The following is a 55,908-nucleotide window of genomic DNA, read 5'->3' as shown; positions in this document are numbered from 1 at the left end:
TGGTCGCCGAGGACCCCACCATGCGTCTGGAGCAGAACCAGAACACCCACCAGGTCGTCCTGTGGTGCCTGGGCGAGGCCCACGCGGACGTCGCCCTGGAGCGCCTGCGCAGCCGCTACGGCGTCCAGGTCGACGTCGTGCCGCACAAGGTCTCCCTACGGGAGACGTTCGCGGACAGGTCCGCCGGACGCGGCCGCCATGTGAAGCAGTCCGGCGGGCACGGCCAGTACGCGATCTGCGAGATCGAGGTCGAACCGCTGCCGAACGGCTCCGGCATCGAGTTCGTGGACAAGGTCGTCGGCGGGGCCGTACCGCGGCAGTTCATCCCGTCCGTCGAGAAGGGCGTCCGCGCCCAGGCCGCCAAGGGCGTGGCCGCGGGCTATCCGCTCATCGACGTACGGATCACGCTGCTCGACGGCAAGGCGCACTCGGTGGACTCCTCCGACGCCGCGTTCCAGACGGCGGGTGCGCTCGCCCTGCGCGAGGCGGCCGCCGACGCCAGGATCCATCTCCTGGAGCCGGTGGCCGAGGTGACGGTCCTGGTCGGCGACGAATACGTGGGCGCCGTGATGAGCGACCTGTCGGGGCGGCGCGGCCGGGTCGTCGGCACCGAGCAGGCGGGCGGCGGGCGGACCCTCGTACGGGCCGAGGTCCCGGAGATCGAGATCGGGCGGTACGCCGTCGATCTGCGTTCCCTCTCGCACGGGACCGCGCGCTTCAACCGCAGGTACGCGCGGCACGAGCCGATGCCGTCTCAGGTCGCCGAAAGGATTCGTGAACAGGCCAAGGACGCTTGACGGTTGAGCGTCTCGTGCATCGGCGGGCGGCTTCGGCCGTCCGCCGACGAATGTCGGTCGCGGCCGATACTCTGAGAACCTGATCAAGACGATGACCTGATCAACAGGTGTGCGGGGCAGGCAAGTCGGGAAAAGCCGCAGGAGCGGGCAGCGGCGATGGGGGCGGAAGTGGCATTCGACGGTTTCGATTTCACTCCCGGGGCGCAGGTGCCGCTCTCGGGCTCCGCGGGGCAGACGGCGGCGACCTTCGCGCTGGCCTCGGCGGCGTACCGGGACAACGAGGTCAAGGAAATCCTCAAGGCCGACAACGAGTGGCACAAGTCCACCGTCAAGGACGGAAGGATCAAGCTGTTCTCGCCGAACCTGGGCGAAGCCTTCTCGCGGGCCGTGGTGGACCGCATGCTGGGCACCGGCCGCAAGCCGCTCATCCAGTCCTTCGGCACCGACCCGCAGGTCATCGTGGAGCACTGCCTGGCCGCGAACCGCATCCGCCGGGAGCGCGACAACTGGCTGTCGGCCGTGATGGTGCTGTGCGGGCTTCTCTTCCTGCCCGGGCTGCTCGTCTGGCTGCTGGTCTTCCAGATCCGCACGCAGATCGCCAAGCGTGAGGACAAGCGGGCCTCCGCCCTCGCGACGGCGCTCCTCGTCGCCGTCGGCGCCGTCGCCGTGATCTTCCTCATCCGTACGCCGCTCACGGGTTTCTGGGCCTGGTACGCCCGGGCGGCCATCGTGCTGCCGGTCGTCGGATGGCTCTGGGCCAAGCAGATCTGCGAGCGCACGGCCAAGGACCTGCGCGAGCGCTGGGGCAGTCTGCTGTCCGGCGGCGGGATCGGCGCCAAGATCCCCGAGGCCGTGCCCGGGAGCCCCGGTGAGACCGCCGCCGAGCGGCTGCGGCAGGCGCTCGCCCGGCTCACCGCCGAGCAGCAGTCCAACTCCGTCTTCTACGCCGGGCCCAAGGGGATACTCGGCATGGGGACGCGCTGGGGTAGCTGGCAGCTCGCCGAGGACCTGGTGCCTCGTGAGGCGGACAAGGAGATCCATCCCTTCCGCAGTTGGGACGTCATACGGTCCGTCCACGACCAGCTGCGGATGCTGGAGCGGGGGCCGCTCAACACCGGGGGGTTCCCGGCCCCTTCGATCAAGCACTGGATCGTCACGCCGATCGGGGAGAACGCGAAGGCCGTGTCCCGGCCGGGCGGTACGGATGTCGATGCGTACACGATCAAGACGCATGCCATACAGGACATCTGCAACAAGCAGCAGTTCGGCAGCGGGGACCGGCACTACCTCGGGGTCCAATGGACGCTCTGGGACGGCCAGTTGATCATCACCATGCTGATCACCGTCACCGTGCTGCACGAGACGCTGCGCATCGAGGTCACCGGGCATGCGCTGGGGCCGGTGAACTCGCTCTTCACGACGAAGCCGGAGGCTCCGACGAAGGAGGTCGCCAAGGCGGTCAAGTTCTGGGAGACCCGGAAGGTGACTCTGCCGCTGGTGACGACGGACGAGGTCGTGCGGCTGGCTGTGCGGGCTCCGTTCACCTGGTATCCGCCGCTGCTGAACTGGCTGGGCGGGACGGTGACGCTTCCCGAGCCCTTCGGGCTGCGGCACGCCTGGGCCGATCAGCCGTGGCGGCATCGGTTCATGGCCGATGACGCGCTGCGGGCGGCTGCGCCTGTGTTGCGGGTGGTGCACTCCGCGGCGATCAGGGTGCTGGAGGAGAACGGGGTCGATACCGAGAAGTTCGGCAATCGGTCGGCGTTTCTCAGTACTGCGGTGCAGGATCCTATGCCTCGGAAGGCGGACGTCTACGACGCGTAGCGCCTCGCCGGCGGGGCGGGGGGTTCGCTTTCCGCCGGATGGAGGTCGGGGCCGTGCCGTGCCGGTACATCCGCCCGTCGCCGGTGGATCAGACGTTGGCTTGTGGGGAGACGTTTCCAGATCCGGGCGTAAGCGACGGGCATGTGATGTACCGGCACGGCACGGCTTCCGTGGTCTGGCGACTGCGGGTGGGTGGGGGCGTGCGCCCTCCATACCCCCGGCCGGCGGAGTCCTTCGGTCCGTCCGGCGAAGGTGGTCTTTCAGCCCGTCCGGCGTTTGAGGACGAGGCCGTTCAGGCCGAAGCGGGGGGCTGGGGGCGGCAGCCCCCAGGGACGATGGGGGTCCCCCCGCTCTGGGGGTACCTCCCAGGCCCTTAAGGCACTGGGGGAGAAGCCGAGAGTGGGGGAGGGTAGGGGCGGAGGGGGCGAAAAACATCCCGCGGCGGCAGATGATGGACCGGCACGGCCCCCGTGCGGCGCGGGCGGCTGTCAGGGCGTGGGCCAGGCCTCTGACAGCATTTTGCGGGTGTCTGCCAGGAGCTGGGGCAGGACCTTGGTGTGGCCCACCACCGGCATGAAGTTCGTGTCGCCGCCCCAGCGGGGCACGATGTGCTGGTGGAGGTGGGCGGCGATCCCGGCGCCCGCGACCGTGCCCTGGTTCATGCCGATGTTGAAACCGTGTGCGCCTGAGGCGGTGCGCAGCGCGGTCATGGCCTGCTTGGTCAGCTCGCCGAGTTCGGCGGTCTCCGGATCTGTCAGGTCGGTGTAGTCGGCGACGTGGCGGTAGGGCACGACCATGAGGTGGCCGCCGTTGTACGGGTAGAGGTTCAGCACGGCGTACACCTGCTCGCCGCGCTTCACGATCAGCCCGTCCTCGTCGGACTTGGCCGGAATCGAGCAGAAGGGGCAGCCGTCATCGGCTCCCGGGCCGGTGGGCTTGTTCTCGCCCTGGATGTAGGCCATCCGGTGGGGCGTCCACAGGCGCTGGAACGCGTCCTGCGTTCCCACTCCGATCTGCTGCTCCGGCTCACTCGTCATGTTGTGCAGCATATGGCTTCGCCCGTTCGCGGCGTGTCGGCGGGTACCGGACGGATCGGCCCGCGGTCAAGCTGACGTGATGGACGACGACAGCCCTCAGGGCCGCTGGGAGCGGCGCACCCAGGCATCGCTCGCGCTCGGCTCGGTGCTGTTCCTCGCCGCGTACGCCGTCCTTGTGCTCGCGCACGGTCTGCCCTCGGTCTGGCGGGACGGCTGCGTCGCGGTGATGCTGGCCGCCTGGGGCATGTTCGCCGTCGACTACGGAGTGCGGTGGCGGCTGAGTGGGGAGGGGTTCCGGTTCGTCCGGGGTCACTGGCTTGACACGGTGGTGCTCGCTCTGCCGCTGTTGCGGCCCCTGCGTGTCGTGAAGCTCTACGAGGCCGTGCTGAGGCGGCATGGGGGGCCTCGGCTCGCGCTGTATGCGCGCGTGATCGTCTACGCCGGGCTGTCGGTGCTCCTGCTCGGTTTCGCGGGCGCCCTTGCCATTTACCAGCTGGAACACGCGGCGCCGGGGGCGACGATCCGCACGTTCGGGGACTCGGTCTGGTGGACGTGCTCGACGCTCGCGACCGTGGGGTACGGGGATGTGACCCCGGTGACGTTCTGGGGGCGCACGATCGCGGTGGGGCTGATGGGGTGCGGTCTGGCGCTGCTGGGTGCGGTGACGGGGTCGTTCTCGTCGTGGCTGCTTCAGGTGCTCGCGCGGGAGGGTGACGAAAGGCCCCCGGGGAGCTGAGCTTCCCGGGGGCCTTCGACGGAGATCAGACCTGTGCGCGTTCCTCGACGATCTGCGCGATCTTGGCGATCGCCTCGTCGACCGGGATGCCGTTCTCCTGCGAGCCGTCGCGGTAGCGGAAGGAGACGGCGCCGGCCGTCATGTCCTCGTCGCCCGCGATGACCATGAAGGGCACCTTCTGCTTCTGCGCGTTGCGGATCTTCTTCTGCATGCGGTCCGAGGAGGAGTCCACCTCGACGCGCAGGCCCCTCTTCTTGGCCGCGGCCGCGAACTTCTGCAGGTACTCGACGTGCGCGTCGCCGATCGGGATGCCGATCGCCTGGACGGGCGCGAGCCACGCCGGGAACGCGCCCGCGTAGTGCTCCAGGAGCACCGCGAAGAAGCGCTCGATCGAGCCGAAGAGCGCGCGGTGGATCATGACCGGACGCTGCTTGGAGCCGTCGGGGCCCGTGTACTCCAGGTCGAAACGCTCCGGCAGGTTGAAGTCGAGCTGCACGGTCGACATCTGCCAGGTCCGGCCGATCGCGTCCTTGGCCTGGACGGAGATCTTCGGGCCGTAGAAGGCGGCGCCGCCCGGGTCCGGGACGAGCGGGAGGCCCTGCTTCTCGGCGACCTGGCGGAGGGTCTCGGTCGCCTCCTCCCAGGCCTCCTCGGCGCCGACGAACTTCTCCGGGTCCTTGGTGGAGAGCTCCAGGTAGAAGTCGGTGAGGCCGTAGTCACGCAGCAGGTTCAGGACGAAGGTGAGCGTCTTGTCGAGCTCCTCGGCCATCTGCTCGCGCGTGCAGTAGATGTGCGCGTCGTCCTGGGTGAAGCCACGGGCACGGGTCAGGCCGTGCACGACGCCCGACTTCTCGTACCGGTACACCGTCCCGAACTCGAAGAAGCGCAGCGGCAGTTCACGGTACGAGCGGCCGCGCGCGTCGAAGATCAGGTTGTGCATCGGGCAGTTCATGGGCTTGAGGTAGTAGTCCACGCCCTCGTCGAGCTGCATGGGCGGGTACATGCCGTCGGCGTACCAGTCCAGGTGGCCCGAGGTCTCGAAGAGCTTCCCCTTGGTGGCGTGCGGGGTGTAGACGAACTCGTAGCCCTCCTCCTCGTGGCGGCGCCGCGAGTAGTCCTCCATCACGCGGCGGACGATGCCGCCCTTGGGGTGGAAGACGGCCAGGCCGGAGCCGATCTGGTCGGGGATGGAGAACAGGTCCAGCTCGTTGCCCAGCTTGCGGTGGTCGCGCTTCTCGGCCTCGGCCAGGAAGTCGAGGTGCGCCTTCAGCTCCTCCTTGGACGGCCAGGCGGTGCCGTAGATGCGCTGGAGCATGGGGTTCTTCTCGCTGCCGCGCCAGTAGGCGGCCGCGTTGCGCATCAGCTTGAACGCCGGGATGTTCCGGGTGGTGGGCAGGTGAGGGCCTCGGCAGAGGTCCTTCCAGCACAGGTCGCCGGTCTTGGCGTCGAGGTTGTCGTAGATCGTCAGCTCGCCCGCGCCGACCTCGACGTCCGCGCCGTCGTCCGAGGAGGCCGAGCCCTTGAGGCCGATCAGCTCCAGCTTGTACGGCTCGTCCGCGAGCTCCTCGCGGGCGGCCTCGTCGGTGACCACGCGGCGCGAGAAGCGCTGGCCGCGCTTCTGGATCTCCTGCATCTTCTTCTCGATGGCCTTGAGATCCTCGGGCGTGAACGGCTTCTCGACATCGAAGTCGTAGTAGAAGCCGTCCTTGACGGGCGGGCCGATGCCCAGCTTGGCCTCGGGGAACAGCTCCTGCACGGCCTGGGCCATGACGTGCGCGGTGGAGTGGCGCAGGATGCCCAGACCGTCCTCGGAGGAGATCTCGACGCCCTCGACGGTCTCGCCGTCCTTGACCTCGTACGCGAGGTCCTTCAGCTCGCCGCCCACGCGGGCCGCGACGATGGTGCGCTCACCGGCGAAGAGGTCGGCGGCCGTAGTGCCCGTCGTCACCGCGCGCTCTTCCCGCTCGGAATCGCGTTGGATGATCACACGGACGTCTGACACCGGACTCTCCTGACTGAAGGGGGCGCCCACCACATACGGGATGGCATGGCAATGCCCTGAATCCTACCGAGCCCGGGGCGCCCTTCGCGAAACGGTTAACCGTTGCACCACCTCATTTCCCGCTGCACGCCTCCTCTGCACCACCTCATTTCCCGCTGCACGCCTCCTCTGCACCACCTCATTTCCCGCTGCACGCCACCTCTGCACCCCATCAGTCCCCGCTGCACGCCACCTCTGCACCACCTCAGTCCCCGCTGCACGCCTCCTCTGCACCACCTCATTTCCCGCTGCACGCCACCTCTGCACCCCATCAGTCCCCGCTGCACGCCTCCTCGAAGAAGTCCAGGTTCTCCTGGAGCGACTTCATCAGCCGGTCCCGCTCGGCCTCGTCCACCTGCACGGGTACGACCCCGGAGGCGTCCGTGAGCCTGCGGAAGCCGCCGCGGCTCTCCAGGCGCCCGTGCACCCGCACCGGCAGCCCGACCAGGTGGGCATGCCCCGCTATCCGGTAAGCCTCCTCGTCCAGTGTCATGCGGACGTGCGGGATCTCGGCGCCGGCGATGACCCGCAGCCGTACCGTGCCCGCGCCGCGTGGCCCCGACCTGCGCATCCGCACCACCGCACCCGTGATGCGCACCGGCACGGACGGTTCCTCGCGCAGATAGCGGGCTCCGGCCTCGCGCAGCACGGGCAGGTCGCCGGGGGAGAACTCCACGGGCTCGGCCGGTGCGGCACACCCCTCGGGGACCCCCTCCGAGGGCGCCCACTCGACGGCGATCCGGGCGCCCTCGGTGCCGCGGACCAGGGCTACCAGCGCTTCCAGGAGCTCACGGCTGACGCCCGCCTCGACGGCCGCGTCGAAGGCGTCCATACCACCGGTGGCCCGCTGGTAGTCGATGGCCTCGCGGGCGGCGTACAGCGCCTCGTGCAGTCGTATCGCGAGCGGCCGCCCGGTGGAGACGGGCAGGAAGGCGGTGAGCCGGCGTCCGCCGGGTTCGGCGCCGACCAGGACGTTGTCCAGGGACGCCGCGGCGGACCTGCGGTGGCGGGCGCCGTAATAGCCCGCACGCGCGCGCGTGGCCAGTGCGCCCGCGAGGAGCGTCTGGCGGGCGGCGGCGCGCAGCTGTTCCTCGACCGTCCAGGGGGCGGCGCCCACCGGGCCGGCCGGGACCTCCCTCAACCAGCGGATCTCGTCGCTGGGCACGGCGAGCGCGACCAGCACGTCGCGCGCGGACGGTGACCCGCTACGGGAGAGCGCGACCAGGGCCTCGCCGAGGAGGTCGTCGCTGTCGGGAAAGGCCCGGCTTTCCGGCACCAGCAGGCTGGTACCGCCGCCACCGGGCCCCGGTGGGGTCCATCGGCCGTACCGTCCCACGGCCCCGCCGCGCCGCTGCCAGCCGTGCCGGTGCAGCAGGGCGCTGAGCACGGCGGGGTCGACCTGGCCGGGCTCCGGAGGCTGTGTCCACAAGGCGTCGACGGGATGCGGCCTGACCGGTCGCAGGGCTTCGTCGATCGGGCGGTGGGTCATGGTCTGCCTCCCGTCCCGACCCGCGTCATGATCTCGCAGAGTGCCCGGTCGTCGAAGATCCGGGCGGTCGGTATGCGAACGGTGGTCCTGCGCCGGCCGGTGATGGCGTGTCCGGCGAGGTTGGTCCAGTAGCAGCAGTGCCGCAGGTCGAGGCGGTCGTGGCTGGCGCGCAGCCAGTCGTCCTGGGACCTGGGCACGAGCATCACGACCAGGATCTTGTGCACCGAGACCGGGGTGCGGGCGAGCTTCGCCAGGTGCTCGTTGTCGAGCGTGAAGGAGAAGGCGGGCCCCAGACGGCGGGGCGGGACCGCAGGCCCCTCGGTTGAGGGCGGTGGTGGGAGACGGGCGGGCGGGTTCGGCGGGATCTGGTACGTGCACTTGAGCTGCACCTTGATGGTGACTTCGTCGTCGACCGTGTGCCCGGGGGCGCTGTGGCTGACGTGCCAGTCGATGCCGTTGTCCGGAAAGGGCTGGGACAGCGAGCAGCCCGCGGCCGCCGCGACGGCGTGCAGATAGCCCACCTGCAACGTCTCCATGCAGGCGGTGGTGGCGAGCGTGCCGCGATGGGGTGCCGTCCGCTGGGGCAGCAGCCCGCCCCGTTCGGGCTGCGCGAGTGCCATGAGTCCAACAGCCTTCCAAGCTTGGTGAATCCCCGTGACGGGCCGCTGAACTGCAAAGACCCGTACCTCTGTTGTCTCCTCGCGGCGTATGGCGCAAACAGCCCGGGTATCACCAAACGGGCAGAAGACGGTACGTCAGCTGCCGTGGGTGAACGAGGAGTTGTGTACGTATGACGTGCTGGTACGAAGGCCCCTTGGCCGCGTTCGACACGGAGACCACGGGCGTGGATGTCGAGACCGACCGGATCGTGTCGGCCGCCGTCGTCGTCCAGGACGCCCCGGGTTCCCGTCCGCGGGTGACCCGATGGCTGGTGAACCCGGGAGTGCCGGTGCCCGAGGGGGCGACGGCGGTGCACGGGCTCACGGAGGAGCATCTGCAGCGCAACGGCCGCTGGCCGTCGCCGGTGATGGAGGAGATAGCCCGAGAGCTGGGCGAACAGGCCGCGGCGGGCCGCCCGCTCGTGGTGATGAACGCACCCTTCGATCTGACGCTTCTGGACCGGGAGTTGCGCAGGCACCGCGCTTCGTCCCTCGGCCACTGGTTCGAGTCGACTCCGCTGCTCGTGCTCGATCCACGCGTCCTCGACAAGCATCTGGACCGCTATCGCAAGGGCCGCCGCACCCTCACCGACCTGTGCGCGCACTACGGCGTGGTCCTCGACGGCGCGCACGACGCGGGGGCCGACGCACTGGCCGCGATGGAGGTCGTCCGCGCGGTGGGGCGCCGTTTCGCGGCCCGCCTGGAGCGGCTGTCACCGGCCGAGCTGCACACGCTGCAGGCGGTGTGGCATGCGGCGCAGGCGCGCGGACTGCAAGCGTGGTTCGCGCGCAGCGGCTCGGAGGAGGCGGTGGATCCGGCGTGGCCGCTGCGTCCGGGCCTGTCGGCGGCAGCCGCCTAGGAACGCCCGGGGACGGCCTGGGAACGGCCTGGGAACGGCGCGGGAACACAGAAAAACCGGTCCGTCTGTGACGGACCGGCCTTCTCCGGGTGGGCGATACTGGGTTCGAACCAGTGACCTCTTCGGTGTGAACGAAGCGCTCTCCCACTGAGCTAATCGCCCGGGAACGCACTGAACCATACAGGTCCCGGCGGGTGTGGTTCAAACCGCTTCGAGGTAGGCCGCCAGTCCGCGCTGTCCCGCGCGCATCATCAGGGCGTGGTTGGCGCGGAAGACGGGCCGTCCCGGGACCGCGAGCCGCCGCAGCAGCGGCTTGCTGACATCGACCTCCTGGTCGTACTGAGCCCGGGTACCCGGCCCGTCGGCGGTGAGCGTCCAGCGTGCCCAGCCGACCATGTCGCCGGACAACGCGATCTCCAGGACGCCGCCGGCCCGATCGCGGCGCACCTCACGCCCGGTGAACGTCATGTCGTACGGGAGGACCGAGCGGACGCGGAGGACGCCGCTGCGTTCGTCGACGCGGGTCACCTCGCGCACCTGGGGCCACCAGCGCGGATAGTGCTCGGCCTGTTCGAGGACGGTGTAGACGGTGGCGCGGGGCGCGGGCAGGTCCCACACACTGCGGAAGCGGAAATGGCTCCAGTCCATGAACCGAGTGTGCCCCATCCGGAAAACCGATGTCCGGAAACCGACGTCCGGAGAACTGAGTACGTCCTGAGTACGCGCACTCATGCCGGGGGACGTGACCGGGACCACACTCCGAGGCATGACCCACATACCGCCCCCGGCCGAGGAGTTGCGGCTCCTCGACGCCGAGCTGCGGCAACTCGACGCGCGCCGGGCCCTGTTGCTGACACGCCGCGCCTGGCTGATCGCCTCCCTTCAGCAGCCTGCTGCCCCGCACGAGCCCCAAGCGGCTCCCACGCACGGGCTCCAGGCCGCTCCGACGCGTCAGCCCGAGACCACGGCACCGAGTGTCCAGAACGTGCTCCTGCTGCTCGGCGGCATCCTGCTGACCGTGGCCGCGGTCGTGTTCACGGTCGTCAGCTGGGGGCATCTGGGGATCGCCGGGCGGGCCCTGGTCCTCGGCGCGGTGACGCTGGCGGCGCTCGGCGCGCCGGTGCCGCTGCTGCGCCGCGGGCTGAGCTCGACGGCCGAGTCGGTGGCGGGGATCGGCCTCGCCCTGACGGTGCTGGACGTCTATGCCCTGCACGAGGTCGCGCTGCCGGACACCGACGGCCTCGGGTACGCGGCGACCGCCTCGGCGGTGCTGGCCGCGGTGTGGGCGGCGTACGGACTCGCCGTCGGCGCGCCGAGCCGGCCGACGGCCACCTCCACGGGCCTGCGGCTGCCCCTGCCCGCCGCCGTGACCGCGGCGCAGCTCCCGCTGGTCCTCTGGGCGGCGGCGGCCGACGCGGACGCTCACACCCTCGCGGCCGCGCTGCTGGCGACGGCCACGTTCGACACGGCTGTCGCGCTCCTGTCCCCCGCGACGTCCGTCCGTCTCGTCGCCGCCACCGGCGCGTACGGCATGGGCGGTTGGGGCACCTTTGCCGCCGGTTGGCTGTCCTGGACGGCCTCCGGCCCGAGCGCCGCCGCCCGTGCGGCGGCGCTCCTCCTCCTTGCCGCGGCGATCGCCCTGGCGGCGGCGTGGCGCGCCCCGAAGCCGGACATCGCCGCCGGAATCGCGACGGCGGGCGGCCTGATCACCGTCGCCGGACTCGGCGGTGTCCTGCGTTCGTCGCTGCCCGACGACTGGACGGTTCCGGGCTATCTGGTGTGCGGCGTCGCCCTGTTGGCCGTCGTACGCACCGGCCTGCCCGAACCGCTGCGGCGCGGACTCGCCGGGGCCTCCGGCTCCGTGCAGGCCGTCGCTGTGGTGTGGGCGCTGCCCCTGGTCGCGGTCGCCCTGCTGGGCCCGCTCGGCTGGGTCGAGCGGATCTGGTCCGGCGCCCCGGCGACCGCCCGCGACGCGGTGACCACCGACCTGTCCTGGCCCACGAACGCGGCCACGGCGCCGCTCGTCCTCGCGCTCGTCGCCGCGGTCCTGGCGGTGGCGGTCCGCGGCACGCACTGGCGTCAGCATGCGCTGACCGGCGCACTGACCCTGACGTGGGCGACGGCGCTCGTCCTCCCGGCGACCCTCGAACTCCCCTACCCGGCAGTCCTGTTGGCACAGGGGCTCACGACGGTCGCGGCCCTGGCGTACGCCCGCCCGACACAGCCACGGACGCCCGAGCCCGGCACGACCACACAACCACCGACGCCCGAACCCAACACCACCACACAACCACCGACGCCCGAGCCCGGCACCACCACACGGCCACCGACGCCCGAGCCCGGCACCACCACACGGCCACTGATACCCGCGCTCGTGATACCCGCGCTCGGCCTGGCCCTCCTCACCTCCCTCAGCCTCGCGTTCCTCTCGCTGGCCTCCGAGGGCGCGACCCTGATCGTCCTCGCCGCGCTGGCCGCCCTGTTCGGAGCCGCCGCCTGGCGGCCCGGCCTCGGTCCGGTCGCCGCACCCACCTCCCTGGTGTACGTCACCGCCCTGGCCTGCGCCGCGGGAGCGTCCTTCGGCTGGCAGCCGCAGCACACCGCGCTGCTCGTCCTCGTGGTGCCGGTCGGCGCGGCCCTCCTCGCGGCGCGGCTGGGCAGCTCGTCCCTCACCGTGCCGGTGGAGGTGGCTGGGGCCGCCGCGGGACTCCTCGCCATCGGACTCACCGTCGCCGATCCGTCGATGCTGGCCCTGGTGCTGGCCCTCTGCGGAGTGATCGCCGCGGGCACGGCCGTACGGCAGGACCGGCGCTCCGTCGGATACGCGGCCGCCGCCCTGTTCGTGCTGGCCACGTGGGTCCGGCTGGCGGCCTGGGAGGTCGGCTCCCCGGAGGCGTACACGCTTCCGGTGACCGTCCCGGCGCTGCTCGTGGGCGCGGTCAGGCGGCGCAAGGACACCGAGGTCTCGTCGTGGACGGCGTACGGCCCGGGCCTGTCCGTCACGCTCGTGCCGAGCTTCCTCGCGGCGTGGGGCGACGCGCACTGGCTTCGCCCGCTGCTGCTCGGCGCGGCGGCGCTCCTGATCACCCTCCTCGGCGCGCGACACCGTTTGCGGGCGCCGCTCGTGATGGGCGGCACGGTGCTCACACTGGACGCACTGCACGAACTCGCCCCGTACATCGTGCAGGTGGTCGACGCGCTCCCCCGTTGGGTGCCTCCGGCACTCGCCGGTCTGCTGCTGCTCACCCTGGGAGCGACGTACGAGCAGCGCATTCGCGACGCGCGCCGCGTGCGGGAGGTACTGGGGAAGATGGACTGACTCCTGAGCCCCTACGGCGGCATATTCTTCGCGTCCTACTTGCACAGGAAGCCGATGGCATTCCGGACAACACCCGGCGAATTGCCGTCAGAGTCTTGCGGAGTGCGGGGCGGTGACGATCCGTTATGTCTGGCAGGGTTCTGACGACCGCACCAAGCGGACGGATTTCAAGTGTTACTTGGACATCAGGAAGAAAGAGTTCCAGGTGCGGCGTCGCCGCACAGACGACGCAGAAACGACGAAGGCGGCCTGGTCCACGTATTCCGTGGACCAGGCCGCCTATCGCGGTGGTGGGCGATACTGGGATCGAACCAGCGACCTCTTCGGTGTGAACGAAGCGCTCTCCCGCTGAGCTAATCGCCCGGGCGCACGTAGAACATTACCCCATGTCAGAGGGCGCTTCGACCATCCGCGCCCCCTCAGGGCAGCGCCCGAGGGGCTGCGTCATTCCTTGATGTTCCAGGGCATCTCGATGCCGAACTTCCAGACGTAGACGCCGACAAGAACCGTGATGATCACCAGGCCGACGGTGGTGAGGATGATGTTGCGACGCCGCACCTCGGGGTCGAGCGCCCGCTGCGTCGCCTCCGTGACCTTGCGCTTCGTCCAGCGGAGCACCAGCTGCGCCCAGACGAACTCGGTCGCCCAGATCGCCATGCCGCCGAAGATCACCAGCCAGCCCGGCCCCGGCAGCGGAAGCATGATCACGCCCGCGACGACCACCGCGAGTCCCACGACGAAGACGCCCACCTGCCAGCTCAGGTGCAGCACGCGTCGCGCCTTGATGAATTCCGGCGCCCGTGAGCCGAGCTCCCGTTCGCCCTTCATCCTGTCGTCAGCCGTGGCGATCTTGCCCGGCTCGTCACTCCCCGTATTCATACGGCCAAACCTTACCCGAGAGGAACCAGTCACCGGAATGGCCCTATCCGGCGAACGCACTCTCGGCCGGATGAGTTACGTAAAGGCACGCAAAACACTCAGAGGGGTTTACAACGGCACCGTAGGTGGCATGTCGATTTCGCCGACGTGCGAATCCCCGAGCGCACACTGAGCGAAAGGCCCTGGCGCTTATGAACACCACGGTCAGCTGCGAGCTGCACCTGCGCCTCGTTGTGTCGAGCGAGTCCTCACTGCCTGTACCCGCAGGACTGCGGTATGACACGGCCGATCCCTACGCCGTGCACGCCACCTTCCACACCGGAGCCGAGGAAACCGTCGAGTGGGTGTTCGCCCGCGACCTCCTCGCCGAGGGCCTGCATCGGCCCACTGGTACCGGAGACGTCCGAGTCTGGCCGTCCCGCAGCCATGGCCAGGGCGTCGTATGCATCGCCCTGAGCTCCCCGGAGGGCGAGGCCCTGCTCGAGGCCCCGGCGCGGGCCCTGGAGTCGTTCCTGAAGCGAACGGACGCCGCCGTGCCCCCGGGCACGGAACACCGGCATTTCGATCTCGACACGGAGCTCTCACACATCCTGGCCGAGAGTTAGCGCGGCCCCACAGAGCCGCCCGGCGCCGTCCACTCGGGGAGACGGCTCGGGCCTAGACAACCGCATAGGGCACACAGGCGCCGTCGTCGCGGGCTAACCGCGGAGGCGGCGCCCGTGCGCACCCAGGCACGCCCCTGCGCGCCCCGCACCCCGCCTGCCGCCCGTCCCCCTGCGCCCGGCTCCCCACCGCCCCTCACCCGGACCGTGAAGCCACTACCATCGGCCAGCATCGGCGGGCGCCTGCCCGACCCCCCAGGCCAGGGAGCGAAACGTGCTGATCACCCACGACACCCGGTGCGCGCTCGACGCCGTGGTGGACCTGGTGAACACCGCCCCGGAGGACGAGACGACGGATGGGCTCGCGGATGTGACGTCCCTCGCTGATTTCGTACGAAAGCACGAAATCAGTGATGTCGGCGTGTTGTCGGAGCACGATCTCGCCGCCGTGCGCAAGGTTCGCGGGCGGTTCGCCGGGATCTTCGCGGCCGACGATCCGCGGACCGCCGCCGAGCTCATCAACGAACTGGTCGCCGCGGCGGGCACCACGCCCCGGCTCACGGATCACGACGGCTACGACTGGCATGTCCACTACTTCGCGCCGGGTGCCTCCGTCGCGGACCATCTCGCGGCCGACTGCGGGATGGCGCTGGCCTTCTTCGTGGTCGCCGGGGAGCAGGAGCGGCTGCGCCGCTGCGAGGCCCCGGACTGCCGGCGCGCCTTCGTCGACCTCTCCCGCAATCGCTCCCGCCGCTACTGCGACAGCCGCACCTGCGGAAACCGCCTCCACGTGGCCGCGTACCGCGCGCGCCGCAAGGAAGCGGCGGGCTGACAGGAAGCGGCGGACTGACGGAGCCCTCGGCGGGTGGCGCCAGGGGCTCCGTGTACGGCTCAGAGCAGCAGCAGGTCGTGCAGCGAAGCCATGAGCAGCAGACAGCCGATCACCGCAAGGAAGATCATCAGCGGCGGCTGGGAGAGCGCGAAGAGACAACCACGCCGCTCCTCGGACGGGGCGGCGGTGTCGCTCTGTGTTGTGTCCAGCATCTCGCGGCGATGATGGCGCAGCCGACACCCCTCGCGCGATCAACACGCCCGGAATGTACGGGAGTTCGCTCGATCATGTGACGGAGGCGCTCGAACATGAACGCTTCGGCGCACTCCGCGAAGCGCCCGCGAACCCTTGCGTGTTTCAGCCGGTCATATGCCGTGCTTCTTCAGGATGGCCTCGATGTCGCTGAAGTCGTCCCCGGAGCCGGTGGCACGAGACGTCGTCGTGGGACCGGCGGCCGGGCGGGTGCTCGGGGCCAGCGAGGGCACCGAGGCCGAGGGGGCCACCGCCTCGCGCTGAGCGGCCCTCGCCGCCGCCTTGCGTTCCTTCCGTGTCCCGCCCCGACGCCGCTGAACAACCCGCGTGGTCATGAACAACAGCCAGGAGACGGCAAGCACGGCGAAGCCGGCCCACGCGGTCGGGCTGAACGCGGTGTCGGCCAGCCATTCGACCACCCCGGTCATCACCAGGCCGATCGGCACGAGCGAGTAGGCGGCGATGCGGACGGCCGCCAGGAAGCGCTTGCGGTAGGCCGTGATCGCGGCGATGCCCAGGCCGGCCGCGGAGACGGCTGAACAGACTGTCTCGGCAATCATCCGGTCCTCCAGGCAGGGCTCGGTCGGGCAGGGTCCGTTCGTCCCCTCCATCCTGCACCGCCCGACGCCCGATATGCCATGCTCCGGGTGCACCTCAGGGACATCTCCGGGTCGGCGTCCTCCCCAGGTCCCGGTCGTCCGAGCGCCTGATCAGTCCTCGTCGATCCAGCTGGTCCTCGTCGATCCCGGCCGGAGTGACGAAGGCACGCCCCCGGTCCCGGTTGGGCCGCGACCGCCGTGGCTGGGAGACTGGTCTCCATGAACGACTCCTCCGCCACCCTCCCCGTCGTCCTGGACGTCTGGTGCGAACTCCAGTGCCCCGACTGCCGCAGCGCCCTAGCCGACCTGCGCGAGCTGCGTGCCCGCTACGGCGACCGTCTGGAGCTGCGGATGCGGCACTTCCCCCTGGAGAGGCACAAGCACGCCTTCGCCGCCGCACAGGCCGCCGAGGAGGCCGCGGAACAGGGCAAGGCCTGGCCGTACGTCGAGGCCGTACTCGGCCGCGTCGAGGAGCTGGACCATAAGGGAGAACCCTTCCTGGTCGAGGTGGCCCGTGAACTCGGCCTGGACGCCGAGGAGTTCGACACGGCCCTGATCGACGGCCGGCACATGCTGATCGTCGACGCCGACCAGGCCGAGGGCAAGGCGATCGGCGTGACCGGCACCCCGACGTACGTCATCGGCGGCGAACGCCTCGACGGCGGCAAGAGCCAGGAGGGCCTGCGCGAGCGCATCGAGGAGATCACCGACCGGCTGCTGGCCGACCAGGAGCAGTGACGCCGCCCCCGACAGCGGACGACGACTGTGGACCACTGCAACGGACAATGCACAGCACCGCCGCATCACTCCGTAATGCATTTGGTACGCTCAGTGCATCGTCGGGGGCGACAACCAAGTCCCCAACAATCCGAGTGAGTCCCGTACTTGCTCCTGCGGCCGGAAGGGTCGTCGCTGGACAGGCATGACCTGTCAAACTCCCCGGAGCGATCCAGGGGAGAATCTCCCGGATTCATCCGGGAGAGAACTTCAAAGCAGGTCCTTGTACAGGAAGTACGTCGTCGTCTCGTAGCCGAGTGACGCGTAGAGCCGCTCGGCCGGGGCGTTGCCCGCGAAGACGTTGAGACCGATGCGGTTCTCGCCGGCGGACACCGCCTGGGCTTCGGCGAGCAGCATGAGCGTACGGCCGTGGCCCCGGCCCCGATGGGCCGCGTGGACCTCGACGTTGTAGACGTAGGCGTGCCCGAAGTGCTCCCCCAGCCACAGGTCGCCGACCGGCGTGCCTTCGTGTTCCAGGACGCTGAAGTGCGTGTTCTCGGTGGCGAGCCCCTGCGGCAGCAACTGGTCGTGGTCCCGGTTCGACTTGGCGTACGCCTCGGCCTCCGGCACGCCGCGCCGGATCCAGTCCTGCGCGTACCCCTCCCTGGCGTGCCCGTCCCAGGCGTCGTACTCGGCCCGCGTCATGGGGCGCCCGACGCTCCCCTCGGGAAGGCCGGGCGGGGTGCCGTCGAGCGCCTTCTCCATGCGGCGGTTGCGGGTGACGTATCCGAGCGCCTTGGTGAGTCTGAGCCCGGCCTCGGCGTTGCCGGGGACGGCCACCTCGATCTGCCGGCACCCCCAGCCGCGGGCCACCTCCTCGGCGGCGAGCGCGGCCACCGTGCCCCGGCCGCGCCGGCGGTCCGGCTCCTCGATGCGGAGCTCGTGGATCTTGGCGACGGACGGCCCGAAGCGGGAGCCCGTCGCGAGGTGTATCTCGCCCACGGGACGGCTGTTGACACATACCTGGAAGCGGCGCGAGCGCGTCCCGTCGACGGCGTGCTGAAGCGGCTCGACCGGCCGCAGGGTGGTGGTCATCAGGGGTGTTCTACCCGCCCGAGGGCGTGCCGTCATCCGGATATTGAGCGGCGATCCCTACGGATCGAGGTCGTCCCCGGCCCGCTCGTCGAAGATGCGCATCGCCTTGGCGGTCACCGGGCCCGGCGCGCCCGGGAGTTCACGGCGGTCGACGCGGTGCACGGCCTGTACGTCCCGCAGCGTGGAGGTCAGGAAGACCTCGTCGGCGCGCTCCAGGACGTCCAGCGGCAGGTCGGTCTCCTTGGCGCCGGTCCACTCGACGGTGAGCGCGCGCGTGATGCCGGCGAGGCAGCCGGAGGCGACCGGCGGGGTGTGGATCTCGCCGTCGAGGACGACGAAGACGTTGGACCCCGTTCCCTCGCAGAGCTGACCGACCGTGTTGGCGAACAGCGCCTCGGTCGCCCCCTGTTCGCGCGCGCGGGCCAGGGCGACGACGTTCTCGGCGTACGAGGTGGTCTTGAGGCCCGTGAGGGCGCCGCGCTCGTTGCGGGTCCAGGGGACCGTGACGACGGCGGTGGAGTCGGGGCGCCGGGCGGACGCGCCGAGGGCGACGACCAGGGTCGGGCCGTGCTCGCCGCGGTCGGACCCGAGCGGGCCGTGGCCGCCGGTGTACGTGATGCGGAGCCTGCCGAGCGGCATCGGGTTGGCCTCGAGGACGGCGGCGCAGGCGCGGCGCACCTCGTCGAGGTCGGGGTCGGGCAGGCCGAGGCCGCGGGCCGAGCGGGTCAGCCGGTCGAGGTGGCGGGTCAGCGCGAACGGCCGCCCGTCGACCGCCTTCACGGTCTCGAAGATGCCGTCGCCGACGGTCAGTCCATGGTCGAAGACGGAGACGCGGGCGGTCTCGATCTCCTGCAGCTCGCCGTCGAGCCAAAGCTTCACTGGTGTCTACCTCGCAGGAATGTGCCGGATGCGTCGTCCGAGGTGTCTTTTCGGCCGGGGGGCCGGCCCACGGCGGAGCCCCTGTCGCCCGCTGCGTCCGCTGGATGGACACAGCTCGTCAGGGTCTCCCCGCTCGCCTCGTACGTCCCCGACGCTACCGCGAGCAGTCGGGAGGCCTTCAGTTCGGTCTCCCGCCACTCCCCTTCGGGGTCCGAGCCCCAGGTGATGCCCGCGCCCGTCCCGAACCGCAGGACCCCTTCCTCGCGGTCGATCCAGAAGGTGCGGATGCCGACGGCGAGCTCTCCGGTGCCGCGGTCGGCGTCGACCCAGCCGATGCCTCCGCAGTACGGGCCGCGGGGCGCGGTCTCCAGAGCCTCGATGATCCGCAGGGCGCTGGACTTGGGGGCGCCGGTGACCGAGCCGGGCGGGAAGGCGGCGGCGAGGAGCTCGGGCCAGCCGACGTCGTAGCGCAGTTCGCCGTGGACGGTGGAGACGAGGTGGACGAGGCCCGGGTGCTTCTCGACGACGCACAGGTCGGGGACGGTCACGGTGCCGGTGGCACAGACCCGGCCGATGTCGTTGCGGACGAGGTCCACGATCATGACGTTCTCGGCGTAGTCCTTCTCCAGGAGGTCCGCCTCGGTGCGTCCGGTGCCCTTGATCGGGCCCGACTCGACGACCCGGCCGCCGCGGCTCAGGAAGAGTTCGGGGGACGCGGTGGCGATCTCGACGCCGTGGCCGGGCAGGCGGATCGTTCCCGCGTACGGCGCCGGGTTGCCGCGGGCGAGCAGCGCGGTCAGTGCGTCGACGTCGGCGTCGGGGGCGACGGGCGCGGAGAGCACACGGCAGAGGTTGGCCTGATAGACCTCGCCGGCGGCTATGTGCTCGCGGATGCGGCGTACGCCCGCGGTGTACGCGGCGCGGTCGAGGGACGACTTCCAGTCACCTGCCGAGGGCCCCCGCCACCGCCCAGGTACCGGCGCGGGAACCGGCTCCTCTCGCACGTCTCCGAAGCGGGCGCAGATCAGACGCCCTTCGAAGTCGGCCGAGACGGCCCAGAAACCCGTAGAGTCCAAGGCCGCGGGATCGCTGGTGACGTCGCGGAGACCGGTCGCGACGAGGCCGCCGAAGCGGGCGAGAGGAGGGAGATCGAGCACGCAGTCGAGTCTAGGGCGGGTGACGTGCGGGTGCCCTGACCGTGTCCTTGGGCGGACCCTCGGGCAGACAGAGCGCAGCACGCTGCACAAACGCGTTTTTGTGCTGGCCCCGGAATCCGCTAGAGTTCAACACGTCGCCGGGACGCGCAAGCGAAACGGAAACGACAAGCGGACGTAGCTCAGTTGGTAGAGCGCAACCTTGCCAAGGTTGAGGTCGCCAGTTCGAACCTGGTCGTCCGCTCGCAGGAAGTGGGGGATCGTCCCGAACCCCTACACTCCTGGTGGAGTGGCCGAGAGGCGAGGCAACGGCCTGCAAAGCCGTCTACACGGGTTCAAATCCCGTCTCCACCTCCAAGGACGATTAGCTCAGCGGGAGAGCGCTTCCCTGACACGGAAGAGGTCACTGGTTCAATCCCAGTATCGTCCACTGGATCTTCCAGCAGTTCCGGAGAGATCCGAACCCGCGCGATTAGCTCAGCGGGAGAGCGCTTCCCTGACACGGAAGAGGTCACTGGTTCAATCCCAGTATCGCGCACGCAGTACCAGCAGCAAGTGTGGCTCCGGCCGCGCGACCTGCGCGATTAGCTCAGCGGGAGAGCGCTTCCCTGACACGGAAGAGGTCACTGGTTCAATCCCAGTATCGCGCACCAGCCGAAGCCCCCGGCCGTCTCGTACGGTCGGGGGCTTCGTCGTCCTCAGGACGGGATCAGGACGAGAAGAGCATCCGGCCGAAGCTCTTCTGGCGGTGGTGGCCGCCGTAGTGACCGCCGTGACCTCCGTGTCCGCCGTGCTGCGGGGCGCCCCAGGCGGGCGCGGGAGCGGAGGGGTAGGCACCCGGGGCGGGCGGAGGCGGGGCGGGCTGCGACCACTGCGACTCCAGGCGGGTCAGCGCCTCCAGCTCGCCGTAGTCCAGGAATATCCCGCGGCAGCCGCTGCACTGCTCGATCTGGACGCCATTGCGGTTGTACGTGTTCATCGGCGCATGGCACTTCGGACACTGCATGCTCGGCTCAACTCCTCGCCGGTCGGTACTGCTTCCGCCAGGACAGACTCTGTCCGGCTTCGGTCGGTTGCACCCTACGTCGGCAAACCGTGCGCCAACTCGGGCGGGGCGGTGCCCATTCGGTCACAGGCGTCGATGACGGCCTGCTGGACCTCGTCCAACGGCTGCCCGGCGGCGGCGGACTTGGCGATGGCCAGGGCCGCCGTCTGCACGGTGAGGGCGCGGGCCGCGACGTCGAGGGCGGGCCAGGGGTCGCCGTCGGCGGGGACGGCCGGCCCGGCCGCGCGCCGGTAGGCGGTCAGGAAGCGCAGCCACTCGTCGGGCGGGAGCAGACCGCATGCATACCAGGCGGCCGGGCGGGCCAGGTCCCAGGCCGGAGTGCCGACGCCCAGGTCGTCGACGTCGATGAGAAGCCAGGGGCCGGCCGGCGCGGGGTGGCGGACGAGCTGGCCGAGGTGCAGGTCCCCGTGGCACAGGGTCGTGGCCTCCGGCATCGGGGCCTCGGCGCGGGCCCAGGCGGGCAGGCCGGCCCAGGCGCGCAGGACGGGGGCGGCGGCCGGGTGCGGGCCGGCCGCCCTGAGCCGGGCGATCGCGGTGGCCGCCTTGCGGGGGCCGCGCATGGGCGGCAGGCCGTGCGGAGCGGGGGTGCGGTGCAGGCGGGCCAGCAGGGTGGCGGCGGCCTCCCAGGGGGCCGCGTCCGGGTTCTCCGGGTCTACGGGGCTGCCGTACGGCCAGAAGGTGACCTGGCGGCCGTGGAGGGCGACGGGGGCCGGGCTGAGTGGGGTGAGGAGGATGCCGCGGAGGGCGGGGTGCGTGGTGGCCGCCAGGCGGCGGGAGAGTTCGGTGGGGTCTGTGCCGGGGGCGTGGGCCTTGGCCACCGTGTCGCCGTGGCGGACGACGGTGCCGTCGTCGCGGTCGGCGAGGACCTTGTCCATGGTCCCGCAGGGGCAGGGGGCCGTCGCCGTCATCGTCGCCGCCATCCCCGGCGCCGGGTGAGCTTCGAGGCGGGTCTTTGCGGTGAGTGCGGGGAGCAGGGAGTTGGCGCTCACGGGTCCTTCTGGGGTACGGGTCTGGGGGTGAGCGTACGGGGGTGGGGGGGCCGGGGGTTTGGGGGGCCCGGGGCGGGTGTGTGGGTACCCGGGCATGGGAGCCCCCGGCGTTGGGGGTGCCTGGCGTTGGGGGCCCGGCGTTGGGGCCCCGCCGTGGGCACATAGGAGCACCCGGGCGGGCGGGCGGTACCCGGCGTGGGTGCTGAACTCGAGGGGGGTGCGCTTACCTGCGCTTGCAGGGTGCCGCTGCGCCCACCCGTGCCGCCCCAGCGGCACGACTGCCCGCAGCCAGGACGCAGGGGTGGGCAGCCGCCCTCAGCGGCGCGAGCGCCCGCAGCTACGGCTACAAACCCCCCACGCACCGCAACCATCAATTCAGGAACCACGACGGCGAGCAACCAGGTCCGCGAGAGCGGCGCCGGTTCAGGCGCAAAAAGACGTAAATGCCCGCGCAGCTCCCCAGCTGCGCGGGCATTTGTGCCGTCCGCCGCACCCCCGTCCCCACGGGGTTTCATGGCCGGATGTCCCCGCCCGGACCGCTCTTCCGGGCCTGGGGCGCCGCTCAGCGCCCCAGCATCACGCCCACGGACGACGCTTGTGTGACCACCGCTTCCCAGCCGCCGAAGGCGACTACGAGCAGGGCCGCCAGGGGCAGGACCATCGCTGTCGCCACCAGCGGGTGGCGCCGGCCCTGGCGGCGGGTGCCGAACGCGGCGCCGTACGCCTTGCGTCCCTGCGTGCGGAGCGCTGTCCGCGATGCCGTGTGGGCCATGGTCCTCTCCTGACCGAGCTTCTGTTGTGTTGGCAGCGGCGGGTGTCTGACCTCGGGGGACGAGTGCTGCACCCGCCGCTTGACCTCAAATCTAGGCGCGCCGCGGTGCTGGGGCGTCATGCCCTCGTACCGATTGGCGGGCCTCCCGGAGGATGAGCGATGACCGGCGGTGTACTCCGCTGGGTGGAGATGAGGACCTAGGTCTCAGGGTCTTCCCGGAGGGGGCGTCCTGCGTCCCCGGACCGTTCCGAGCTGTCCTCCCTGGGGACCGGCTGCTCCACCAGCGCCAGCACCCGGGTCGCCATGAAACGGGCGGTTCGCACCACCGAACCGCTTCGGGTGACTTCGCTCACTTCCACGACACCTCGGCGTACCGCCGTCTCCACCCGGCGGCCCGCCCTGCTCGCCACCACCTCGTACGTACGCGTCGTGTCACCGGCGTCCACGACTATCTCCACACGGTCACCCTTCACGGGCTCAATCCCCCTTCTGCGACGGAGGGTTGGGATCACAGGCAGCCCAAAGCCGTCCTGATCGCACGCTCCCTGACCACCTCTCAAGTTTCGCACCCGGCACTGACAATCGATCGGGCCGAGAGGGCGCGGCCTCTGCGCGCCCCCGGCCGCGGAAACGTAAGCTGTGGCTCGTCAAATGGACCGGGCAGCGGGGATGGACATGGCGATGATGCGCCTGAGGCGCGAGGACCCGCGTGTCGTCGGCTCGTTCAGGCTTCACAGACGGCTCGGCGCGGGCGGGATGGGCGTTGTCTACCTGGGCTCCGACCGGCGTGGCCAGCGGGTCGCACTGAAGGTGATCCGACCGGATCTGGCGGAGGATCAGGAGTTCCGGTCGCGGTTCGCCCGCGAGGTTTCTGCGGCCCGGCGCATCAGGGGCGGCTGCACGGCGCGGCTCGTCGCCGCGGATCTGGAGGCGGAACGGCCGTGGTTCGCCACGCAGTACGTGCCGGGTCCCTCCCTGCACGACAAGGTCGCCGAGGAGGGCCCGCTGTCGGCCGCCGACGTCGCCGCCGTCGGTGCCGCCCTCTCCGAGGGGCTCGTCGCCGTGCATGAGGCCGGGGTCGTCCATCGGGATCTCAAACCGTCCAACATCCTGCTGTCCCCGAAGGGGCCGCGGATCATCGACTTCGGCATCGCCTGGGCGACGGGCGCCTCGACACTGACGCACGTCGGTACGGCCGTCGGCTCGCCCGGCTTCCTCGCCCCCGAGCAGGTGCGCGGAGCTGCCGTCACCCCGGCCACGGACGTGTTCGCGCTCGGGGCCACGCTCGCGTACGCGGCGACCCAGGACTCGCCCTTCGGGCACGGCAGTTCGGAAGTGATGCTCTACAGGGTGGTGCACGAGGAGCCCCAACTGCAAGGTGTTCCGGACGCCCTGGCTCCGCTCGTACGGGCGTGTCTGGCGAAGGACCCCGAGGAGCGGCCCAGCACCCTCCAACTGTCCCTGCGGCTCAAGGAGATCGCGGCCCGCGAGGCACAGGGCATGGGGGATGTACGGCCGCCCGCGCCGCGCACGGATCCCGACCGGCCGACGGGACGCCTGGCCGAGCAGCGCACCCAGCGGCGTCCGCAGGGCACTCCCCCGCCGCGCACGGGCGGGACGAACGGCGGCACACGGCCGGGTGCGCGCCCCGCGCCCGCCCGGAACACCGGCCGCACCGGCAACAGGCCCGCGCCCCGCAGCGGTACCGGGCGTTCCGCGCCCCGGACCACGGGCACCGGGCGGCGGCCCGCCAACCCGCGGCTGCTGCGCCAGCGGCTCTTCGTGTTCGTCGTGGTGACGCTGCTCGTCGCCCTCGGCATCGCCGCGGCGCAGGGGTGCCAAGGGCCCGCGCGCGGGCTGCATCACGGGGGTGCCGGCCAGGACGTACGGCAGGTGCGCACCTACGAGCCGCTGCCGACGGAACGGCTGAGCACGGAGCGTTGACCACGGTCGTCCGTGATGGGTCGCGCCAACGCCCCCTGCTGTTGACGGGGCGCGGGCGCCTAGCCCTGCGGGCGCCCCGTGGTCACCGCGTAGAAGGCCACCGCGGCCGCCGCGCCTACATTGAGGGAGTCGACGCCGTGGGCCATGGGGATGCGGACCCATTCGTCCGCCGCCATCAGGGCCTTCGTGGAGAGGCCGTCGCCCTCCGCGCCGAGCATCAGCGCGACGCGGTCCATACGGTGCGGGGCGGCCTCGTCGAGGGACTTCGCCTTCTCGTCCGGCGTGAGGGCGAGCAGCGTGAAGCCGGCGTCGCGGACCGACTCCAGGCCCTTGGGCCAGGTGTCGAGACGCGCGTACGGGACCGAGAAGACCGCGCCCATGGAGACCTTCACGGACCGGCGGTAAAGCGGGTCGGCGCAGTCCGGGGAGAGCAGGACCGCGTCCATGCCGAGGGCGGCGGCCGAGCGGAAGATCGCGCCGATGTTGGTGTGGTCGTTGACCGACTCCATGACGACCACCCGGCGCGCGGACCGCAGGAGTTCCTCCGCCGCCGGCAGCGGCTTGCGCTGCATGGAGGCGAGCGCACCGCGGTGCACGTGATAGCCGGTGACCTGCTCGGCCAGCTCCGGGCTGACGGCGTACACCGGGGCCGGGAGTTCGTCGATGACGTCGCGCATGACGTCGACCCACTTGGCGGAGAGCAGCATCGAGCGCATCTCGTACCCGGCGTCCTTGGCCCGTCTGATGACCTTCTCGCCCTCGGCGATGAACAGGCCCTCGGCGGGTTCGCGCTTGCGGCGCAACTCCACGTCGGTCAGGCCCGTGTAGTCGCGCAGACGCGGGTCGTCGGGGTTCTCAATGGTGATGAGATCGGCCACAGGGTGATACTGCCTTGTCCTGGATGCGGTGCCAACGGCTGGGGACGGGTTGGGTTACCCGTGGTTACTTGTGAAGTCCGGGGCCTACGTTCACGACCTCGCCGATGACGATCACCGCCGGGGGCTTCACGTCCTCGGTGCGTACGGTCTCGGCGACCGTCGCCAGGGTCGCATCGACGCGGCGCTGCGCGGCGGTCGTGCCCTCCTGGACGAGGGCCACGGGGGTGTCGGCCGGCTTTCCGTGCGCGACGAGGGTTTCGGCGATCTTGCCGATCTTGTCGACGCCCATGAGGACGACGAGCGTGCCCCGCAGCTTCGCCAGGGACGCCCAGTCGACGAGTGACCGTTCGTCGTCGGGCGCGACATGCCCGCTGACCACGGTGAACTCATGCGCGACACCCCGGTGGGTGACCGGGATGCCGGCCGCGCCCGGCACCGAGATCGAGCTGGAGATGCCGGGGACGACCGTGCAGGCGATGCCCGCCTCGGCGAGCGCCAGGGCCTCCTCCATGCCGCGGCCGAAGACGAACGGGTCACCGCCCTTGAGTCGTACGACGGACTTGCCCTGCTTCGCGTGCTCGATCAGCGCGTTGTTGATGGCCTCCTGGGCCATGTAACGGCCGTACGGGATCTTCGCCGCGTCGATCACCTCGACGTGCGGCGGGAGTTCGGCGAGCAGATCGCGCGGGCCGAGGCGGTCCGCGATGACCACGTCGGCCTCGGCGAGCAGACGGCGGCCGCGGACGGTGATCAGGTCCGGGTCGCCGGGGCCGCCGCCGACCAGGGCGACGCCCGGCGTGCGGGTGCGGTGGTGCGGCGCCACCAGGGTGCCGTCGCGGAGGCCCTCCACCACGGCGTCACGGATCGCGGCGGTGTGGCGGGGGTCGCGGCCCTTGGCCTCCGTCGTGAGGACCGCCACCGTCACGCCCGCGCTGTGGCCCGTGGCCGGGGTCCAGGCGGTCGCCGCGTCGGCGTCGTCGGAGCGGACGCACCAGACGCGGTGCCGCTCCGCCTCGGCGGAGGCCGCGGTATTCGCCGTGGGGTCACTGGTGGCGATCAGCGCGTACCAGGCGTCGGCGAGGTCGCCGTCCTCGTACGGGCGCTTCGTCCAGGTGATCTCGCCCGCGTCGGCCATCGCCTCGACGGACGGGGTCGCCTGCGGGGATACGAGGTGGATGTCCGCGCCTGCCGCGATGAGCGCCGGGAGGCGGCGTTGGGCCACCTGGCCGCCGCCGAGGACGACCACGCGGCGGCCGGTGAGGCGGAGGCCTACGGGGTAGGCGGGGTGTTCGGCCATGGCGGTGCGGCTCCTCGTGCGGGGCTTTGCTGGGCGGGGCCCCTACGGCTCTGGAGTTGCCCCTGACATGCGGATTTTAGGGTGCGGGGCGGGTGGGGGGCTGGGCTGGGTGGGGTTTCTTTCCCCAAGCCCAGCCCCTTCCCGAAACCGGGGGCTGCGCCCCCGGACCCCCCGTTCGTCTGCGGGCTGTGGGCGGCTGTGCCCACCCGTTCCGCCGCTGGGGATACCTCCCAGGCCCTTAAGGCACTGGGGAGGAACGACTGCCCACAGCCGCGGCACTTACTTCTCGGTCACCCCTGCCGAATCGAAGGTCGCCACCTCGTGCATCGCCCTCGCCGCGCTCTGCACGACCGGGAGTGCCAGCAACGCGCCCGTGCCCTCGCCCAGGCGGAGGTCCAGGTCGACCAGCGGGCGCAGGCCCAGCTTGTTCAGGGCGGCCACGTGGCCGGGCTCGGCACTGCGGTGGCCCGCGATGCAGGCCGCGAGGGCCTCGGGGGCGATAGCGCGGGCCACGAGGGCGGCGGCGCCGGCGCTGACGCCGTCCAGGATCACCGGCGTACGGAGGGAGGCGCCGCCGAGGAGGAGGCCGACCATGGCGGCGTGTTCGAGGCCGCCGATGGCCGCGAGGACGCCGATGGGGTCGGCGGGGTCCGGCTGGTGGAGTTCGATGGCGCGGCGTACGACCTCGGTCTTGCGGGCCAGGGTCTCGTCGTTGATGCCGGTGCCCCGGCCCGTCACCTCGGACGGGTCGGTGCCCGTGAAGACCGAGATCAGGGCAGCGGACGCCGTCGTGTTGGCGATGCCCATTTCGCCGGTCAGCAGCGCCTTGTTGCCCGCCGCCACCAGGTCGCGGGCGGTCTCGATGCCCACCTCGATCGCCGCGATGACGTCCTCGCGGGTCAGCGCGGGGCCCGTCGTCATGTCGGCGGTGCCCGCGCGGACCTTGCGCGGCAGAAGACCCGGGGTCGCGGGGAGGTCGGAGGCGACACCCACGTCGACGACGCAGACCTCGGCGCCCACCTGGTTGGCGAAGGCGTTGCAGACCGCGCCGCCGCCGAGGAAGTTGGCCACCATCTGGGCGGTGACCTCCTGCGGCCAGGGGGTGACGCCCTGGGCATGCACGCCGTGGTCGCCCGCGAAGATCGCGACGGCGGCCGGCTCCGGGATCGGCGGCGGGCACATCCGGGACAGGCCCGACAGCTGTGCGGAGATGATCTCCAGCATGCCGAGCGCACCTGCGGGCTTGGTCATCCGCTTCTGGCGCTCCCACGCCTCGCCGAGCGCCTTGGCGTCGAGCGGGCGGATGTTGGAGACCGTCTCGGCGAGCAGGTCGTGCGGCTCCTCGCCGGGCAGGGCGCGACGGCCGTACGTCTCCTCGTGCACGACCCAGGACAGCGGGCGGCGCTTGGACCAGCCGGCCTGCATCAGCTCGGGCTCGTCCGGGAACTCGTCGACGTAGCCGACGCAGAGGTACGCCACCACTTCGAGGTGCTCGGGGAGGCCGAGGGCGCGGACCATCTCGCGCTCGTCGAAGAAGCTGACCCAGCCGACGCCGAGGCCCTCGGCGCGGGCCGCGAGCCACAGGTTCTCGACCGCGAGCGCGGAGGAGTACGGGGCCATCTGCGGCTGGGTGTGACGGCCCAGGGTGTGGCGGCCGCCGCGGGTCGGGTCGGCGGTGACGACGATGTTCACCGGGGTGTCGAGGATGGCCTCGATCTTCAGTTCCTTGAACTGCTTCGCACGGCCCTTGGGCAGCGACTTCGCGTACGCCTCGCGCTGACGGGTCGCCAGTTCGTGCATCGACCGCCGGGTCTCGGCGGAGCGGATGACGACGAAGTCCCAGGGCTGGGAGTGGCCGACGGACGGCGCGGTGTGCGCGGCCTCCAGCACGCGGAGCAGGACGTCGTGCGGGATCGGGTCGCTGCGGAAGCCGTTGCGGATGTCGCGGCGCTCGCGCATCACGCGCAGCACGGCCTCGCGCTCGGCGTCGCCGTATCCGGGTGCCGCCGGGCCGGTGGACTCTCGTACGTCTTCCACTGCGGCCGTGCTCTCTTCCTGGTCGGCGCCCTGGGTGTCCAGGTCATCCGCTTGCTGTGCGACTACGGGCTCCGGGGCCGCGGCGGGCGGCTCCGGCACGAGGGGTGTCTCGGTTTCGGCTTCGGGTTCGCGGGGCGCCGGTACGACGGGCGGAGCGATCGGCTCCGCTTCGGCGGCGGGGCTCTGCGCGGCAGTTTCCGAGGATCGCTCGGCGGGCTCCTCTGCGGGCTCCTCGGTGACCTGCTCGGTGAGCTGCTCGGTGAGCTGCTCGGTGATCTGGTCCGCGTTCTGGTCGACGATCTCCTCGGCGGGGGCGGGCGCCATCGCGATCGCCTCCTCCGCGGGCTCCTCGGCCGTGGGCTGCTCCTCAACGGGGAGGGGCGGCACGGTCATGGCGTGCGGCGGGGTCGGGGCCAGGTGCGGAGTCGTCGGCACCGTGCCCTCCACGGGGACGAACTGGCCGAGGCTGTGGTCCGCGTGAGACTCCACAGGAGCGCCTGGGAGCCCGGACGCACCTGCCGCGTCCCCGGCACCGGGGAAGTGCTGCTCGCCGTGGGACCCGCCCACGGACGCCTGGGGGGCCTCCGCGTGGGCGGTCACCCCAACCGGCACTCCGTGCGACTCCTCGGCGGCGTCGGTCGCGGCGAAGGCGGCCGGATCCGCGAACTGCTGGGCCGGGAAGGCTTCCAGGCCGGGGACCACACCGCCGTACGAGGCGTCCGCGTCCACAGTGAGCGCTGCCTGCGCGGGGGCGCGAACGTGCGGCGCGTGCTCCGCGAGCGGCGGCGCGGCCTCCGCGTGAGATCGCGCGTCCGCGAACTGGGCGGCAGATTCCGGGATATGGACACCGGGGTTCCCGAACTGGTGGGCCTGGGCGGGGACCTGGGCCTCGGGCTCGGCCGCGGCTGCTCCATCGGCTCCGTAGGCGGCCGGGGCGACGGCGATCTGGTCGACGGCGGCCGGGGCGACGGCAGCCGGGTCGGCGATCTGCTGCGGGGCGTCGTGCGCCGCCTGAGCGGGCGTGAAGTGCTCGCCGTCCGCCGGGATCCGCGCCGGTGCGGCCTCGTGCGCGGATACGTGGACGTGGACGTCGCCGCCTGCGTGTCCGGGGAACTCGGTGGCGTCGGCCGCGTGGAGGGCGTGGGGAAACTCCGGGGTCGCCGGTGCTTCCGGTGCCGCCGACGCCGCAGGCAAGGGCGTCGCGTCCGCAGTCTGTCCGGCATGCGCGGCCCGCGGGTCGAGCGAGCCGTCCAGGGCGGGCACGGCCTCGGGAGCCTGCGCTTCCGCGGGGCCCTGGGGGGCGCCCTGCGGGGCGAACGAACCCTCCGCGACCTGGACCGCGTGCACGGGCGGCTGGACCTCGGCGACCCCCGCCTGGGCCGCCTCCACCGGAGCGGCCTCCGCGCCCCGCGGCGCCTCAGCGGCACCCGGGACCTCGTGGGCCATCACGGGCGCAGGCGTCTGCCCGGCCTCCGGGACGACCGTTTCTGCGCCCGCCGCCTCGGAGGCGACCGGCGGAGCGCCCCACGGCACCGCGCCCTGCGGCGGGGTCTCGCCGAACTGCGAGACATCGAGGTACTCGGGCCCGACCGTCGGCGGACCCGCGTGCCGTACGGGAGTTACGGGAGCGGCCGCGGGCGCCGGGGCGACGGGAGCGGGGCTCACCGGCGCGCCCGCCGGGCCGCGGTCGGCCAGCGAGCGCACCGGGCTCGACGAACCGTCGGGCGTCGGCGGGCCCAGGTGCAGCGGGCGGCGTGGCGGCGTCGGCTGCGGGGCGGGCGCGGGACTCGGCATGCGGACAGCGCCGAGGTCGACGGAGCCGCTGTCGCGCCCGGCCGTCTCGTGCGGACCCGGCTCGTGCGGACCCGGCTCGTGGACGAACGGCACCGGGGCAGGCGGCGGCACCTCGTTGCCCCACGCGCCCTGCGCTCCGGGCATCAGGAGCAGGTCGTCGTCTTCGGCGGGGTTCTCGGAGGGGTCGAGGAAGGTGTACGCGCCCGGCGCGGTGACGCCCGGCTGCTCCACCATGCCTGCGTTCTCCGGCAGTCCCTCGCCCGGGACCTGGCCGGTGTCGGTCATGCGTACCCCTCGCCCATCGGTTAGTGCTTCCAAGTCCAGCTCGCCCGGAACGGCGCACCGACCGCCCCACAGTCAAGAACGAGCGTGCGTGCCCAGCGGCACGAATGACCGGCCCAGAAAGACGACAAAGCCATTAACTGGCATTGTCCCGGTCGTCCCGCCTCCGCGTCACCTTGATCCGCGAGGCCCCGCTGTGGACTGCGCCACGTTGCGCGTCCTCCGGCTTCTGCCGTACCACACACGCCTCAAAACGGGCGCGTTTTCCGGACATTGACCTACGAAAGGCCGACCCCCCGGGAGCGGTACAACGATCGGCCAGCCTACCGCGCGCGGTATGACGACAGGATCACGGGGCGCGATCAGGCAGGCGTCCGGCGATGAGGAACGCAACGCTCCGTTCCTTCTCCGTCCAGGCCCTCGTGTCGAGTTCGACGGACTGGATGAGGGCGCACTCGACCTGGTAGCCGTGCTCCGTCAGGTCCCGGCCGATGAGTTCGGCCGCGTCGCGGGTCGCGGCGTGCGTCACGATGCGCTGCGGACGGCGGTCGGCGACGGCCGAGACCACCGCCGCTCCCCCGCCCCCGACGCGTACGACGTCGGGCTCGGGAAGGTTCTCCAGGACATGCGGCGCGGTGCCCTGCACGATCTGCATCTGGACGCCGAAGCGGCGCGCGGAGTCCTCGGTGCGGGCGCAGGAGCCCGGGTTGCGGTCGACCGCGAGGACGGCGGCGCCGGTGCGCGCGGCCTCCGTGGCGAAGGCGCCGCTGCCGGAGCCGATGTCCCAGACGAGGTCGCCGACGCGCGGGCCCAGGCGGGCGAGTTGGGCGGCGCGCAGCAGATCCGTTTCGCCTTCGCCGAGCGCACCTCCGTACGCCTCGGCGGGCAGCGCCCAGCCGCGCGGTCCGCTGCCGGGGTCGCGACCGGCGGTCCAGCCGCCGCCCTCGGCCGCGGCCACGAAGCCGCCGATGACGATGACGACGTTGGGGTCGCGCCAGGTGTGGTCGGCGACCTTGTCGGAGGTGAGGATCGTGACGCGTTCGCGGGCGGTGCCGAGTTCCTCGCAGATGACGAAGGTGCGGTGCACTCCTTCGAGGAGCAGACCGAGTTCGGCGGGGCCGGCGCCGGGAGAGGTGAGGACAGCGACCTTAGTGTGGGCGCGACATACATTCACCGCGCGTCGCAGGGTGCGGGCATGTGCGACGACCACCTGTGCGTCGTCCCAGGGCATTCCGGCGCGGGCGAAGGCGGCGGCCACCGAGGAGACGGCGGGCACGACTTCGACCTCCAGGCCGAACTCGGGGCCTCGCAGGGTACGTACGACTCCGAAGAAGCCCGGGTCACCGTCGGCGAGGACGACGGCGGTGCCCCGGTGGTTCGCGATCCGGCGGGCGGCGAGGGCGACGCTGCCGAGGCGGATGCGTTCGGCGGCCGCGGGCACCTCGGGGAGCGCGAGGTGGTGGCCCGCGCCGGCCACCAGCGTGGCGGCACCGAGCGCCGAGCGCGCCGCGGCAGTCAGCGGCGAGCCGTCCCAGCCGATCACCGTGACCCGGTCGGCCATCGTCGTCAGTCTCCAGAAGGTTTACGCAGGTCGTCAGGGGCAGCCCACGGTCGGGGCGGGCTCCGTGAGGGTACCTGGTGCGGCCGGACGGCGCAGCGACGGGCTCCGGGGCGTGGGAGCGGTCCCGCGGAGGTGGCGCGGGACTCCCGAGTCCCTGGTCGAGGCTCCCGTGGTTCTCAGTTCCAGTCGGAGTACGACGTGAATCCACCGGAGTCGGCGAGCTGCTCGCCGACTCCTTCGAGGTCCTCCGGGAGCAGGCTCCATACGATGAAGTCGGTGCGCACGTCGACCCAGGTTCCGTCCTCGGTACGGGTGCGGGCTATGCAGGCGTTGCGCAGGACGCCCTCGCTGATACAGCCCAGCTTCTGGGCGACCTGCTGCGAGGCGGTGTTGTCGGCGGCCGTACGCAGTTCGATGCGCTCGAACTTCTGGTCGCCGAAGAGCCATCGGGCGGTGGCGAGCGCCGCCTCGGAGGCGTAGCCCTCGCCGCGCGCCCAGGGGGCGATGATGTACGAGAGTTCGGTGGACCGTACGTGCCAGTTCGTCTTGCCGAGCTGGATGACGCCGACCAGGCGCTGGGTGAGGAACTCGGTGACGGCGAGGTCGAGTCCGCGGCCCTCCGTGCGTTCCGTGGGCGCGTACTCGGTGATCCAGGTGCGGGCGCCTTCCTCGGTGAAGGGCTGGGGCACCGACGTCCAGGCCGCCACCATCTCGTCGTTCATCATCTCGGCCAGCGCGGGTACGTCGTCCTCGTCGAGCGCACGCAGGACCAACCGCTCCGTGCTGATGGAGATGTCGGGGAAGGTGCTCGTCATGCGCCGCTCCGTAACCGTCGGGACTTCGGGGCCGCGGGAAACCGGTCGGCCCGTTGAACTGCCCAGCATGCAGCATGAAAGCACTGAACTGCACCACGGGGTCGTCCCCCACTGCCCGAAGGGCGTGGGGGACCCCCACCGGGTGATGGAGTGGACCCCGTGCGGTGAGAAGGGCCGTCAGCCGGCGGTGACCGGCAGGACCGATCCCTTGTACTTGTCCTCGATGAACTTCTTTACATCGGACTAGAACGACGGGATGACGGAGCCGGCGTACTTGCTCTCGATGAACTTCTTGACCTCGGGCGAAGTCAGGAGCTTGGCGAGCTTCTTCACGCGCGGGTCGTCCTCGTTGCCCTTCTTGACGGCGAGGAAGTTGCCGTACGGGTTGTCCTTCGCGGACTCCAGGACGAGGGCGTCCTTGGCGGGGTTGAGGTCGGCCTCGATGGCGTAGTTGCCGTTGATCACCGCGGCGTCGACGTCGTCCAGGGAGCGCGGGGTCTGGGCCGCCTCCAGCTCCTTGAACTTGAGGTTCTTCGGGTTCTTGGCGATGTCCGAGGGGGTCGCCTCGTTGCCCACGCCGTCCTTGAGCGTGATGATCCCGTTGGCGTCGAGCAGCTTGAGGGCGCGCGCCTCGTTGACGCTGTCGTTCGGGACGGCGATCGTCGCACCACTCTTCAGGGCGTCGGCGCTCTTGACCTTGTGGGAGTACAGGCCGAGCGGCTCCAGGTGCACCGTGACGACGGGCACGATGTTCGTGCCGTTCTTCTTGTTGAAGTCGTCGAGGTAGGGCTGGTTCTGGAAGTAGTTGGCGCCCACGGAGCCGTCCTCGGTCGCCGTGTTCGGCGTCACGTAGTCGGTGAACTCCCTGACCTCCAGGTCGAGGCCCTCCGTCTTCGCCAGGTTGTCCTTGACGTAGGTGAGGATCTCGGCGTGCGGGACCGGGCTGGCGGCGACGATCAGCGGACCGCTGGTGTCGGAGGAGGCGGAGTCCTTGTCCGAGCCGCAGGCGGTGAGCCCGAAGGTGAGGGCTCCGGCGGCGAGGACCGCGGTGGTGATCTTGGCGGTGTTACGCACGAAAAGTGCCTTTCCTTATGGGTGGAACGGCCCCGTCTGGGGTGGTACGGGGAATTCGGGGGTGGTACGGGGAGGAGTTCGGGGGTGGTCAGGAGACCTTGGAGACCTCAGCCGTCGCGACCTCGGCGGTGGGCGTCACGCCCTCACCGGTGGGCGTCTTCGCCTTGAGCAGCCGCAGCTTGGGCGCGGCACCGGAGTGCCCGCCGCGCCGGTGCAGGCCGCGGGCGGCGTAGTCGCCGGCGAACTGGATGACGGAGATGACCACGGCGAGAACCGCCACGGTGATCCACATGAGTCCGGTCTCGAAGCGCTGGTAGCCATAGCGGATCGCGATGTCGCCGAGGCCGCCGGCGCCGACCGTGCCGGCCATCGCCGAGTACCCGATGAGGGCGACGACGGTGGTGGTCGCGGAGGAGATCAGCGACGGCATGGACTCCGGTACGAGGACCTTGCGGACGACGGTCCAGATGTTGCCGCCCATCGACTGCACGGCCTCGACGAGTCCGCCGTCCACTTCGCGGACAGCCGTCTCGACGAGTCGCGCGAAGAACGGGATCGCGCCGATGGCGAGCGGCACGATCGCCGCCTCGCGCCCGATCGTGGTTCCCGTGATCGAGCGCGTGAAGCTCATCAGCGCGACCATCAGGATGATGAACGGCATCGAGCGGGCGATGTTCACGATCTGGCCGATGACCTTGTTCGCGACGACGTTCTGGAGGAGTCCGCCGCGGTCGGTGAGGACGAGCAGGACGCCGAGAGGCAGACCGCCGACGATCGCGATGAGGGTGGACCAGCCGACCATGTAGAACGTGTCCCAACACGCCTGGGACAGCAGCGGCTGCATCTCGGACCAGGTCACTTGGCACCATCCTTCACCAGAACGGGCTCCTGGCCCTGGACATCGATCTGCAGGCCCTGCTCGCGCAGGAAGCCGATCGGCACCACGTTCTCCTCGTAACGGCCGGGCAGTTCGATGCGCATCCGGCCGACCTGCTTGCCGGCGACGGTGTCCATCGCGGCGCCGAGGATCGAGATGTCGATGTTGTACGTGCGCGAGAGCTGCGAGATGACGGGCTGGGTCGCCGCCTCCCCGTGGAAGGTCACGTCGATGACGGTGCGGTCGTCGCCGGAAGCGTCGCCACTGACCGGGAAGAGCGCGGAGGCCAGCTCGGAGCCGGGCGTGGCGAGCAGTTCGCTGACGGTGCCGGACTCGACGATGCGGCCCTTCTCCATGAGCGCGGCCGAGTCGCAGATGGTCTTGACGACGTCCATCTCGTGGGTGATGAGCAGGACCGTCAGTCCCAGCTGCCGGTTCAGGTCGCGCAGCAGCTGGAGGATGGAGCGGGTGGTCTCCGGGTCGAGGGCGCTGGTCGCCTCGTCGGAGAGCAGCACCTTCGGGTCACCGGCGAGGGCGCGGGCGATGCCGACACGCTGCTTCTGACCGCCGGAGAGCTGCGCGGGGTAGGCCTTCGCCTTGTCGGAGAGGCCGACCAGGTCGAGCAGTTCGAGCGCCTTGCGGGAGCGCTCCTTGCCGGAGACGCCGAGGATCTCGAGCGGCAGCTCGACGTTGTCCTGGACGGTGCGCGAGGACAGCAGGTTGAAGTGCTGGAAGACCATGCCGATGTGGCTGCGCGCCTTGCGCAGTTCCTTGCCCGCGCGGGGTCCGCGGCCGGCCAGAGCGGTGAGATCCTGCCCGGCGACGGTGATCGTTCCGGAGGTGGGACGCTCCAGGAGGTTGACGCAGCGGATGAGCGAGGACTTGCCGGCGCCGGACTGGCCGATGACGCCGTACACCTCGCCTTCGCGGACGTGCAGATCGACGCCGTCGAGGGCGGTGACCTCGCGGCCGCGCGAGCGGTAGACCTTGGTGAGGCCCGTTGTCGTGATCACTGGGGTTTCCGTCACTGTCGAGTGCAGGGCGTGGGTGTGCGCCAGGCACGGGTGCATTCGGTCGGGAACGCGGCACGGTTCTCGCGATGGCGATGGAACCGGGGAGAACGTGTGCGCGGGGCAGCCCGGGTCACGTACGCGGTACGGACAGGAGGCGGCCGTCTCGCTTCGGGGCGCGAGACCAGGCGTTGGTGCGGGGGCCCTCTAGAAGGCGCACATTCGACACATACAACGAGCACCGGGCGTCATGGTCGCCTCGGTCGCAAGGGTGCGGCTGCTCGTGTTGGTCATGTGCGCAAGTAAAGCAGACCCACAGCTGGGGCCTGCCAGCGCTGTCCACATGGCGGACAGCCGTGGACGCCCGTCATTCGCGGACGGAGATCTCCACTCCGGAGCCTGTGACCAGTACGGACAGGGCCGAGAGGTCGGTGACCACGAGGTCGGCGTCCAGTTCGTGGGCCTGGTGAGTTGTGGCCAACGCCACGGTGGTCATGCCGGCGGCGCGGCCGGCCTGGAGACCGGCGGGGGCGTCCTCGAAGACGACGCAGCGGGCCGGTTCGACGCCCATTTCGCGGGTGGCGAAGAGGTAGGGCTCGGGGTCGGGCCTGCCGCGGGTGATGTCGTCGGCGGCGATCAGCGTCTTGGGGCGGATGCCGACCTCGCCGAGCCGGGCCTCGGCCAGGCGGCGGGTCGCGGAGGTGACGACGGCCCAGCGGATGGGGGTCCCCCCGCGCGAGCGCAGCCGAACGTGGGGGAGGGCAGGGAGTCGAGCAGGGCGAGGGTGCCGGGCAGCGCCTCGACCCCGCCCGGTACGTCGTCGACCTCCAACTGCTCGATGCGCGCGAGTGCCTCGGGGACGAGGCCGGCGGGCAGCAGGTCGGCTGCTATGTCGACGACGGGACGGCCGTGCAGTTCGATCGAGGCGAAGTCCTCGGCCGTGATTCCGTACTCCCGCGCCCAGAGCGTCCAGCAGCGGTTCACCGACTCGAGGGACGAGACGAGCGTTCCGTCGTTGTCGAACAGCAGGGCTTCAGCGTGGATCTTCATGGCCTCGACCCTACGGGGCAGCCCGGGGGCGAGGGCATCGGGTCTTTTGGCCCGTAATAGGGTCGCGGCATGCTTGATGCCCTGACGGTCGCCACCTCCGTCGCCGCGCTCGCGCTCGCCGCCTGGTGCGGCTGGGCCGCCTACCGTGATCAGCCCACGAAGGACTGGCACTTCATCGGCATGGCCGTGGTGTCGCTGCTCGCCGTGATCCAGCTGGTGATCGGCATCGTTCAGCTGGCGCGCGGCGAGAAGCCGGAGCAGGGCACGACGATCTTCGTGGCGTATCTGCTCGGCGCCTTCGCGTGCGTTCCGGCCGCGGGCTTCATGTCGCTGGCGGAGCGCACCCGTTGGGGTTCGGTCACGGCGGCGGCCGGCGGGATCGTCCTCGCCGTCCTCGAGGTGCGGCTCTACGACATCTGGGGAGGCTGAGATGGCGGCCACGGAGGAGAACGGGACCGCGCCCGAGGAGCCGCGGAAGACGGTGCCCGGCGGGACGCAGACGGTGCCCGAGGAAACGCGGCAGAAGCGGACCCGGCTCATCGGCGGCCCCGGCATGCTGCTGGTGTGGCTGTACGGCGTGATGGTCGTCGGCGCCGTCTCACGGTCGGCCGTGCAGATCTCCACGGAGTTCGACAAGGCCCCGCTCGCCTACTCGCTGTCCGCGGTCGCGGGTGTCATCTATGGCTTCATCACGTACTCGCTCGTGCGGGGCGGCGAGAGGGCCCGCAAGGCGGCGCTGGTGTGCTGCGCCGCCGAGCTCGCGGGTGTGCTGATCGTCGGGACCTGGACGCTGGCGGACCCGTCCGCCTTCCCCGACGCCACGGTGTGGTCGGACTACGGGATGGGCTATCTGTTCATCCCGGTGCTGCTGCCGCTGTCGGCGATGTACTGGCTGCGCAAGGCGCGTTCGACGGCGCGTTGACGGCCGGGCCGGACCGGCCGGACCGCCGGGCGGACCGGAGCAACGGCTGAAGGCACCGCCGCAGGCGCCCGGACTGCGGGCCGCCCGTCTGTGGCCGGCCGCGCATGCGCGGCGGAGCCGCAGGATGTCCCGCACGCCTTACGGGGCGCGCCACGCGGCGGAGTTCGCTACGCGCTCGCCGCGAACGCGCCCGCGTCGGCGCCCTTCGCCAGCGTCACCAGCGTCAGCCGGTCGTCGACGCGCTCCTGGGAGACCGGCGCGTAGCCGTGCTTGCGGTAGAGGCGGAGGTTGCGCTCGCTGCGGTGGCCCGTGAAGAGCTCGAAGGACTTGGCCGCGCCGTCCGCGGCGAGTTGTGCCTCTATCGCGGCGAGCAGGCGTCCGCCGAGCCCGTGGCGCTGCATGCGCGGGTGGACGATGAGCTTGTTGATGCGGGCCGTGCCGTCGGCGTCCACGGCGCCGCGGACCGAGGCCACCACCTCTTCCCCGAGCCGGGCCACCAGGACGGTGCCGCCCGCCAGTTCCGCCTTGAGGGAGTCGAGTGGCTGCGTGAGCGGCTCGATGCCGTAGTCGCCGTACAGCTCGGCCTCGCTCTGGTAGCAGAGGTACTGCAGCTTGAGGATCTGCTCGGCGTCCTGTTCGGTCGCCCCCGAGATGGTCACGCTCATGCCCATGTGTGCATGCCTCCCGCTCACCTGTTCTGCCGGTTGTCCCTCACTCCTATCCCCGCCGTCAGCGAGCCGCAACCTCCGCCGTCAGCAATCGCCGCAGACATCCCAGACATCGGGAACGTTCCGGGCCAAGGCTGCCCTGTGAGATACCCAACTCCCCTGCGATCTCCCGGTAGGTGAGGTCCTCCGGGGACAGCAGCGCCGCCATGAGGTTCGGGCAGCGGCCGGGCAGGCGGCGTACGGCGGCGTGCAGCGTGCGACGGCGGTCGGCGGTCATCGCCTCCTGCTCGGGGCCCGCCCCTCGGTCGTCGGCGGGTTCGGAGCCGTACGGCAGTTCACGGCGTGCGGTACGGCGGCTGCGGCGGGCCTCGGAGCGCACGGCGCGGCGCAGCCACCCCTGCGGGTCCACGGGTGGGCGGTCCTTCTCGAGTCGTTCCAGAAGGCGCAGCCAGACGGCCTGTTCCAGGTCGCTCTGCTCGGCGCCGGACGCATAGGCCTCGGCCGAGGCCTCGGCGGCGAGGAGCGGGCGCAGCGTGGCAACCATGTCGTGTGTCATATGCGGCACGACGCGGCCGCCCCGGCACGAGGTTGCCGGGGCGGCCGGTTGTCACCCCCATCGGGGTGACGGGGTCATCCGTTGACGAAGTCCGCGCGGGCGAGCAGCGCGGTGTCCGGGTTGTCGGTGAAGACGCCGTCGATGCCGGTCTCGAAGTAGGCCTTGAAGGCGCCGAAGGCGTCCCCGTAGGCGTCCGGGTCGGTGCCCTTGCGGAAGTTCGCGGGCAGGAAGGGGTTCTCGTTGCGCATGGTGTACGGGTGCAGGATCAGGCCCCGCTTGTGCGCGTCGGCCACGAGCCTGGTCGGCGTGGTGAGGTTGCCGCTGGAGTCCTTCGGGATGATCAGATCGAGGGTCGGGCCGATGCCCTGCGCGTAGCCGGCGATCTCCCTGAGGCCCTTGGGGGTGATCAGGTCGGCGACCGTGCGCGGGTCACCCGCCTCGACGAAGTCCCAGGGGCGGCTGGTCGCGCTGGAGAGCAGGACGACCAGGGGGTTGTCGACGAGCTTGTTCAGCCGCTGGATGCTGGTCGGCTCGAACGACTGGAGGATGACCGGCGAGTTCCACTTGTCCTTGCCGTACTTGTGCAGCAGCTTGGCCACCCGCTCCTCCAGGCCGAGGCCCAGCTTGCGGAAGAAGGTGGGGTGCTTGGTCTCGGGGTAGATCCAGACCTGCTTGCCGCGCTTACGGGTCTGCTCGTCCTGCCAGCGGAGCACCTCTTCGAAGGTGGGGATCTCCCAGCGGCCGTTGTAGAGGGTGTTGTGCGGGCGGTTGGCGGGGATGCGCTCGACGGCACGCAGGGTCTTCAGCTCGGCGAGCGTGAAGTCCTCGGTGAACCAGCCGGTGGTGGCGACCCCGTCGAGGGTCTTGGTGGTCTTGCGGTCGGCGAACTCGGGGTGCGCCGCGACATCCGTGGTGCCGCCGATCTCCGGCTCGTGGCGGCAGACGATGTGACCGTCCTTGGTGGGCACCAGGTCGCCCGCCTCGACGATGTCCGCGCCCATGTCGAGGGCCAGCTGGTACGCACCGAGCGTGTGCTCAGGGCGGTAGCCGCTGGCCCCGCGGTGTCCGATGACCGTCGGCGCGGGCAGGCTCTTCAGACCCCCGCCGCCGTGCCGCTCGTCGGCTCTCGCCGTGCCGGAGAGGCCGAGGACCGCTCCGCCCGCCCCGAGCACCGCGGCTCCGAGGAGCATCCGCCGTCCGGTCCCGCCCGCTCGCTCGTTCGGCTGCCGAGTCTCCATGAGCGCCCTCCTGCCGTCCTCTGCCGTCCTCAGTCGTCCATGCGGGCCGATCGTAGGGGGGTGGACATGGCGGTCGGGATACCCCGAACGGAACACGCGGGTGACGCCGGATGTCATGTGGGCCGTGCGGGACAGGCGTACGGGCCGTACAGAGAAGGCGATGTGGCGATCCGTCGGGCTTCGGATCGCGCGCACGGGGTAGGCGCCCGATACGGCCACGCGCGATGTGCGTCACATCGTCGCCTCCGTGTTAGGGGCAGCTCACCGCGCGCCACCGCAGGTAAACGTGGGTCAACAATGCGTAAGACCTGGGTGAACCCGGGGCGCCCGATGTGCACTACCCCAGGGGCCGCGAGGTATCGTCCTCACCTGCTCAGACTTCATACCGATCCCTTGACACCGGAGGGCCCGTTGTCCCGCTTCGCGCTCATCAAGGCAGTGCTCGGACCGATCATGCGCCTGATGTTCCGCCCACGGGTGGAGGGCGTGGAGCACATCCCGGGCGACGGTCCGGTCATCCTGGCCGGCAACCACCTCACGTTCATCGACTCGATGATCATGCCGCTCTTCTGCGACCGCCAGGTCTTCTTCATCGGCAAGGACGAGTACGTCACCGGCAAGGGCCTCAAGGGCCGGCTGATGGCCTGGTTCTTCACCGGCGTCGGCATGATCCCGGTCGACCGGGACGGCGGCCACGGCGGTGTCGCGGCCCTGATGACGGGCCGCCGGGTGCTGGAGGAGGGCAAGGTCTTCAGCATCTACCCGGAGGGCACCCGCTCCCCCGACGGCCGGCTCTACCGGGGCCGCACCGGCATCGCACGGCTGGCCATGATGACCGGCGCGCCCATCGTGCCGTTCGCCATCATCGGCACGGACAAGATCCAGCCCGGCGGCGCCGGCATGCCGCGCCCCGGCCGCGTCACGGTCCGCTTCGGCGCGCCCATGGAGTTCTCGCGCTATGAGGGCATGGACCGCGACCGCTATGTCCTGCGGGCGGTGACCGACTCCGTGATGACGGAGGTCATGCGGCTGTCGGGGCAGGAGTACGTGGACATGTACGCCACCAAGGCCAAAGCCGCGTAGCGGAAACCGAAGCTCGCAGAGGACCACTGGGGATCTGCCGTCTGGCGACCGCGGGTGTCCGTGGGCTGGTCGCGCCCACGGGGCGGAGCCGCATATCGTCACAGCCCCGCGCCCCTTATGGGGCGTTCCCCTGGCCGGCGTTTTCCAGGCGCTGTCCCTTCAGCAAGAACCACGCTGCCGCCGCCGTGACCAGCAGGACCGCTGCGCCTGCGCCCGCTGCCATCGCGAGGCCGTCGACGAAGGACTCACGGGCCGCGCCAAGAAGTGCCTCTGCGGTGTGTGTCGGCAGACCCGCCGACACCTCCACGGCACCGCCCAATGACTCGTGCGCCGCGGCCGGCGTACCCGCCGGGCCGGTGAAGTCCGCGTAGACGCCGGTCACGATGGAGCCGAGGAGCGCGATGCCGAGGGCGGCGCCGAGTTCGTATGCCGTCTCGGAGACGGCGGAGGCGGCGCCCGCCTGCTCCTTGGGCACGCTGGAGAGGATCACGTCGGCGGTGACGGTGAACGAGAAGCCCGCGCCGAGGCCGACGATCAGCAGGGCGGCGCCGAGCAGCGGATAGCCGGTGGACTGGCTCAGCAGGGTGAGCGCGCCGAGCGCCAGCCCCACCGCGGTGAGACCGCCGGAGACGACGGCGCGCACCGAGAACCGCCGCGCGGCCGAGCCCGCGACCAGACCGGCCGCCACCGCGCCCAAGGCGGCGGGGACTTCGGCGAGCCCGGCCTCCAACGGCCCTCTACCCTGCACGAGTTGCAGATACTGCGAGAGGAAGAAGACGAGTCCGGACATCCCGAGGACGGTGAACAGGTCGGCGAGGACGGCTCCGGAGAACCCCCGGTTGCGGAACAGCCGCACGTCCAGCAGCGGTGTGGGCAGGGCGAGTTGCCGTCGCACGAAGCAGTACAGGGCGACGGCACCGGCCAGACCGGTGGCCGTAGGCTGCCAGGACAGCCCGTGCGCGGCGGCTTCCTTCATCGCGTACACGACGCCGATCACGCCGACGAGCGAGAGGACGACGCTGCTCAGGTCCCACGGGCCGGGGTTCGGGTTGCGCGACTCGGGCAGCAGCTTGCTGCCGACGAGCACGAGGACCACCATCACCGGGAGGTTGATGAGGAAGACGGAACCCCACCAGAAGTGTTCGAGCAGGAAGCCGCCCACGACCGGGCCGGCTGCCGCACCGGCGGAGGCGGTCGCGCCCCAGATGCCGATGGCCATGCTGCGCTCGCGCGGGTCGTGGAAGATGTTGCGGATCAGGGCGAGCGTGGCGGGCATCAGGGTCGCGCCCGCGACACCGAGCAGCGCCCGCGCCAGGATCATCAACTCCGGTGTCGTGGCATAGGCGTTGAGCACGGAGACCAGGCCGAACGCCGTGGCGCCGACGAGCAGCAGCCTCTTGCGGCCGATACGGTCGCCGAGGCTGCCCATGGACACGAGCAGGCCGGCGATGACGAACGAGTAGACGTCCCCGATCCAGAGGAGCTGCGTGCCCGAGGGCTTCAGGTCCTCACTGATGTGGGGGGTCGCGAGGCCGAGGACGGTCGCGTCCACGGCCACCAGGAGCACGGCGAGGATCAGCACCGCGAGCGCGGCCCAACGGCCCGGCCGCCTCTCTGTCTCCCGCGTCACGGACGCCGGCCGCAGGGTGCTGGTCATGATTCCTCTCTCCGTAGTGCGCCGCCGAGCAGCAGCTCGACGATCATGTAGTGAAAGTCCTTGGCGGCGACGCGGCCTTCGGTCACGGCCCACGCCGCCGAGGCCATCAGCCCGTAGAGCGCCTCGGTGAGCCAGGCCGGGGTGAGGTCGATGCGGAACTCGCCGCTCTCCTGGCCGCGCCGGAACAGGGCGGCCATCCGCGCGTCGAGCCGGGCCCAGCCCTCGTGCTGCCCCTCGCCCTCGAACAGCTGGTTCTCGGTGTAGAGGAAGGCGACCAGCCCGGCGGCGCTTTCGAGCTCCTTCACCAGGCGGTGCAGGGCCTCCTGAGCGGTGCCCTCGTCGAGGCGGGCGGCCTCCAGCGCCGCCTCGCATTCCTGGATGCCGAGCACCTCCAGCGCCCGTACGAGCGCGTCACGCCCGGCGAACTGGCGGTGCAGCGTGGCCCGGCTGATTCCGGCCGCCTTGGCGACCTCGTCCATGGTGGCGGTGGATTTGCGGGTCAGCAGGGCGGCTGCGCTGCGCAGCACATGTTCACGGTCGACAGCCATGAGACAAGCGTAGTCCATATGAGACATTCATGTCTCATGAGAAGCGTACGGGTCTCACACACTCCCGGGCGCAGGGGTTCTCTCAGTGCCAGGGCAGCTGTCCGCGCCGCTCCCAGTAGGCCTGCGGATCCTCGACGAGGGAGTCGAGGCGCGCGAGCTGGTTGTCGTCGAGGTCGACGACCGCCGCATGCAGATTCGAGGCGAGCTGCAGGACGGTCGCCGCGCCGGAGAGGACGACGCCGGCCCAGGGCTGCCGCAGGATCAGCGCGAGGGCCACCGCGTCACAGCCCAGGGTGATCTCCGCGGCGACGGACTTGAGCGCGTCCGGCGCGTACGGCTCCGCGAGCCGGCCGTTGGCCATGCCCTCCTTGACGATCACCGTGAGACCGGCGTCGTGGGCCTCGGCGAGCGCGGGCGCGGCCGAGGTCTCCAGCACGTTGTACGTGGACTGCACCGTACGGAAGAGGGGCTCGCCCTCGACCGTGACGGCGAGCGCGGCGCGGATGGTCTCGGCCTGGTGGGGCCCGCTGGTGGAGAAGCCGACCGAAAGACCGCCCGCGGCCGCTTCGGCGAGCTTGGCGTGGAGTTCCTTGTCGGTGAGGGCCGGGCTGTCCGGGGTCACCGAGTGGATCTGGTAGAGGTCGAGGCGGTCGCCGAGCAGCTCCGCCGTCTCGCCGCGCTGCCGTTCGTACGCGGCGACGCTGTGGTCCTTGACCTCGTTTTCTTCGGCGTCGGCGCGCCAGTCCGCCGTATAGGTGTAGCCCCACTTGCTGCCGATGACGACGTCGTCGATGTCGGGCCGGCCGTTCAGCCAGTCGGCGAGGAACTCCTCGGAGCGGCCGTAGGAGCGGGCCACGTCGAAGTAGCGCACGCCCTGTGCGTAGGCGGCTTCGAGGAGTTCGTGGGTGCGCTCGCGCAGGGCGTCGACGCTGCGGCCCTCCGGGAGGTCCTGCTCACGGCCGAGGTTGATGTAGCCGGGGCGGCCCACGGCGGCCAGGCCGAGGCCGATGTGGGCGGTGGGAGTCGTCGCTGTTGCCAGGCGGGCGAAGGGCATCGCGGGCTCCGTTCGGTCGGCTCCGGTACGGCTTGCGACCAACGTAACCCGCGATGGCCCTGAGATACGCGACCTGCTACTGCTTGGCGTCCGCCCACTGGTGCTGGGCCGCCACGTCCGCCTTGACCTCGGCGAGCTGAACGGCGACCGCACTGGGCGCCGTACCGCCGCGGCCGTTGCGGGAGGCGAGGGCACCGGGGACGTTGAGGACGGAGCGGACCTCGGGGGTGAGGTGGGCGCTGATCTTCGCGAACTGCTCGTCCGTGAGGCCGTCCAGCTCCTTGCCCTCGGCCTCGGCGACCTTCACGCACTCGCCCGCGACCTCGTGCGCGACACGGAACGGCACGCCCTGCTTGACCAGCCACTCGGCGATGTCGGTGGCGAGCGAGAAGCCGGCCGGGGCCAGTTCCTCCATGCGCTCGCGGTTGACGGTGAGCGTGGCCATCATGCCGGTGAAGGCGGGGAGCAGGACCTCCAGCTGGTCGCAGGAGTCGAAGACCGGCTCCTTGTCTTCCTGGAGGTCGCGGTTGTACGCGAGGGGCAGCGCCTTGAGAGTGGCGAGAAGGCCCGTCAGGTTGCCGATCAGACGGCCCGACTTGCCGCGCGCCAGCTCCGCGATGTCCGGGTTCTTCTTCTGCGGCATGATCGACGAGCCCGTGGAGAACGCGTCGTGGAGGGTGACGAAGGAGAACTCCTTCGTGTTCCAGATGATGACCTCTTCGGCGATCCGGGAGAGGTTGACGCCGATCATCGCGGTGATGAAGGCGAATTCGGCGACGAAGTCGCGGGACGCCGTGCCGTCGATGGAGTTGGCGGAGCTGCCGTGCTCGAAGCCGAGGTCCTGGGCGACGGCCTCCGGGTCAAGGCCGAGGGAGGAACCGGCCAGCGCGCCCGAGCCGTACGGCGACACGGCCGTCCGCTCGTCCCACTGGCGAAGGCGTTCGGCGTCCCGGGACAGGGACTGGACGTGCGCGAGGACGTGGTGGGCGAAGAGCACCGGCTGGGCGTGCTGGAGGTGGGTACGGCCCGGCATCGCGACGTCCGGGTGTGCCTCGGCCAGACCGATCAGGGCGTCCTGGAGATCGGCGATCAGGCCGCCGATGATGCGGGCGTGGTCGCGCAGGTACATGCGGAAGAGGGTGGCGACCTGGTCGTTCCTCGACCGTCCCGCGCGCAGTTTGCCACCGAGGTCGGGGCCGAGGCGCTCCAGGAGGCCGCGCTCGAGGGCGGTGTGGACGTCTTCGTCCGCGATGGTGCCGACGAAGGAGCCGTCGGCGACATCCGCTTCGAGCTGGTCGAGGCCCGCGATCATCCGCGTGAGCTCGTCCTCGGTGAGGAGGCCCGCCTTGTGCAGCACGCGCGCGTGGGCACGCGATCCCGCGATGTCGTACGGCGCGAGCCGCCAGTCGAAGTGGACGGACGCGGACAGCTTCGCCAGCGCCTCGGCGGGACCGTCGGCGAAACGGCCGCCCCAGAGCCGTACGTCACCGCTGTTGCTGCTCACTTGCTCTGCTCCTCAAAGACTGGTCATCTGCTGCCGCCTCCCCACCAGTACGGCGAGGAGGCGGCTGTCGTACGCGCTTCGTACTCGCGAGGCTACTTACGCGAGGTCTACGTCAGGCTATGCCTGCAATTGGCGCTGTGCGGCGATCTTCGACGACAGGCTGTAGATGTCGATGAAGCCCTTGGCCGCGGCCTGGTCGAACGAGTCGCCCGTGTCGTACGTCGCGAGGTTGAAGTCGTACAGCGACGACTCGGAGCGCCGGCCGGTGACGACCGCGCGGCCGCCGTGCAGGGTCATCCGGATGTCGCCGTTGACATGCTGGTTGGCCTCGTTGATGAAGCCGTCCAGGGCGCGCTTGAGCGGGGAGAACCACTGGCCGTCGTAGACCAGTTCGCCCCAGCGCTGCTCGACCTGCCGCTTGTAGCGGGCGAGTTCGCGCTCGACGGTGACGTTCTCCAGCTCCTGGTGGGCGGTGATCAGGGCGATCGCGCCCGGAGCCTCGTACACCTCGCGGGACTTGATGCCCACGAGCCGGTCCTCGACCATGTCGATCCGGCCGATGCCCTGGGCGCCGGCGCGCTCGTTGAGCTGCTGGATCGCCTGGAGCACGGTGACGGGCTTGCCGTCGACGGCGACCGGGACGCCCTCCTTGAAGGTGATGATCACCTCGTCGGCCTCGCGGGCCTCGGCCGGGTTCGAGGTGTACTCGTAGATGTCCTCGATCGGGGCGTTCCAGATGTCCTCCAGGAAGCCCGTCTCGACGGCGCGCCCGAAGACGTTCTGGTCGATGGAGTACGGGGACTTCTTGGTGGTGGCGATCGGGAGGTTCTTCTCCTCGCAGAAGGCGATCGCCTTGTCGCGGGTCATCGCGTAGTCACGGACCGGGGCGATGCACTTGAGGCCGGGGGCGAGGGCGACGATGCCGGCCTCGAACCGAACCTGGTCGTTGCCCTTGCCGGTGCAGCCGTGGGCGACGGTGGTGGCGCCGTGCTTCTGGGCGGCGGCGACGAGGTGCTTGACGATGGTCGGCCGGGAGAGGGCGGAAACCAGCGGATAGCGGTCCATGTAGAGGGCGTTGGCCTTGATCGCCGGGAGGCAGTACTCATCGGCGAACTCGTCCTTGGCGTCCGCGACCTCGGCCTCGACGGCACCGCAGGCGAGCGCGCGCTTGCGGATGACGTCCAGGTCCTCGCCGCCCTGGCCGACGTCGACCGCGACGGCGATGACCTCGGCGCCCGTCTCCTCGGCGATCCAGCCGATGGCGACGGAGGTGTCCAGACCGCCCGAGTAGGCAAGTACGACGCGCTCGGTCACGGGATTCTCCTCAAGAGTGCATTCGCTGTTATGCATGAGTATGCAGGACTCTGCATGATTCGTCAATGCGGTCATGCGCCGGGCGGGTGACGGCCACGCGCGGGGCGAGTGACAACGGAACCCGCAATTCCTTAGACAAACGAAAGGCCTTGCCCAATAATCGTTAGACATGGGAAAGACCTATGAGCGCATAGACGGCCGCCTGCGTACGTTCATCGAGGCGCAGCCCCTCTTCTTCACCGCGACCGCGCCCCTGTCCGAGGACGGCACGGTCAACCTCTCCCCCAAGGGGCTCACCGGCTCGTTCGCCGTGATCGACGAACTGACCGTGGCCTACCTGGACTTCGCGGGAAGCAACGCCGAGACGATCGCGCATCTGCGGGAGAACGGCCGGATCACCCTCATGTGGTGCGCCTTCCAGGGCCCGCCGAACATCGTCCGGGTGCACGGCCGCGGCGAGCCGGTCTTCCGCGACGACCCGCGCTTCAAGGAACTGCTCACCCATTTCCCCGGCATCGACCCGACCCCGCACGGCCTGCGCGCGATCATCGTCGTGACGGCCGAACTCGTCCGCGACACCTGCGGCTACGCGGTCCCCTTCATGTCGTACGACGAGGACCGCGACCTGCACCGCCAGCGCTTCGCGCGCGAGGACGATGCCTCGCTGGACGCGTACTTCGCGAAGAAGGAGCACATCGCGACGAGCCTGGACGGCCTCCCCGGGCTGCCGCTTCCGCTTCCGCCCGCCGCCGTCTGAGCGCCGCTCCGAGCGTCTCCGGAGCCCCGTACACCGGCGACGGTTACCGCCAGTCCCTCCCGTTCACACCGGACTCGCCAGGCCGCTGAACGCACGGCCGTCCGGGACCGTATCTCTGGGCCAGGGGGTCACCCCCCATGCCCCGTCTCCACGGACGAACACGGAGGAACCGTGTCCACGATCGCCGGTGGCCGCGCCGCGCGGCGCCAGACCATGCGCCGTATCCGCCCTCGCCGCTCGCCGGCCGTCCCGCTGCTGCTCGCCGTGTGGGCGGGCGCGGCCGGGGTCATCTGGCTGTGGTGGAACAACACCCCGTCCATCGCCGACAACAACAGCAAGATCCTCAACGCGGGCCGGATCACCGGGCTGCTCGCCGGTTATCTGATGGCACTCGTGGTGCTCCAGATGGCCCGGGTGCCCGCCCTGGAGCGCCGGGTCGGCTCCGACCGGGTCGCGCGCTGGCACGCCATGACCGGCCGGTACACGATCTGCCTGGTCCTCGCCCACCTCTTCCTGACCATGTGGGGCTACGCCCTGCAGTCCGGCAACGGGCTCGGCGGGATCGTGCAGCAGACCGTCGACTCGGTCAACCAGCTGCCGGACATGGGCAAGGCGGCGATCGGCACGGGTCTGCTGGTGCTCATCGGGTTCATCTCCATCGGCGGGATCCGCCGCCTGATCCCGTACGACACCTGGTACCACGTCCATCTGCTGACGTACGCGGCCGTGTTCCTGACGTTCTGGCACCAGCTGTCCACCGGAAACGACTTCGCCGTCGAGCCCACCGCGAAGACGGCCTGGTACGGGCTGTACGGGTCGGTGACCGCGCTGGTGATCTGGTACCGGATCATCGTGCCGGTCAAGCTCAACGTGAAGCACCGGATGCGGGTCGAGGCGGTGATCGAGGAGACGCCCGGCATCGTGTCGGTGCTCATCAGCGGGCGGAAGCTGCACCGGATCGGCGCGGAGGCCGGGCAGTTCTTCCGCTGGCGCTTCCTGGCGCCGGGGATGCGGCTCAGCTGCCACCCGTACTCGCTGTCGGCGGCGCCCCGCCCCAACATGCTGCGCATCACGGTGAAGGCGATCGGCGACCACAGCAGCGCGCTGCGCGACCTGGAGCCGGGCACCCGGGTCTGGGCCGAGGGCCCGTACGGCGCGCTGACGGCGGGCAAGCGCAGCCGCGGCAAGGTGCTCCTGGTGGCGGGCGGCGTCGGCATCACGCCGATGCGCGCGCTCTTCGAGACGCTGCCCGGCGCGTCCGGCGACCTGACGCTGCTGTACCGGGCGAACAGCACCCAGGACCTGGCCCTGTGGGACGAGCTCGCCGCCATCTCCAAGGAGCGCGGGGCCCGCCTGATGTACGCGGTGAACAGCCCCGACGGGGAGCGCCCGGACATCTCGGCGGACACACTGCGCCGGAAGCTGCCGGACATCGAGCGCCACGACGTCTTCCTGTGCGGGCCGCCCGGTTTCGCGCAGCAGGTCTACGAAGCACTGCGCGGCGCGGGGGTCCCCGCCCGCCGCATCCATCACGAGTCGTTCGAGATGTGAGCGACGGGAGTCAGGAGCGATGAAGAAGAGCCACCCCATTCGGCGCGTCATGCTCGCCACCGCCGCCACCGTGTCCGGGATCGTCCTGCTGCTGTCGCTGAAGCCGGCGTCGGATCCTACCGCGGCCTCGGCACAGGGGGGAGCGGTGCCCCAGCCGCCGGCGGCCGGGCAGGAGTCGCCCCAGGGCGGCAGCGGCTCGCAGCAGTCGTCCTCCCGGGCCCGTACGGTCGTCGGCGCCGTGGCCAAGACCGAGTACGGGCCCGTCCAGGTCCGCCTCACCCTCACCGGCAACAAGATCACCAAGGCCGAGGCGGTGCAGGCCCCCAGCGGCGGCCGCAGCACCGAGATCACCAACAACGCCGTACCCCAGCTCAACCAGGCGGCCATCACCGCGGGCAGCGCCGACATCGACGCCGTCTCCGGAGCCACCTACACCAGCGGCGGATACCGGCAGTCCCTCCAGTCGGCGCTCGACAAGGCAGGGGACGGCGGGTCCACCGGGGCGTCCTCGTCCCCCCAGGCGCCGGCCTCCCGGGCCCGTACGGTCGTCGGCGCCGTGGCCAAGACCGAGTACGGGCCCGTCCAGGTCCGCCTGACCCTCACCGGCAACAAGATCACCAAGGCCGAGGCGGTGCAGGCCCCCAGCGGCGGCCGCAGCACCGAGATCACCAACAACGCCGTACCCCAGCTCAACCAGGCGGCCATCACCGCGGGCAGCGCCGACATCGACGCCATCTCCGGAGCCACCTACACCAGCGGCGGATACCGGCAGTCCCTCCAGTCGGCGCTGGACAAGGCCGGTGGCTGAGCCGGCGGAGGCGCCGCCCGCGCTGCGCCATGCCGAGGAGGTCATGGGCACGGTCTTCTCCTTCGACGTACGCGGAGGGGAACCGGCCGCCGTACAGGCCGCGTTGGAGGAGGCGATCGCCGGGCTCCACCGGGTGAACGAGGTGTTCAGCACTTACCGCGAGGACAGCCAGATCTCGCGTCTCGCACGCGGTGAGCTCAGCGTCGAGCAGTGCGATCCGGAGGTCGCCGAGGTGCTCGCCCTGGGCGCGGAGGCGGAGCGGCTGAGCAAGGGCTGGTTCAGCACGGCGTACGAGGGACAGCTCGACCCGACGGGGATCGTGAAGGGCTGGGCGACCGAGCGCGCGGCACGCCTCATCGCGGCGGCCGGGGCGAGCGGAGTGAGCGTGAACGGCGGCGGCGACGTCCAGATGTACGGTGCGCCCGGACCGGTGCGGCCCTGGCGGGTCGGAGTGTCGGACCCGCTGCGCCCGGGTGCGCTCGCGGCCGTCGTCTCGGCCGCGGACGTCGACCAGCTGGCGGTGGCCACCTCCGGCACGGCCGAGCGCGGCGCCCACATCGTCGACCCGCGCACCGGCAAGTCCGCGGTCACCGACCTGGTGGCCGTGACCGTGGTGGGCCCCCGGCTGACCTGGGTCGACGCCTGGGCGACGGCGGCCTTCGCCATGGGCTCACGCGAGGCCCTGACCTGGCTGGAGTCCCTCCCGGACGTGGAGGCTCTGCTGATCACCGCGGGCGACGAGGTCAGGTGCACGGGGGGATTGGCTCAACGCCTGGGCTGAACTGTCAGGGGCGCGGGACGTTGACCTGCGGCGGCTCCGCCGCGTGGGCGCGGGACGTTGACCTGCGGCGGCTCCGCCGCGTGGGCGCGGGACGTTAACCTGCGGCGGCTCCGCCGCGTGGGCGCGGGACGTTAACCTGCGGCGGCTCCGCCGCGTGGGCGCGAGCCGCCCGTCACGGCCCACGCCCGGACATCAACGGCTGTCCCGAGCATCAACGGTCACCCCGGCCATCAATGGTTGTTCTGAGCCAACCGCAGCAAGTGATCCGCCAACGCCTGCCCACCCGTGGCATTCCGGCTGATCAGCAGCACCGTGTCGTCGCCGGCGATGGTGCCGAGGATGTCGTGCAGCTCCGCCTGGTCGATCGCGGAGGCCAGGAACTGCGCGGCCCCCGGCGGGGTGCGCAGGACCACGAGGTTGGCCGAGGCCTCCGCCGAGATCAGCAGCTCGGCGGAGAGGCGCCGCATCCGCTCCTCCTTCGCCGACTCACCCAGCGGCGCGCGCGGCGTGCGGAAGCCGCCCTCGCTCGGTACCGCGTAGATGAGGTCGCCGTCGTTGTTGCGGATCTTCACCGCGTTCAGCTCGTCCAGGTCCCGGGAGAGCGTCGCCTGGGTGACGCTCAGCCCGTCGTCGGCGAGGAGCTTCGCCAACTGGCTCTGCGAGCGCACCGGTTGCCGGTTGAGGATGTCCACGATCCGGCGGTGGCGTGCGGTGCGGGTCTGCGGCACGGCAGGCCCGGCCGGTTCGTGGTCCTGCGCCTGACTCATCGTCGTCGTCCCATTTCCCGGGATCATCCGTCCCCGTTGGCTGCGTCGAGGACGCCGGGAAGGGCCCGGAGAAACGCCTCCACTTCGTCATCGCCGAGGTTCAGCGGCGGCATCAGCCGTACGACATCGGGGGCGGGCGCGTTCACCAGGAGGCCGGCGTCCTGAGCCGCTTGCTGCACCTGGGGTGCGAGCGGCTCCGTGAGCACGATACCCAGGAGCAGCCCCGCACCTCGGACGTGGCCGATGAGAGGGTGCCCGAGCGACTCGATTCCCTCCCGCAGCTTCTCGCTCGCAGCCTTCACGTTCTCGAGGAGTCCCTCGGACTCGATGGTGTCGAGTACGGCCAGTCCGGCGGCGCAGACGACCGGGTTTCCGCCGAAGGTCGTGCCGTGGTGGCCGGGCTTCAGCAGTCCGGCGGCGCGGCCGAAGGCGACGGTGGCGCCGAGGGGCAGTCCGCCGCCGAGGCCCTTCGCGAGCGTGACGATGTCGGGCAGGACGCCCTCGTGGGCCTGGTACGCGAACCAGTGTCCGGTGCGGCCGATGCCGGTCTGCACCTCGTCGAGGACCAGCAGCGAACCGGTGGCGGCGGTGATGGCACGCGCGGCCTTCAGATAGCCGGCCGGCGGGACCACGACCCCGTTCTCGCCCTGGATCGGCTCGATGACGACGAGGGCCGTCTCCTCGGTGACCGCGGCGGCGAGGGCCTGGGCGTCGCCGTACGGGACGTGCGTGACGTCGCCGGGCAGCGGCAGGAACGGCTCCTGCTTGGCGGGCTGGCCGGTGAGCGCGAGGGCGCCCATGGTCCGGCCGTGGAAGCCGCCCGTGGTGGCGACCACGTGCTTCCGCCCGGTCAGCCGGCCGATCTTGAAGGCGCCCTCGTTGGCCTCGGCGCCCGAGTTGCAGAAGTACACCCGGCCCTCGCGCCCGAAGAGCTGGAGCAGCCGTTCGGCGAGGGCGACGGGCGGCTCGGCGATGAACAGGTTGGAGACATGGCCGAGGGAGCCGATCTGCCGGCTGACCGCCTCGACGATCGCGGGGTGGGCGTGCCCGAGCGCATTGACCGCGATCCCGCCGACGAAGTCGAGGTACTGCTTGCCGTCGGCGTCCCACAGCTTGGTGCCCGCGCCGCGGACGAGGGGCAGCCGCGGGGTGCCGTAGTTGTCCATGAGCGAGCCCTCCCACCGCTGGGTGAGCTCGGCGTTGGTCGCGGTGCCGGTCATTCCACGGTCCCCTGAGTGTTCTCGTCCGGCACGACCATCGTGCCGATCCCCTCGTCGGTGAAGATCTCCAGCAGGATCGAGTGCTGGACCCGGCCGTCGATGACGCGGGCCGTGGTGACGCCGTTGCGCACGGCGTGCAGACAGCCCTCCATCTTCGGCACCATGCCGCTGGCCAGCTCGGGCAGCAGTTTCTCCAGCTCGGAGGCGGTGAGGCGGCTGATCACCTCGTCACTGTCGGGCCAGTCCTCGTAGAGACCCTCGACGTCCGTGAGGACCATGAGAGTCTCGGCGCCCAGTGCCGCAGCGAGTGCCGCAGCCGCCGTATCAGCATTGACGTTGTAGACATGTCCGTCGTCCTGGGAGCGGGCGATCGAGGAGACGACCGGGATCCGGCCGTCGGCGAGCAGTGCCTCGATGGCGCCCGTGTCGATGTGGGTGATTTCGCCGACCCGGCCGATGTCGACGGGCTCGCCGTCGATCTCGGGCTGGTGCTTGGTGGCGGTGATGGTGTGCGCGTCCTCGCCGGTCATGCCGACAGCGAGCGGCCCGTGCTGGTTGAGCAGCCCGACCAGCTCGCGCTGCACCTGCCCGGCCAGCACCATGCGTACGACGTCCATGGCGTCCTCGCTGGTGACGCGCAGGCCCGCCTTGAACTCGCTGACGATGCCGTGCTGGTCGAGCGCCCGGCTGATCTGCGGGCCGCCGCCGTGCACGACGACGGGCTTCAGCCCGGCGTGGTGCAGGAACACGATGTCCTGCGCGAACGCCGCCTTCAGCTCCTCGTCGATCATGGCGTTGCCGCCGAACTTGACGACGACGGTCTTGCCACGGTGCCGGGTCAGCCAGGGCAGCGCCTCGATGAGGATCTGCGCCTTGGGCAGAGCGGTGTGCTTACGGGTGATGGACATTCGCTCTTCTGGATGATTGACCGTCATAGCCGACTTTCGGAAGGATCTCGGATCAGCCGCCGGGCGGGCGGTGTTGGCCTGCGGAGGCGACGTGAGACTTGTCCCGGACTCGTCCGGGGCGAGCGGTCGTCTGTGAAACAGGAACCCTCGTCGGCAACGACGAGGACCCGCGACAACCAAGCGGGCACGTCAAGAGGAGTACGCGCTGTTCTCGTGGACATAGTCGGCCGTCAGGTCGTTGGTCCAGATCGTCGCAGACTCATTGCCTGCCGCGAGGTCCGCCACGATGTGGACCTCGCGGTAGCGCATGTCGACGAGGTCACGGTCCTCACCGACGCCGCCGTTCTTGCAGACCCAGACGCCGTTGATGGCGACGTTGAGCTGGTCGGGCTCGAAGGCCGCGGATGTCGTACCGATGGCCGACAGGACGCGGCCCCAGTTGGGGTCCTCGCCGTGGATCGCGCACTTGAGGAGGTTGTTGCGGGCGATGGAGCGGCCCACCTCGACGGCGTCGTCCTCGGTCGCGGCGTTGATGACCTCGACCTTGATGTCCTTGCTGGCGCCCTCGGCGTCGCGGATGAGCTGCTGACCGAGGTCGTCGCAGACCGCCCGCACCGCCTCGGCGAACTCCTCGTAGGCCGGGGTGACTTCGGAGGCGCCGGAGGACAGCAGCAGCACGGTGTCGTTGGTGGACATGCAGCCGTCGGAGTCGACGCGGTCGAAGGTGGTGCGGGTGGCGGCGCGCAGCGCCCGGTCGAGGGTCTCGCTGTCCACGTCCGCGTCGGTGGTGAGCACGACCAGCATGGTGGCCAGGCCCGGCGCGAGCATGCCGGCGCCCTTGGCCATGCCGCCGACGGTCCAGCCGTCGCCCGTGTGCACCGACGTCTTGTGCACGGTGTCGGTGGTCTTGATGGCGATGGCGGCCTTCTCGCCGCCGTGCGGGCTGAGCTGGGCGACCGCCGTGCCGACGCCGGGCAGCAGCTTGTCCATCGGGAGCAGGACGCCGATGAGGCCGGTGGAGCAGACGGCGACGGTGCCCGCGCCCGTTTCGGCGACCCCCGCGGCGGTCAGGGTCTCGGCGAGCTTCTCCGCGGTGGCGTGGGTGTCCTGGAAACCCTTGGGACCGGTACAGGCGTTGGCGCCGCCGGAATTCAGGACGACGGCGGTCAGCTCACCGCCCTTCAGTACCTGCTCGGACCAGAGCACGGGGGCAGCCTTGACGCGGTTGGAGGTGAAGACGCCCGCGGCGGCGCGTCGGGGGCCGGTGTTGACCACGAGGGCCAGGTCGGGGTTGCCGTTCTCCTTGATCCCGGCGGCGATGCCCGCCGCCGTGAATCCCTTTGCTGCCGTCACAC

The 55,908-nt window shown here is 70.9% G+C and carries 51 protein-coding genes, 7 tRNA genes and 1 pseudogene (2 of these 59 cut by a window edge); 21 read left to right on the top strand and 38 right to left on the bottom strand.

Features of this window, described 5'->3' with window-relative positions:
• Positions 1-797, top strand: partial view of an elongation factor G-like protein EF-G2 gene (locus C4B68_RS33270; RefSeq protein ID WP_099500212.1) — the 3' portion only. It extends 1,399 nt beyond the left edge of the window; 797 of the gene's 2,196 nt are visible here — the last part of the coding sequence; the start codon falls outside the window, past its left edge; its stop codon occupies positions 795-797.
• Between the two features lie 156 nt (positions 798-953).
• A complete protein-coding gene (locus C4B68_RS33265; protein ID WP_099500211.1) occupies positions 954-2,621 on the top strand; it encodes a hypothetical protein in 1,668 nt (555 codons plus the stop codon).
• 488 nt (positions 2,622-3,109) lie between these two features.
• On the opposite strand, the gene C4B68_RS33255 is transcribed toward C4B68_RS33265, so the two are convergent.
• On the bottom strand, positions 3,110-3,670 hold the full coding sequence (locus C4B68_RS33255) for an HIT family protein (protein ID WP_099500209.1): 561 nt from the start codon (positions 3,668-3,670) through the stop codon (positions 3,110-3,112).
• Between the two features lie 67 nt (positions 3,671-3,737).
• Here C4B68_RS33255 and C4B68_RS33250 point away from each other — a divergent pair, with 67 nt between their 5' ends.
• Positions 3,738-4,394, top strand: coding sequence for a potassium channel family protein (locus C4B68_RS33250; protein WP_099500208.1), 657 nt, complete (start codon positions 3,738-3,740; stop codon positions 4,392-4,394).
• 25 nt (positions 4,395-4,419) lie between these two features.
• Here the strand turns inward: C4B68_RS33250 and thrS are convergent, their stop codons facing one another.
• From thrS to C4B68_RS33235, 3 genes are all read right to left on the bottom strand, one after another.
• Positions 4,420-6,396, bottom strand: a complete 1,977-nt coding sequence (thrS, locus tag C4B68_RS33245) for a threonine--tRNA ligase (RefSeq protein WP_099500207.1) — start codon at positions 6,394-6,396, stop codon at positions 4,420-4,422.
• Positions 6,397-6,706: 310 nt separating this feature from the next.
• Positions 6,707-7,924, bottom strand: a complete 1,218-nt coding sequence (locus tag C4B68_RS33240) for a serine/threonine-protein kinase (RefSeq protein ID WP_099500206.1) — start codon at positions 7,922-7,924, stop codon at positions 6,707-6,709.
• Complete coding sequence (locus tag C4B68_RS33235; RefSeq protein WP_099500205.1) at positions 7,921-8,544, bottom strand: DUF4365 domain-containing protein; 624 nt, start codon at positions 8,542-8,544, stop codon at positions 7,921-7,923. Before C4B68_RS33235 ends, C4B68_RS33240 begins: the two co-directional genes overlap by 4 nt.
• A 170-nt stretch (positions 8,545-8,714) precedes the next feature.
• Here C4B68_RS33235 and C4B68_RS33230 point away from each other — a divergent pair, with 170 nt between their 5' ends.
• The gene (locus C4B68_RS33230) at positions 8,715-9,443 is read left to right on the top strand and encodes a 3'-5' exonuclease (RefSeq protein WP_099500204.1); all 729 of its coding nucleotides are present in this window, start codon (positions 8,715-8,717) and stop codon (positions 9,441-9,443) included.
• Positions 9,444-9,533: 90 nt separating this feature from the next.
• Here the strand turns inward: C4B68_RS33230 and C4B68_RS33225 are convergent.
• Together C4B68_RS33225 and C4B68_RS33220 are read right to left on the bottom strand one after the other, a co-directional pair.
• Positions 9,534-9,605 (bottom strand) — tRNA-Val (locus tag C4B68_RS33225).
• 39 nt (positions 9,606-9,644) lie between these two features.
• Positions 9,645-10,091, bottom strand: a complete 447-nt coding sequence (locus tag C4B68_RS33220) for an SRPBCC family protein (RefSeq protein ID WP_099500203.1) — start codon at positions 10,089-10,091, stop codon at positions 9,645-9,647.
• 118 nt (positions 10,092-10,209) lie between these two features.
• On the opposite strand from C4B68_RS33220, the gene C4B68_RS33215 reads away from it, so the two are divergent.
• Positions 10,210-12,762 (top strand): SCO7613 C-terminal domain-containing membrane protein, encoded by a 2,553-nt coding sequence (locus tag C4B68_RS33215; RefSeq protein WP_240634556.1) that lies wholly within the window; start codon positions 10,210-10,212, stop codon positions 12,760-12,762.
• A gap of 288 nt (positions 12,763-13,050) precedes the next feature.
• Here the strand turns inward: C4B68_RS33215 and C4B68_RS33210 are convergent.
• Together C4B68_RS33210 and C4B68_RS33205 are read right to left on the bottom strand one after the other, a co-directional pair.
• Positions 13,051-13,125, bottom strand: a tRNA-Val gene (locus C4B68_RS33210).
• 81 nt (positions 13,126-13,206) lie between these two features.
• The gene (locus tag C4B68_RS33205) at positions 13,207-13,641 is read right to left on the bottom strand and encodes a TIGR02611 family protein (RefSeq protein WP_099500201.1); all 435 of its coding nucleotides are present in this window, start codon (positions 13,639-13,641) and stop codon (positions 13,207-13,209) included.
• A 191-nt stretch (positions 13,642-13,832) separates the two neighbouring features.
• Here C4B68_RS33205 and C4B68_RS33200 point away from each other — a divergent pair, with 191 nt between their 5' ends.
• Complete coding sequence (locus C4B68_RS33200) at positions 13,833-14,246, top strand: SsgA family sporulation/cell division regulator (protein ID WP_003959770.1); 414 nt, start codon at positions 13,833-13,835, stop codon at positions 14,244-14,246.
• Positions 14,247-14,517: 271 nt separating this feature from the next.
• Positions 14,518-15,075, top strand: a complete 558-nt coding sequence (locus C4B68_RS33195) for a CGNR zinc finger domain-containing protein (protein WP_099500200.1) — start codon at positions 14,518-14,520, stop codon at positions 15,073-15,075.
• A 59-nt stretch (positions 15,076-15,134) separates the two neighbouring features.
• Here C4B68_RS33195 and C4B68_RS42175 read toward each other — a convergent pair whose 3' ends face one another.
• Together C4B68_RS42175 and C4B68_RS33190 are read right to left on the bottom strand one after the other, a co-directional pair.
• Positions 15,135-15,287, bottom strand: a complete 153-nt coding sequence (locus tag C4B68_RS42175; RefSeq protein ID WP_167459210.1) for a hypothetical protein — start codon at positions 15,285-15,287, stop codon at positions 15,135-15,137.
• Positions 15,288-15,440: 153 nt separating this feature from the next.
• Positions 15,441-15,887 carry a hypothetical protein gene (locus tag C4B68_RS33190; protein WP_099500199.1) on the bottom strand — a complete coding sequence of 149 codons (447 nt, stop codon included), beginning with the start codon at positions 15,885-15,887 and terminating at the stop codon, positions 15,441-15,443.
• A 258-nt stretch (positions 15,888-16,145) separates the two neighbouring features.
• On the opposite strand from C4B68_RS33190, the gene C4B68_RS33185 reads away from it, so the two are divergent.
• On the top strand, positions 16,146-16,664 hold the full coding sequence (locus C4B68_RS33185; protein ID WP_099500198.1) for a DsbA family protein: 519 nt from the start codon (positions 16,146-16,148) through the stop codon (positions 16,662-16,664).
• Positions 16,665-16,913: 249 nt separating this feature from the next.
• On the opposite strand, the gene C4B68_RS33180 is transcribed toward C4B68_RS33185, so the two are convergent.
• From C4B68_RS33180 to C4B68_RS33170, 3 genes are read right to left on the bottom strand one after another with little or no spacing between them, the layout of a single operon-like run.
• Complete coding sequence (locus C4B68_RS33180) at positions 16,914-17,738, bottom strand: GNAT family N-acetyltransferase (protein ID WP_099500197.1); 825 nt, start codon at positions 17,736-17,738, stop codon at positions 16,914-16,916.
• A 57-nt stretch (positions 17,739-17,795) separates the two neighbouring features.
• Positions 17,796-18,617 (bottom strand): aminotransferase class IV, encoded by an 822-nt coding sequence (locus C4B68_RS33175; protein WP_099500196.1) that lies wholly within the window; start codon positions 18,615-18,617, stop codon positions 17,796-17,798.
• The gene (locus C4B68_RS33170) at positions 18,614-19,774 is read right to left on the bottom strand and encodes a chorismate-binding protein (RefSeq protein ID WP_099500195.1); all 1,161 of its coding nucleotides are present in this window, start codon (positions 19,772-19,774) and stop codon (positions 18,614-18,616) included. Before C4B68_RS33170 ends, C4B68_RS33175 begins: the two co-directional genes overlap by 4 nt.
• 168 nt (positions 19,775-19,942) lie before the next feature.
• Between C4B68_RS33170 and C4B68_RS33165 the strand changes: the two genes are divergently transcribed.
• The 5 genes from C4B68_RS33165 to C4B68_RS33145 all read left to right on the top strand — a co-directional run bounded on the left by C4B68_RS33165 (position 19,943) and on the right by C4B68_RS33145 (position 20,424).
• A tRNA-Gly gene (locus C4B68_RS33165) sits at positions 19,943-20,015 on the top strand.
• Positions 20,016-20,054: 39 nt separating this feature from the next.
• Positions 20,055-20,128 (top strand) — tRNA-Cys (locus C4B68_RS33160).
• 1 nt (position 20,129) lies between these two features.
• Positions 20,130-20,201, top strand: a tRNA-Val gene (locus C4B68_RS33155).
• 36 nt (positions 20,202-20,237) lie between these two features.
• Positions 20,238-20,309, top strand: a tRNA-Val gene (locus C4B68_RS33150).
• A gap of 40 nt (positions 20,310-20,349) precedes the next feature.
• A tRNA-Val gene (locus tag C4B68_RS33145) sits at positions 20,350-20,424 on the top strand.
• 56 nt (positions 20,425-20,480) lie between these two features.
• On the opposite strand, the gene C4B68_RS33140 is transcribed toward C4B68_RS33145, so the two are convergent.
• From C4B68_RS33140 to C4B68_RS33120, 4 genes are all read right to left on the bottom strand, one after another.
• Complete coding sequence (locus C4B68_RS33140; protein WP_099500194.1) at positions 20,481-20,777, bottom strand: TFIIB-type zinc ribbon-containing protein; 297 nt, start codon at positions 20,775-20,777, stop codon at positions 20,481-20,483.
• A gap of 74 nt (positions 20,778-20,851) precedes the next feature.
• Positions 20,852-21,826, bottom strand: a complete 975-nt coding sequence (locus tag C4B68_RS33135; protein ID WP_180289195.1) for an aminoglycoside phosphotransferase family protein — start codon at positions 21,824-21,826, stop codon at positions 20,852-20,854.
• A 562-nt stretch (positions 21,827-22,388) separates the two neighbouring features.
• A complete protein-coding gene (locus C4B68_RS33125; RefSeq protein ID WP_099500192.1) occupies positions 22,389-22,598 on the bottom strand; it encodes a hypothetical protein in 210 nt (69 codons plus the stop codon).
• 197 nt (positions 22,599-22,795) lie between these two features.
• Positions 22,796-23,071, bottom strand: coding sequence for a hypothetical protein (locus C4B68_RS33120; RefSeq protein ID WP_099500191.1), 276 nt, complete (start codon positions 23,069-23,071; stop codon positions 22,796-22,798).
• Positions 23,072-23,267: 196 nt separating this feature from the next.
• Here C4B68_RS33120 and C4B68_RS33115 point away from each other — a divergent pair, with 196 nt between their 5' ends.
• Positions 23,268-24,542 carry a serine/threonine-protein kinase gene (locus tag C4B68_RS33115; RefSeq protein ID WP_167459336.1) on the top strand — a complete coding sequence of 425 codons (1,275 nt, stop codon included), beginning with the start codon at positions 23,268-23,270 and terminating at the stop codon, positions 24,540-24,542.
• 59 nt (positions 24,543-24,601) lie between these two features.
• Here C4B68_RS33115 and C4B68_RS33110 read toward each other — a convergent pair whose 3' ends face one another.
• The 9 genes and pseudogenes from C4B68_RS33110 to C4B68_RS33065 all read right to left on the bottom strand — a co-directional run bounded on the left by C4B68_RS33110 (position 24,602) and on the right by C4B68_RS33065 (position 37,217).
• Positions 24,602-25,420, bottom strand: a complete 819-nt coding sequence (locus C4B68_RS33110) for a TrmH family RNA methyltransferase (RefSeq protein ID WP_099500189.1) — start codon at positions 25,418-25,420, stop codon at positions 24,602-24,604.
• 64 nt (positions 25,421-25,484) lie between these two features.
• On the bottom strand, positions 25,485-26,717 hold the full coding sequence (gene cobA / locus C4B68_RS33105; protein ID WP_099500188.1) for a uroporphyrinogen-III C-methyltransferase: 1,233 nt from the start codon (positions 26,715-26,717) through the stop codon (positions 25,485-25,487).
• 279 nt (positions 26,718-26,996) lie between these two features.
• The gene (gene cobT, locus C4B68_RS33100) at positions 26,997-30,833 is read right to left on the bottom strand and encodes a nicotinate-nucleotide--dimethylbenzimidazole phosphoribosyltransferase (protein WP_099500187.1); all 3,837 of its coding nucleotides are present in this window, start codon (positions 30,831-30,833) and stop codon (positions 26,997-26,999) included.
• A gap of 346 nt (positions 30,834-31,179) precedes the next feature.
• Positions 31,180-32,391 carry a precorrin-6y C5,15-methyltransferase (decarboxylating) subunit CbiE gene (gene cbiE / locus C4B68_RS33095; RefSeq protein WP_099500186.1) on the bottom strand — a complete coding sequence of 404 codons (1,212 nt, stop codon included), beginning with the start codon at positions 32,389-32,391 and terminating at the stop codon, positions 31,180-31,182.
• Between the two features lie 176 nt (positions 32,392-32,567).
• Entirely contained in the window at positions 32,568-33,206 is a 639-nt protein-coding gene (locus C4B68_RS33090; RefSeq protein WP_099500185.1) for a GNAT family N-acetyltransferase, read from the bottom strand.
• Positions 33,207-33,449: 243 nt separating this feature from the next.
• A complete protein-coding gene (locus C4B68_RS33080; RefSeq protein WP_099500183.1) occupies positions 33,450-34,280 on the bottom strand; it encodes a MetQ/NlpA family ABC transporter substrate-binding protein in 831 nt (276 codons plus the stop codon).
• An 88-nt stretch (positions 34,281-34,368) separates the two neighbouring features.
• The gene (locus C4B68_RS33075; protein ID WP_099500182.1) at positions 34,369-35,139 is read right to left on the bottom strand and encodes a methionine ABC transporter permease; all 771 of its coding nucleotides are present in this window, start codon (positions 35,137-35,139) and stop codon (positions 34,369-34,371) included.
• Positions 35,136-36,170: a methionine ABC transporter ATP-binding protein gene (locus tag C4B68_RS33070; RefSeq protein ID WP_240634555.1), complete on the bottom strand. Its 1,035-nt coding sequence runs from the start codon at positions 36,168-36,170 to the stop codon at positions 35,136-35,138. Before C4B68_RS33070 ends, C4B68_RS33075 begins: the two co-directional genes overlap by 4 nt.
• A gap of 364 nt (positions 36,171-36,534) precedes the next feature.
• Positions 36,535-37,217 (bottom strand): annotated as a pseudogene (locus tag C4B68_RS33065) (HAD family hydrolase).
• Between the two features lie 69 nt (positions 37,218-37,286).
• Here C4B68_RS33065 and C4B68_RS33060 point away from each other — a divergent pair.
• Positions 37,287-37,646, top strand: coding sequence for a hypothetical protein (locus tag C4B68_RS33060; RefSeq protein WP_099500180.1), 360 nt, complete (start codon positions 37,287-37,289; stop codon positions 37,644-37,646).
• Between the two features lie 124 nt (positions 37,647-37,770).
• A complete protein-coding gene (locus tag C4B68_RS33055) occupies positions 37,771-38,139 on the top strand; it encodes a hypothetical protein (RefSeq protein WP_099500466.1) in 369 nt (122 codons plus the stop codon).
• 167 nt (positions 38,140-38,306) lie between these two features.
• Here C4B68_RS33055 and C4B68_RS33050 read toward each other — a convergent pair whose 3' ends face one another.
• The 3 genes from C4B68_RS33050 to C4B68_RS33040 form a co-directional block, all read right to left on the bottom strand.
• A complete protein-coding gene (locus C4B68_RS33050; protein WP_099500179.1) occupies positions 38,307-38,810 on the bottom strand; it encodes a GNAT family N-acetyltransferase in 504 nt (167 codons plus the stop codon).
• Between the two features lie 58 nt (positions 38,811-38,868).
• Positions 38,869-39,363 carry an RNA polymerase sigma factor gene (locus C4B68_RS33045; protein WP_099500178.1) on the bottom strand — a complete coding sequence of 165 codons (495 nt, stop codon included), beginning with the start codon at positions 39,361-39,363 and terminating at the stop codon, positions 38,869-38,871.
• A gap of 74 nt (positions 39,364-39,437) precedes the next feature.
• Positions 39,438-40,601 (bottom strand): glycerophosphodiester phosphodiesterase, encoded by a 1,164-nt coding sequence (locus C4B68_RS33040; RefSeq protein ID WP_099500177.1) that lies wholly within the window; start codon positions 40,599-40,601, stop codon positions 39,438-39,440.
• 393 nt (positions 40,602-40,994) lie between these two features.
• Here C4B68_RS33040 and C4B68_RS33035 point away from each other — a divergent pair, with 393 nt between their 5' ends.
• Positions 40,995-41,684 (top strand): lysophospholipid acyltransferase family protein, encoded by a 690-nt coding sequence (locus C4B68_RS33035; protein WP_167459209.1) that lies wholly within the window; start codon positions 40,995-40,997, stop codon positions 41,682-41,684.
• Between the two features lie 115 nt (positions 41,685-41,799).
• On the opposite strand, the gene C4B68_RS33030 is transcribed toward C4B68_RS33035, so the two are convergent.
• From C4B68_RS33030 to C4B68_RS33010, 5 genes are all read right to left on the bottom strand, one after another.
• Positions 41,800-43,341, bottom strand: coding sequence for an MFS transporter (locus C4B68_RS33030; protein WP_099500175.1), 1,542 nt, complete (start codon positions 43,339-43,341; stop codon positions 41,800-41,802).
• A complete protein-coding gene (locus C4B68_RS33025; protein ID WP_240634554.1) occupies positions 43,338-43,889 on the bottom strand; it encodes a TetR/AcrR family transcriptional regulator in 552 nt (183 codons plus the stop codon). The genes C4B68_RS33030 and C4B68_RS33025 overlap by 4 nt, the downstream gene beginning before the upstream one ends.
• A gap of 82 nt (positions 43,890-43,971) precedes the next feature.
• Positions 43,972-44,943, bottom strand: coding sequence for an aldo/keto reductase (locus C4B68_RS33020; RefSeq protein ID WP_099500173.1), 972 nt, complete (start codon positions 44,941-44,943; stop codon positions 43,972-43,974).
• Positions 44,944-45,019: 76 nt separating this feature from the next.
• Positions 45,020-46,447 (bottom strand): argininosuccinate lyase, encoded by a 1,428-nt coding sequence (argH, locus tag C4B68_RS33015; RefSeq protein WP_099500172.1) that lies wholly within the window; start codon positions 46,445-46,447, stop codon positions 45,020-45,022.
• A 117-nt stretch (positions 46,448-46,564) separates the two neighbouring features.
• Positions 46,565-47,761: an argininosuccinate synthase gene (locus tag C4B68_RS33010; protein WP_180289194.1), complete on the bottom strand. Its 1,197-nt coding sequence runs from the start codon at positions 47,759-47,761 to the stop codon at positions 46,565-46,567.
• Between the two features lie 169 nt (positions 47,762-47,930).
• On the opposite strand from C4B68_RS33010, the gene C4B68_RS33005 reads away from it, so the two are divergent.
• From C4B68_RS33005 to C4B68_RS32990, 4 genes are all read left to right on the top strand, one after another.
• Positions 47,931-48,518 (top strand): pyridoxamine 5'-phosphate oxidase family protein, encoded by a 588-nt coding sequence (locus tag C4B68_RS33005; RefSeq protein ID WP_099500170.1) that lies wholly within the window; start codon positions 47,931-47,933, stop codon positions 48,516-48,518.
• Between the two features lie 213 nt (positions 48,519-48,731).
• The gene (locus C4B68_RS33000) at positions 48,732-50,069 is read left to right on the top strand and encodes a ferredoxin reductase family protein (RefSeq protein WP_099500465.1); all 1,338 of its coding nucleotides are present in this window, start codon (positions 48,732-48,734) and stop codon (positions 50,067-50,069) included.
• A gap of 19 nt (positions 50,070-50,088) precedes the next feature.
• On the top strand, positions 50,089-50,877 hold the full coding sequence (locus C4B68_RS32995) for an FMN-binding protein (protein ID WP_099500169.1): 789 nt from the start codon (positions 50,089-50,091) through the stop codon (positions 50,875-50,877).
• On the top strand, positions 50,870-51,658 hold the full coding sequence (locus tag C4B68_RS32990) for an FAD:protein FMN transferase (protein WP_099500168.1): 789 nt from the start codon (positions 50,870-50,872) through the stop codon (positions 51,656-51,658). Before C4B68_RS32995 ends, C4B68_RS32990 begins: the two co-directional genes overlap by 8 nt.
• Positions 51,659-51,888: 230 nt before the next feature.
• Here the strand turns inward: C4B68_RS32990 and C4B68_RS32985 are convergent, their stop codons facing one another.
• The 4 genes from C4B68_RS32985 to argJ all read right to left on the bottom strand — a co-directional run.
• Positions 51,889-52,425, bottom strand: coding sequence for an arginine repressor (locus C4B68_RS32985; protein ID WP_099500167.1), 537 nt, complete (start codon positions 52,423-52,425; stop codon positions 51,889-51,891).
• Between the two features lie 23 nt (positions 52,426-52,448).
• The gene (locus C4B68_RS32980; protein ID WP_099500166.1) at positions 52,449-53,645 is read right to left on the bottom strand and encodes an acetylornithine transaminase; all 1,197 of its coding nucleotides are present in this window, start codon (positions 53,643-53,645) and stop codon (positions 52,449-52,451) included.
• A complete protein-coding gene (gene argB, locus C4B68_RS32975) occupies positions 53,642-54,553 on the bottom strand; it encodes an acetylglutamate kinase (protein ID WP_099500165.1) in 912 nt (303 codons plus the stop codon). The genes C4B68_RS32980 and argB overlap by 4 nt, the downstream gene beginning before the upstream one ends.
• A gap of 189 nt (positions 54,554-54,742) precedes the next feature.
• Positions 54,743-55,908 carry the 3' portion of a bifunctional glutamate N-acetyltransferase/amino-acid acetyltransferase ArgJ gene (gene argJ / locus C4B68_RS32970; protein WP_099500164.1) on the bottom strand. It continues 4 nt past the right edge of the window, so only the last 1,166 of its 1,170 coding nucleotides appear in the window; its start codon lies off the right edge, out of view — the gene reads right to left on this strand; its stop codon occupies positions 54,743-54,745.

Origin of the sequence: Streptomyces dengpaensis (assembly GCF_002946835.1) — a bacterium.
Classification (GTDB): domain Bacteria; phylum Actinomycetota; class Actinomycetes; order Streptomycetales; family Streptomycetaceae; genus Streptomyces; species Streptomyces dengpaensis.
The sequence above is the reverse complement of the archived record's forward strand: the minus strand, read 5'-3'. Positions and strand labels throughout refer to the sequence as shown.

Coding starts and splice junctions, on each gene's coding strand:
- C4B68_RS33265 (WP_099500211.1), top strand. CDS start 954: ATGGGGGCGGAAGTGGCATTCGACGGTTTCGATTTCACTCCCGGGGCG.
- C4B68_RS33255 (WP_099500209.1), bottom strand. CDS start 3,670: ATGCTGCACAACATGACGAGTGAGCCGGAGCAGCAGATCGGAGTGGGA.
- C4B68_RS33250 (WP_099500208.1), top strand. CDS start 3,738: ATGGACGACGACAGCCCTCAGGGCCGCTGGGAGCGGCGCACCCAGGCA.
- C4B68_RS33240 (WP_099500206.1), bottom strand. CDS start 7,924: ATGACCCACCGCCCGATCGACGAAGCCCTGCGACCGGTCAGGCCGCAT.
- C4B68_RS33235 (WP_099500205.1), bottom strand. CDS start 8,544: ATGGCACTCGCGCAGCCCGAACGGGGCGGGCTGCTGCCCCAGCGGACG.
- C4B68_RS33230 (WP_099500204.1), top strand. CDS start 8,715: ATGACGTGCTGGTACGAAGGCCCCTTGGCCGCGTTCGACACGGAGACC.
- C4B68_RS33220 (WP_099500203.1), bottom strand. CDS start 10,091: ATGGACTGGAGCCATTTCCGCTTCCGCAGTGTGTGGGACCTGCCCGCG.
- C4B68_RS33215 (WP_240634556.1), top strand. CDS start 10,210: ATGACCCACATACCGCCCCCGGCCGAGGAGTTGCGGCTCCTCGACGCC.
- C4B68_RS33205 (WP_099500201.1), bottom strand. CDS start 13,641: ATGAATACGGGGAGTGACGAGCCGGGCAAGATCGCCACGGCTGACGAC.
- C4B68_RS33200 (WP_003959770.1), top strand. CDS start 13,833: ATGAACACCACGGTCAGCTGCGAGCTGCACCTGCGCCTCGTTGTGTCG.
- C4B68_RS42175 (WP_167459210.1), bottom strand. CDS start 15,287: ATGCTGGACACAACACAGAGCGACACCGCCGCCCCGTCCGAGGAGCGG.
- C4B68_RS33190 (WP_099500199.1), bottom strand. CDS start 15,887: ATGATTGCCGAGACAGTCTGTTCAGCCGTCTCCGCGGCCGGCCTGGGC.
- C4B68_RS33185 (WP_099500198.1), top strand. CDS start 16,146: ATGAACGACTCCTCCGCCACCCTCCCCGTCGTCCTGGACGTCTGGTGC.
- C4B68_RS33180 (WP_099500197.1), bottom strand. CDS start 17,738: ATGACCACCACCCTGCGGCCGGTCGAGCCGCTTCAGCACGCCGTCGAC.
- C4B68_RS33140 (WP_099500194.1), bottom strand. CDS start 20,777: ATGCAGTGTCCGAAGTGCCATGCGCCGATGAACACGTACAACCGCAAT.
- C4B68_RS33125 (WP_099500192.1), bottom strand. CDS start 22,598: ATGGCCCACACGGCATCGCGGACAGCGCTCCGCACGCAGGGACGCAAG.
- C4B68_RS33115 (WP_167459336.1), top strand. CDS start 23,268: ATGGACATGGCGATGATGCGCCTGAGGCGCGAGGACCCGCGTGTCGTC.
- cobA (WP_099500188.1), bottom strand. CDS start 26,717: ATGGCCGAACACCCCGCCTACCCCGTAGGCCTCCGCCTCACCGGCCGC.
- cobT (WP_099500187.1), bottom strand. CDS start 30,833: ATGACCGACACCGGCCAGGTCCCGGGCGAGGGACTGCCGGAGAACGCA.
- cbiE (WP_099500186.1), bottom strand. CDS start 32,391: ATGGCCGACCGGGTCACGGTGATCGGCTGGGACGGCTCGCCGCTGACT.
- C4B68_RS33090 (WP_099500185.1), bottom strand. CDS start 33,206: ATGACGAGCACCTTCCCCGACATCTCCATCAGCACGGAGCGGTTGGTC.
- C4B68_RS33060 (WP_099500180.1), top strand. CDS start 37,287: ATGCTTGATGCCCTGACGGTCGCCACCTCCGTCGCCGCGCTCGCGCTC.
- C4B68_RS33055 (WP_099500466.1), top strand. CDS start 37,771: ATGCTGCTGGTGTGGCTGTACGGCGTGATGGTCGTCGGCGCCGTCTCA.
- C4B68_RS33050 (WP_099500179.1), bottom strand. CDS start 38,810: ATGGGCATGAGCGTGACCATCTCGGGGGCGACCGAACAGGACGCCGAG.
- C4B68_RS33045 (WP_099500178.1), bottom strand. CDS start 39,363: ATGACACACGACATGGTTGCCACGCTGCGCCCGCTCCTCGCCGCCGAG.
- C4B68_RS33040 (WP_099500177.1), bottom strand. CDS start 40,601: ATGGAGACTCGGCAGCCGAACGAGCGAGCGGGCGGGACCGGACGGCGG.
- C4B68_RS33030 (WP_099500175.1), bottom strand. CDS start 43,341: ATGACCAGCACCCTGCGGCCGGCGTCCGTGACGCGGGAGACAGAGAGG.
- C4B68_RS33025 (WP_240634554.1), bottom strand. CDS start 43,889: ATGGCTGTCGACCGTGAACATGTGCTGCGCAGCGCAGCCGCCCTGCTG.
- C4B68_RS33020 (WP_099500173.1), bottom strand. CDS start 44,943: ATGCCCTTCGCCCGCCTGGCAACAGCGACGACTCCCACCGCCCACATC.
- C4B68_RS33005 (WP_099500170.1), top strand. CDS start 47,931: ATGGGAAAGACCTATGAGCGCATAGACGGCCGCCTGCGTACGTTCATC.
- C4B68_RS33000 (WP_099500465.1), top strand. CDS start 48,732: ATGCGCCGTATCCGCCCTCGCCGCTCGCCGGCCGTCCCGCTGCTGCTC.
- C4B68_RS32995 (WP_099500169.1), top strand. CDS start 50,089: ATGAAGAAGAGCCACCCCATTCGGCGCGTCATGCTCGCCACCGCCGCC.
- C4B68_RS32985 (WP_099500167.1), bottom strand. CDS start 52,425: ATGAGTCAGGCGCAGGACCACGAACCGGCCGGGCCTGCCGTGCCGCAG.
- C4B68_RS32980 (WP_099500166.1), bottom strand. CDS start 53,645: ATGACCGGCACCGCGACCAACGCCGAGCTCACCCAGCGGTGGGAGGGC.
- argB (WP_099500165.1), bottom strand. CDS start 54,553: ATGTCCATCACCCGTAAGCACACCGCTCTGCCCAAGGCGCAGATCCTC.